We start from the raw sequence: 57671 nt of genomic DNA on the forward strand, positions 1-57671 counted from the left end.
TCCAGATAAAACAGTATTGAGTCCATCATATCAGATGGACTCTTTTTTTACTGTCTACCTATAGGGGATAATACCAGGCTGGCTCTTTTTTATGATTCTTACATTCTTTCTTTCTCTTGAAAGTAAGTAATATTGTCTCGAAGCCACTTCCTCTCCGACATAAACAAGTTTCCACGTTTTTTATACACTTTATCAAATATCTTTAAAACTTCTTCATGATTAGCAAACTTATGTAAGAAACGAAGAGCAATGATAATCTCTGCTTCATCCGTAGGCTCTGCTTCATTTTTACGTCTTCTAGCAACAATTTTATTCACACGTTCGCAAATTGGTCTCATTGCCATTTCGTCGCCATACGTATAAATAGCTCGAACAGCTTCATATTTCACCATCACATTTCTATCCTGTAAAGCTTCAATATAAACTATTTGTAAGTCCGATCCCCCTATTTTTGCTAACACCTCAATAACAGTTGAACGAACATAGGCACTATTACTATATAAAAGCTTTGTTAACGGCAGAATCGATTGCTTCGTTCCAATCTCAAACAATGTATAACAAATATGTGTAATCTCATCTTTATTTTCTTCAGTATCCAGCAACTTTAGCAACGCACTTTCCGCTTCTAACGATTTATATAACTTTAAGGAAGAAACTGCCCAAAAACGAACACTATCGTTTTTATGATAAATATACGGAATGATTTTATTTGTACTACTTACTTCTGGTAATGTATAAATATTACTAAGCAGTTCACTTAACAAAGTCGGGCTTTGTTCACATTCCAAACGATTTATAAGATAATCCGCAATACAAATTTCTTTCGTATTAATAGCGAGTTTCGTCATTACATAATACATATCTTTCTTCATAGCTATTTTTTTTGCTTTGGTTACCTTCTGCTGTAAATAAGGAAACGTTAATAGGTCATTTAGCTCTTTTGCTTCATCATAAGCACGATGGCTAACCTCTGTATCCTCATCATCCATCCGCCTTAATAAACCATCTATATACTCTTCCATCTCCTTCGCTCCCGTCAAAATCAAATCTATCTCTTTGCATTCTATATACGATAGACTACTATTTCAACATAAAAAAGAGGATGCCACAGCATCCTCTCCTTCTCTTCTCTATTCCACACAAGTAAACTGCGTCCAAGCTCCTACATAATCTAGTAAGAATAACTCCTCTTCCGCAATTGTACCGACAATATTTTTCCGTTCATCTATCGGCATTTCTTTTAGAATGATTTGCAGTTCACCTTTATACTTTCCGAATGAGTTATTACCAATTACAACTTGCCCTCTTTCCTGTAGCACACTTTCGCGCACTGGGAAGTCATAATCTTTGTACTTTTTACGTACTTCTGTAGAACGTACCATATACTCTGTTATGTCGCCGCGCCTTACGTGTAATTCTTGCAGCGTAGCTCTCTTCTCTACTTCAGTCGCTTCGTCTACAAAGTGCACTTTTAGCTGTAACATGTAGCGATTTAAGTTTCCTAGTTTTTCTAACTCTTCCTCACTCGCATAAGCATTTCCGATAATGACATCATCAATTAACCCTGTTGCCCATAAATGCTTCGCTTGTACTTCAATTGGTAAATTACGATGCTCTTCTAATGTACATAATCCATCGTTAATATCCCATGGACCGATGTTTGCGACATGTGATGTAATAAAGGCTGCACTGCGAATACCATGCTTTTTAAAGCGTTCACTGCAGCGAATGAAATAATCGTACGGAAGACCAGTGAATTTTTGCGGATAAAAATTATGGCAACCAATTAAAGCTGATTTATTCGCTTGATGCGAAAGAATATTTTCTAAGTACGCAATATCGTTACTTACATTTAACTCAATTTTTAAACCGTACGGATTATTCGTCATTTTCGCTTCAGTTAACCCGTCGAAGCCTACATCTAAACGAATACCGTCTGCGCCTAACTCCGCGAAGAATGATAAATCGCTATAACTAATACCAAGCTGATCAAACACAGCCGGAGCTACATCTAAAATAACTTCCATATTGTTATCTTTTGCGTGATTGATAATCTCTTTAAATTCAGCTACAATTTCTTCTTTCGGACGATTCACAGATAACAAACAAGTAAATATTCTTGAAAAACCGTGTCGTGCCGCTGCGGAAATATAAGCCATATCTTTTTCTTTCGTTGAATGTTCTGGATAAAGTGAAATTCCTAATTTACGCTCCATGCTTTTGCATCTCCTTCACACGTTGTATTAATGCCATGCTCGTAAATCTATATTTTGCAGATAAACACGTTGCACATAAAATTGTCGGTACAATAATTACGTACGGTGATTGCAATCCTAACATTACATATGCACCCATTGAACAACCGATAAATAAAACTGATACTAGTAGTAACACTAATAAAGATTTACTTTGTACCCATTTCGAATAATGGGCAATACACTGTCCGACCACGAATGTAATTAAGATGATAATTGCTCCGGGCATTCTGTTTTCTCCTCTCCTGCTAATTGTTGTTTCTCATACATTTTGAAGAATGGATAGTAAATAACGAACGAGATAACAAAGTTAACAAGTACAAGTACACCAGCCATAATTGTCCAGTCCGTACTAATCACCGCTGCAATTGGTGCTAACATCGTAAATGGCAGTTTCGCCATCATGAGTGGAATCATACCTGAAACAACTGCGAAATATGATACTGTCGTTGTCACTAACGGTGTAATAACGAACGGAATAATTAAGATTGGGTTCATTACAATTGGTGCACCGAAAATAATTGGTTCGTTAATATTGAATAAACCTGGTACGAATGATAATCTACCTAACTCTTTTAGGAACTTAGATTTAGAGAACATAAACATAATTACTAAAGCTAACGTTGAGCCTGATCCGCCAATCCATACGAACCATTGAATGAATTGCTCTGTAAATAAGTTTGGTAACTGATGTGCATTTCCTGTAGCCGTGAATACTTCCATATTTTCAAGAATTGCTGAATCCCACATCGGACGAATAATTGGTCCTAAAATCGCTGGTCCATGTATACCGAATGACCAGAAAAACACGATTAAGAATACTGTTAATAAACCACCGAATAAATTATTTCCTACTAATACTGATTTTAATGGTGCGATTAAATATGTGATCGTTGTATTCACATCAAATTTCAAACCGTAGCGAATGCCCCAGAATAAAAGAATAACTGCTAATGTTGGAATTAATGCTGCAAACGAATTTGAAACTGCTGGTGGTACACTATCTGGTAATTTAATCGAGATATTATGCTTAATCATAAAATGATAAATTTCTACTGCAATTAATGCTGTAACAATTGCGCCGAATAAAGACGTTGCACTTAATGTTCCTACTGAAATATATCTACCTGCATCAATAACACCTGGTACAGCTTTCGTAATTTGAATTGGTTCAACTGATGCTAGTAAAAAGGCGAGTACAGATAATAACCCTGCACTTAACTGATTGAGCTGATAAAAGTTCGCGAGCGAAGCCCCTACACCAAACGCTGCGTATAATGCCATTAGTCCTACTGTAAATCGAAATGGAATATCTAAAATATGGCGAAACGGTGCAATCCATTCCATATATGCATCAATTGGTAAATTTAAAAAGATAACGAAAAATGATCCGACGATCGTTAACGGTAATGTAGAAATAACCCCGTTTCGAATTGCTAATAAATGTCGTTGTCCTGCAATTTTTTGCGTTGTTGGCATAATCTTTTGTTCCATAAAACTCATAAACCCATTCATCAATAGCCCTCCTCTTTCTCTCTACTATAAAAGAATGAAATAAACTTTATAACATTATAATGTTTATATTTAAAAAGATATAATTATGCTAAAACTAATTGTTCTGCTTGCTTAAGCACTTTCAAACCATCACACATGCCATAATCTCGTTGGTCTATAATCGCAACTGGTATGTTGTATGAATTTGCAAGAAACTCTACAGCTGGAAATAAATATTTCACCTGTGGGCCAATTAAAACGACATCGGCTTCCTTAATTTCAAGCTTCACTAGTTCTGAATCAACCGCCTTAATTTTATAATTCTTCCCCTGTTTCTTTGCCTCTTCTTGCATTTTTCTTACGACCATACTCGTTGACATACCTGCTGCACAACATAATAAAATGTACATCTTATACTGTCACTTTCTCTTCTACTCGTTTATGAAGAGCAATAAATTCTTCAGCCAGTTCTTTCACTGTAATTGCATTCATTAAATGATCTTGTGCGTGCACTAACAGTAAACTAATTTCTGCATGATTTCCTCTTGCCTCTTCTTGAATTAAATCCGTTTGAATACGGTGCGCTGCTGAAATTTCCTCACTAGCAAGTTTCATCTTTTCACCGGCATTCCCGAAATCTCCTTGTCTTGCAAAAGCAATTGCTTCAAGCGCCGCGCTTCTCGCATTGCCACCATGTAAAATTAACGCAAATGGAGTTTGCATATCAGCCATTTTAAATTCCCCCAAGCTATATGTTTTCTATATTTTTATCTTATTATGAAAACGCATACAATTAAACATAAAAAACTTCCGTTATGTAACGGAAGTTTTTATATACTTTTTCAAAATGATAATAAAATTTCTTGAAAATCTTCAATTACCTCAGTCTGAGTAAGTTTCTCTATCGTAGTTTGACTAGACATAATATCATATAAAAAATCATAAAGCCTTTGCAAATCTTCATTATTATTGCGCTTTACACTAAATAAAATAATTACTTGTACTTTTTTATCTCCCCAATCAACAGCCTTTTCAAGTGTGCAAAACATCAAAAAAGTTTCCTCACTTAATAACTGCATCGGATGCGGAATCGCAACTGAATTCCCAACCGCTGTCGGAGACGTATTTTCTCTCTCCATAACAGAAGCATAAAAGTTTTTTGGTACATAGCGTTTCTCAGCAGCTTTTTCACATAAAAACTGAATAACATCCTCTTTCGTAGAAGCATTATGATTTAAAAAGATTAAATCTTCCTTAATATAAGGCTGCACACTAGTATTCACATGCGTAAACAACCGCTGACCAATCGATTTAATCTCTTTATCATCAAATATTGAATTCACTTTTATAACTGGAACAGGCAAGCCACTCGGTATATGAATCGTACTAATAATACAATCTATTTTTTCTTTATAAAGATCTTCTACTTTCAATTGATAATAGCCTGTAATACCTACAATCTCTAATTTATCTCGGAACTGTGATAAAATTTTATATTTTAATAGTTGTGCACTTCCTTGACCAGTCGCACAAACTAATAAGCATCTTTTCTTTTGATTCTGCTCCTGCAAACGGCTCATCGCTCCGCCGAAGTGAATTGCAATATAACCAATTTCACTTTCAGGTATCGATTCACCCGTATATTCACCAATGATATCTCCAACGAGAACCGCAATTTCAAAAGCATACGGATAATTCTTTTTCACTTCTGCCAAAAGAGGATTTCTCGTATTTAGCTTATACTTCAAACGATTTAATAACGTTTTTAAATGAATACCAAATCCAAATAATAATTCTTCATCATAATAAAAAATAAGATTCCGTTCTTCCGCTACTTTAAAAAGAATATGTTGCATAAATGCATATATATCTTTCCCTAATAGCTCTTCTACATTTTCATAGCGATCTCTCGTTGTAACAGCAGTACTTAATAAATGCATCGTCACATATAATACTTCTTCTTCTGGAAATGAAAATTTCAACTCTTTCTCTAAATCTCCTAAAATCTGCTTCGCAATTGTATATTCTTTCTTTAGTATAAGTTCTGATTGCTCCGCATGCAGTCCTTTCATATAATGTTGACTTTGACAACGCTTTAATGCGATTGCAATATGAATGACTAAATTATCAATTTCTATATCAGATAAATATATTGTTCCGCCTTCAATATACTTTAATATAATTGAACGAATGAGTGATATATGAGGTAGCGATAAATATGTCTCCGTCTGCTCAAATTGCTCATGAAACGGAGTATGGTCATAACGCGGTAAACCATATTGTGATAAACAAGAACGAATATTAAATTCCTCTCCAACAATACGTATACCATAATACGGTCTCTTCTCAATTTGTAATTTATAGCGACCACATATATCTGTAACATCTTTCATAATTAAATTGACCGTTGATTTGCTCACATACATCTCTTCCGCTAATTCTGAAAGCTTCACATATCCCTCTATCATTAAAACACGCTGCAGAATGTACGCTATTCTTTCTTCATAAGAAGTTGGGATCTTTTCCGTCTGTTTTTGAAATAGACTCACACAAAAGTCTTCAAATTTCTTCTTTTGTATAATTTCTAATTCGTACCCAGTACCTCTTTGCGATTCGATTTTCGCTCCGTTTTCTTCCAATATATCATTTAATAATTTTATATCCTTTTGAATCGTCTTCGTTGATACATGTAAACGGCCTGCTAAAAAAGCTCGATTTAACATCGATTTCCCTTCTAAAAATTCCTCTAAAATAGAAATTAATCGCTGATGCACCTTTGTCATAGCTCTTCCTCTCGCTCTTTATATATAAAGGGGGAAAAGCTGCTGAAATCAGTAGTTTTTCCCCTTTATATTCTCTCTATTTCTTTAATGTAAATCCGAATTTATCCCATGCTTGTAAATAGTCTAGTAAGAAAATCTCTTCTTCTACAATTCGACCAACTACATTTGTTTTTCCTGTATTCACCATATCTTTTAATGCAATTTGTAATTCGCCTTTATACTGGCCATATTGTTCATTATCAATTAATAAATCCCCACGCTTAATTTCACGCGTATTATGAGGTTTAAACTCTTCTTTTTTATATTTCACACGACTTTGTGTAGAACGAATCATATATTCAGATACATCTCCGCGATAAAAATGTGGTTCGTTTAATACGATAATTCTTTCTAGTTCTGTCGTTGTATCATATATTTCTATATCAAATGTTTGTTTCTCTTTATTTAATGCACCTAGTGCTTGTAATTCTTCTTCTGACGCATATGCGTTTGCAATAATAACATCATCAATTAATTCCGTCGCGAATAAATGTTTCGCCTGTGTTGTCATCGGTAATTCACGATGCTGCTCTAATGTACATAACCCTTCTGTTACTGGCCAAGGTCCGTATGTTGCATCAAATGATGAAATAAAAGCTGCCGTTCTCATACCGTAATCTTTAAATTGTTTCGAGCATTTAATGAAATGATCGTATGATAATCCTGAATAACGATGCGGATAAAAATTATGACAACCAATTAAATTTTCACGATTTGGTCTATGACTCATAATGTTATCTACATACTTCGTACCATTGCTCATATTAATCTCAATTTTCAAACCATACGGATTATAAGTCATAATTGATTCTTCTAATCCTGAGAAACCGACATCTAAACGAATACCGTACGCACCTAATTCATGGAAGAATGATAAATCATTATACGAAATACCTAATTGTTCAAAAACAGATGGACTAATATCAACTAATACTTGGAACCCTAATGCATTCGCATGAGAGATCGTTTCTTTAAATTCTTCTATAATTTTCTCTTTTTCTCCATCCACAGATAATAAACATGTGAACACACGTGTAAATCCATATTTACTTGCTAATGTTAAATACTCCTTATCTTTCTCTACTGTTGAATGTTCTGGATAAATAGAAATACCTAATCGTCTCATATGTACACGCCTCTTTCTTCATCATATTGTAAACCTTTTCAAATATATGTAGTGAAAAAGTATATATCCCCTTCTTGTTCACTACTCTTTTGAATCCGCTTTCTTTAAAGAAAAAACAATTTCTATCATTCTTAACACCTACAAGTCTATACATCTATACTTTACATCTTTTTTTCATAGTTGTGTAGCTTTTACACAAATTTGTCAGTTTTTCATCTTAAAAATTGTTATCCGTTTTCAAGACACCTTCCTTGACTGTTGCATTGGCCAATACATATACTCGAAAGAAAAGAGAAAATTTTATATAGGGGATGAATATATGGGAGAAGCAATACTCGTAAAACGAGAACCGTTATGGACGAAAGAGTTTGTTGCTTTAATTTTTGCAAACTTATGTATGTTTTTAGGGTTTCAAATGTTAATTCCAACCTTACCTGTTTATGTGAAAGAAATTGGTGGCACAAGTTCCAATATCGGATTTGTTGTCGGCATGTTTACCGTTGCGGCACTTTTTGTTAGACCGCTAACTGGGAACGCCTTGCAAAAATTCAATAAAAAAATCATTTTAATGATCGGCACTGCTATCTGTTTACTCGCTATGGGCAGTTACCTTTTCGCCTCAACTATCTTTCTCTTGCTTGCTGTTCGTATTTTACACGGAGCTGGTTTCGGTATTACAACGACTACATATGGAACTGTCGTTTCTGATTTAATTCCCTCAGCTCGCCGCGGAGAAGGCATGGGATATTTTGGCCTTTCTGGAACAATTGCAATGGCCCTCGGTCCACTTATCGGACTATGGCTTATGCAAACATATAACTTCACAATTCTTTTTTTATGTGCATTATCGTGCACAGTTGTTTCATTAATATTAACGAAACTACTTCAAATCCAAAAATCGAAACAGCCTCCACAACAATCATCTAGTACTTTTCTCGATGGATTTATTGAGCGTAAAGCTTTACTTCCTTCATTATTAATATTATGTATTACATTAATGTACGGAGGAATCGGAAGTTTTATCACTCTATTTGCTACAGAAGTCGGCATAGCTGATATTAGTCTCTTCTTTTTATGTAACGCACTAGCAATCGCTGTAACTCGTCCATTCTCTGGAAAGCTATATGATGCGAAAGGCCATACATTCGTCATCATTCCGGGAGTTATTATAACTTTTACAGGCATTATTTTATTGTCGTATACGACGACAATTCCGAGCTTAATTATTGCTGCAGCATGTTACGGAAGTGGTTTTGGAGCGATCCAACCTGCACTACAAGCATGGATGATTGACCGCGTAGCACCGCATCGACGCGGCGTAGCAACGGCTACATTCTTCTCCGCATTTGACCTTGGAATCGGCGCTGGAGCGATTATATTTGGATTTATTGCTCATTTTACAAACTATGCAACTGTATATCGTTACTCCTCTCTATTACTTATTGCTTTTCTCTTCATTTACATTACAAGCATAAGAAAACAAAAGCATGGCGATAAAAACACGGAAAAAGCTGCTGGATAATTCAGTGGCTTTTTTATCGTGTTAAAAGAATTATTTCCCCTCGTTTTGCTGTTATAAAACTACATGCATTTTCCTACATATTTTTTTAACTTTCATCAAAAAATATACGATGAACTCGCAGACGCTTTCCTTAATATTCGACTGAACAATATTATTCTAAAAAGTGTGATTTCTTTACAAAATTAAGATTTATACAAGATGAAAACCAATAGAACACAGCTGTTTCTTTAAGGGATTGTAAACTTTTCTTCTCTTTGTAAATTTAGTGTAAATTTTACTAGCAAACCGTTTACAGTGCCTCAAGGTTCAGTTAATAATTACATCGTACATGAAATTTAAGGAGTGGAATGCGTGGAATATAATGTTCAAGATATGATCTTCCAGTTCATTGGTGGATTAGGTATTTTCTTATTCGGGATTAAATACATGGGCGATGGACTGCAACAAGCAGCTGGAGATCGTCTTCGCGATATTCTAGATCGTTTTACAACAAACCCACTTATGGGTGTACTAGCAGGTATGTTAGTTACGGTATTAATCCAATCCAGTTCAGGAACAACTGCTTTAACAGTCGGACTTGTAAGTGCCGGATTTATGACATTAAGACAAGCAATCGGTGTTATTATGGGTGCAAACATCGGTACGACAGTTACTGCATTTATTATCGGAATTAAAATCGGAGAATATGCTCTCCCAGTTATGGCAATTGGAGCAATCTTACTATTCTTCTTTAAAAATAAAAAAGTACATTCTGTAGGTCAAGTTGTATTCGGTTTTGGTATGTTATTCTTCGGTTTAGAATTAATGAGTGCAGGTATGAAACCTCTTCGTTCTTTAGAATCATTCCAAGAATTAACAGTTAGCATGAGTGATAATCCAATTTTAGGAATTGTTGTCGGTACAGTCTTTACTTTAATTGTACAAAGCTCAAGTGCAACTATCGGTATTTTACAAGAACTATTTGGTCAAGGTGCAATCGATTTACAAGCAGCTCTTCCTGTATTATTCGGTGATAACATCGGTACAACAATTACAGCTGTATTAGCAGCAATCGGTACTTCTATTGCCGCAAGACGTGCAGCATTAGTTCATGTTATCTTTAATATTATCGGTACAATTATCTTTACAATTTTATTAGTACCATTTACAAGTTTAATTCAATATTTCCAAACATCATTAAACTTGAATCCAGAAATGACTATTGCATTTGCACACGGAACATTTAACGTAACAAATACAATCATTCAATTCCCGTTCATTGCAGTGTTAGCATGGATCGTAACAAAAATTATTCGTGGTGAAGATGCAGCGATTGACTTCAAACCACAACATTTAAATCCAATCTTTATTGAACAATCTCCAGCCATCGCTTTAACTGAAGCTCAAAAAGAGATTATCCGTATGGCTGAGTTCTCATTACATGGATTAAAAGAAGCAAATCAATTTTTAAATACACAAGACAAAAAACACGCAAACATGGCTACTCAATTAGAAGGAGCTATTAACAATTTAGATAAAAAAATTACCGAGTATTTAGTTTTACTATCAGAAAAGCCACTTTCACCTACGGATTCTGAAAAACATTCTGTTTTAGCAGGTGTTGTTGGAGATATTGAACGTGTCGGTGATCATGTAGAAAACCTTGTAGAACTTGTAGATTTCCAAATTTCAAACCGTGTTTCACTATCAGACGAAGCATTAGCTGAATTAAACGAAATGCTTGAGTTAACAATTTCAACACTGCAAGACTCAGTTGAAGCTTTAACAAACTTCGATACTGAACTAGCTCAAACTGTTATTGCCAAAGAACGCAAAATCGACCAAATGGAACGTGTTCTTCGTAAACGTCACGTATTACGTCTAAACGAACGCAGCTGTTCAGGTGATGCAAGTATCATCTTCGTCGATATGGTAAGTAACTTAGAGCGCATTGGCGATCACGCTGTAAATATCGCTGACGGTGTTTTAGGTGAACAAGGAAAAATCAATTTAAAACAATCATTATAATAAGAAAGAGACGCTAACGTAAGCGTCTCTTTCTTATTATATTTTAACAACTGTTCTTCCTTTTAACTTTCCTTGCAATATAAGTGTAAACTTCTCCTCTAATTCTTCTAATGTACATTCTCCTGTATAAGATCTTAACTCTTTATTACTCCATTCATTTGCTAAGAGCGTCCACACATCACTTCTCACATCTGCTGGACATTGCACAGAATCTATCCCTAAAAGGCTTATGCCTCGTAAAATAAACGGATATACCGTTGTTTGTAATTCCTGGCCTGCCACATTACCGCATGTCGTTACACAACCACCATACTTTACTGTTTTTAAAGCTGTTTCTAACATACGTCCACCTACAGTATCAATAACTCCGGCGTATATCCCTTTTAACATCGGTCTTCCTGATTCATCATTCAATTCCGCGCGATGAATCACTTTTTTCGCTCCTAGACGTAGTAGCATATCTTTCTCTTCCATTTTTCCTGTCGCTCCTACTACGTTAAACCCTAACTTACTTAATATACTAACAGCTACACTGCCTACGCCGCCTGTAGCACCCGTTACTAAAACATCTCCCATATTAGGCTTGATTCCTGCCCCAATAAGCTTATATACCGACAACGCCGCAGTAAAACCTGCTGTCCCGTACATCATACTTTCCTTTAATGACATTCCTTCTGGTAAAGGCACGACCCAAGATGATGGCACGCGAATATATTCTCCGAAACCACCAGAGGTATTCATACCTAAGTCATATCCCGTTACAATAACTTGATCTCCTGCTTTAATGGTAGCATCTTCACTACTCACAACTACTCCTGCAGCATCAATTCCTGGCGTATGAGGATATGTTCTCGTAACACCTTTATTACCAGTAGCTGAAAGAGCATCTTTATAATTTAATGAAGAATAATGAACTTGTATGAATACGTCTCCCTCAGGTAAACTACTTACTTCTCTCTCAACAACTTTTCTTACAAACTGATGATTTTCCTTTTCGTTCACAACGATTGCTCGGAATGATGTATGATTCATTATGCTCTCTCCTTTATCCGTCAAATTCTTCTTTATTATATAGAAGAAATAAGTAAGCTTACTCATTTCTTCTTGGCTATATTTCAACAAATCTTACTTCCCTATCACTTTCTCATAATATATATTTTCATTTCTACTAAAAGCCCTTATACTTATTCTACATCTGACAAATAATATATAGAAAATCTGACTTTTTATAAATATATTGAATTTTTACGAAATGTAAATGTTTTGTAATGTTTTTTTTCGCTAAATTTCATTATAATAAGTGGATATGAGTGTCGTATTTCAATCCAAATGAAGGAGTACAGGAAATGGAGCAAAACCCATCTTTGCAAGAAAATACACGCAATAAACCGAAAAAAAATAAGAAAAAAATAAAAATTATTATAAGCGCTATACTATTCGTTTTATTAATAGGCGGCGGTTATACTTGGTTTTTAGTAAATAAAGCATCTTCTGCTGTTCGAAATGCCGCACACGATTTAGCACGCGGTGATAAATCTGATTTACGTGATAAGGCTGTAAAACCTATTACAAACAATGTCTCTGTTTTAATAATGGGTGTCGATGAAAGCGATGTCCGTGGAAAAGAATATGGTGAAGCTATAAGAACAGACGCGCTTTTACTTGCAACATTTAATAAAGATAGCAAAACTGTTAAACTATTAAGTATCCCACGTGACACATATACTTATATTCCAATAGAAAAGAAAAAAGATAAAATTACACACGCTCATGCATTCGGTTCTGCTAAAAACGGAAAAAATGGTGGACCACAAGCAAGCATTGATGCAGTTGAAAAATTAATGAATGTTCCTGTCGATTATTTTGTAAAATTCAACTTTAAATCATTTATAAAAATCGTCGATGACTTGGGCGGTGTTGAAGTTGATGTACCAGTTGAATTTACTGAGCAAGATAGCAATGATAATGCTGAGGCTATTCATCTAGAAAAAGGTGTTCAAAAGCTAAATGGCGAAGAAGCTCTTGCTCTTGCTAGAACAAGGCACATCGATAGTGATGCAATGCGTGGACAACGTCAACAACTCGTTATCGAGGCTATTTTAAAGAAACTAACAAGTGTTGGTTCTGTAACAAAAGTTGGCAACATCATTGATGATATTAACGGACAATTCGTTACAAACTTAACATTTGATGATATGCTTTCATTCTATAAATATGGATCGGATTCGGAAATTGAGAAATTACAAATCCAAGGTGATGATTGCTACATGGCAAAAGGTGACGATACTTGTAGCAAATCTGCTGGTGGTGGTCGAACTTACTACTACAATCCAGATAAAAAAGAATTAGCTAATGTTACAAATGAACTTCGTACTCATCTTGGGCTACCTGCATATACAAAGTCTGACTCAAACTCTGATTCGAAAAAGACAAAAGAATCTAAGTCTGAAAATTCAAGTGAACGCGAATCAAATAACAATGAAGTGAAAAATAAGAACAAAAATAGCAGTGAAGATACAGAAACATCGTCTAATGACAATGAATAATATAGAAGCGGTTCTCTATGGAGGTAGAGAACCGCTTCTTTTTATTCTTCCAAATATAAAAATCAGAACTTTCTAACTATCTTTTTTAATATTTTTAAATTATAATAAATAGTAGCAATCTATTCCAATTATCAGGGGGCTCATACATATGAAAGCTGCAGTAAAACATAACATCTCAGATTTTAAAGACTACTTAAAATCTAACGATATATACATGGAAGAAAATATAGATGAAAATGATGGCTCTGTTCATTTTTCAGTAGGATTAGAGACTGAAGCTGGCGCAAAGATTCAACTTATCGCTGCTTTCCAAAACGAACATCCTACGGTGGATATATACTGCTTCAATGTTGCTCACGTGCCTGATGCAACATCAACAAATGATATTTTACATGTCATCAATGAATTAAATACATCTTATCGCTTTGCAAAATTCACATTAAATAAGCAAAATGCAATTGATATTTCAACATCTCTTGCATTCTCAGAACCAAACTTTAATCCAGCACTTGTCTTTGAACATACGAGAATGCTATATAAATTAGCAAATGACGAATATAAAAACTTAATGAAAGTTATTTGGGCATAAAGTAAAACTATAATCCGTTAGGTTTACGGGCAATAAATAAAAGGATGGGCTGTAAGCAGCACCATCCTTTTATTTTGATATCATATCGATCCACATTTTAACAGCAGTGCCTACAATTAAAGTGGACAATACATATTGCAGTACTTTTTGATTTAGCCTCTTCCCGACTCGTGCTCCAAGTGGCGCAGCAAATATACTGGCAACCGCAATAATTAGAGCTGGAATGATAACTACTTGCCCAGTAACCATTTTTCCTGTAGTAATCCCTATTGAGGAAATAAACGTAATAGCGATAGATGTTGCGATCGTCATGCGCAGTGGTAATTTTAAAATAACTAGCATAATGGGAACTAAAAGGAACGAACCTCCAGCTCCTATAATGCCTGAAGCTCCCCCTACAACGAACGCTAACAAGCTTGCTAACCATTTATTATACTTCACATCTCCACTATTATTTTGTTTCGGTACAAACATCATAATAGCTGCAATTGTAGCTAATGCTGCATAAACAACATTGACTGTATGTTCCTCTAATATGTTAGCACCGAAACTCCCTATGAAGCTTCCTATTAATATACTAGCTCCCATATACATAACTAACGTTTTATTCATGTCATTACTTTTCCGGTATGCCCAAGCGCCTGCAAAAGTTGCAAAGAATACTTGTACCGCTGTAATACCGCTCACTTCATGTGATGTATAGCCAGAAAATCCCAGCAATACCGGAATGTATAAGATCATCGGATAATTAATAATCGCACCGCCAATTCCAACCATTCCTGATATAAACGATCCTATAAATCCAATTATAAAAAGTAATACGACTAAGCTCATCTTACATCCCCTCCCTTCTAGAAAGAAGATGAATTAAATGAATAAGTTTACATTCCCATCCGAAGCATCTGCTAAATAAGCTCCTACTCCTGCAAACTCTACCCCTTCCATAATCTCTTCCTCTTTTAACCCTAATAAATCTACTGTCATTTGACAAGCGACAAGTTTAATCCCCTGTTCTTTCGCCAAATCGATTAAATCTGGTAAAGGCATCGCATTATGTTTTTTCATAATACCTTTAATCATCTTTGGTCCCATACCTGCAAAATTCATTTTTGATAATCCCATCTTATCCGCACCGCGTGGCATCATTTTTCCAAACACTTTTTCTATAAAAGTTTTCTTTACCTTCACATGCTCATCTTTCCTTAAAGCATTTAATCCCCAAAAAGTATGAAAAATAGTTACCTCTTGATCATACGCCGCTGCACCATTTGCAATAATATAAGCAGCCATTGCTTTATCATAATCTCCGCTAAATAAAACGATTGTTGTTTTCTTCTGTTGTTCCATGTTGTTCTCCCTCCGATTACCTATAGGGGTATTTTATCATTTATAAAAAGGCTCAAATCATGTATCTCTGTACTATACGACTTTACCTTCCCATGCTAACATACCACCTACCATATTAATTGCTTGAAAACCGTAGCTCTCTAAAAACTGAACTGCTCGTGCACTTCTTCCGCCAGAACGACAAACGATAATATACTCTTTCTTTTTATCCAACTCATGCATACGAAACTCTAATAGTCCTAGTGGAATATTACACGCTTCTGGAATTTTCCCTTCGGCTACTTCTTCTACTTCACGTACGTCCACGATATTTACTGCTTCTTTACGTAACAATTTTTCTTCCAATTCTTTTACTGTCATTTCTTTCATTTTAAATTCCCTCCTCACAAACCATTCATACCGCCTGAAACATTGATAACGTGCTGAAATCCTAATTTCTTTAATACCTTTGCTGCTTGCTTACTTCTCATTCCACTTTGGCAAATAACGATTACTTCCTTATTCTTATCTAATTGATTCGCCTTACTTGCTAGATCATTTAGGGGGATATTTTGAAAGCCTTTCATATGATTCCCTCTATATTCACCTACTGTACGGACATCAATAAAATACTTCCCCTTTTTCCCCACTATACTTTTCAATTCTTTGCCATTTATATTTTGAACACCTTTCACTGGTAAAAATCGTGAAATAACAAACCATGCAGCAAGTACAATGAAAAGCGTACTTAATATTGTGTTCATATAACCAACCTCTCTATATTTACAAAACTATTGCTTCACTACGCCTTCCTAATCCAAAACTTCAGCACATCGCCTTCTTCTTCAAGCTTTACGATGTCATGGCCACATTTATTTGCCCACGCTGGAATATCCTTAACTGACCCTTTATCCGTTACATGTATTTCTAACACTTCTCCAGTTTGTAGAGCATCCATTGCTCTCTTTGTTCTTACAATCGGCATTGGACATGCTAAACCTTTCGCATCTAACACTTGTTTTATATTCATCATCAATTCCTCCATTTTTTATTTATTTCATTATTCGTGCACTGCACAACGATTTGGACCAATCTCCATTTCACGCTCTTTATCCACACTTGGGTGAATTTTACCCATATTGGTTTGACGAATTTCTTCATATGCATTTGGCTGAGGTGGTAAGTTTTCTGTTACAACTTTACGGAACTCTCCCTCATCCTCAATATTTAATCCTGCATTATGCTCAAATAAATCTTTTAATTTTGCACTAACGATACCACTTTCGTTCATTTCACTTATTTTTGAATAATGAGCCGGTAACACAACTAAATTTTGAGATAGCTCTTTATATCGGCTATACAAAGTATTACGTAAATCACTCACCCAATCTTCAGCCTTACCAGCAAGATCAGGACGCCCAATTGAATCTACAAATAAAATATCGCCTGATAATAAATAAGAATCATCTACAATGAATGACGTACTTCCAATCGTATGCCCTGGTGAGTATAATGCGTCAATTACAATTTTAGTACCCCCCACCGTAATAACAGATCCTTCAACAAGCGGTTCGTATGAGAAAACAACTTCCTCTGCATCTTTTGGTGGTAACCAATACGTACCACCTACCTTTTCCGCTAACTTACGTCCTCCGGAAATATGGTCTGCATGTAAATGTGTATCCATTACATTCGTAATCGTAACGCCATGCTCTTTCGCAAATTCTTCATATGCTTCAACTGTTCTTACTGCATCAATAACTGCTGCTTCACCATTTGAAACGACCATATAAGATAAACAGCCTTTTCCAAGGCGGTTAAACTGATACATACTTCCACCATTTTTTAAATCTCCAACTTTTATAAGCTTTACATATTCACTCCAAGCCTTCATGCCACCAGCTAAATAATAAATATTTTCTAATCCAGCCTCTGTTAATTGCTCTGCCACAAATATAGAAGACCCTTCTTTTGCACATACTACTAAAACATCTTTATCTTTAGGTAATTCACTTACAATATGATCTACACCATCTAACAAGTCAAAGTAAGGTCTATTAATAGAAGAAACTTGTTTCCCTTCAATTTTCCAATCTTCATAATCCGCCTCATTACGAACATCTAAAATGAATAACTCTCCGAATAACACTTTCTCTGCCACATCTTTTGCTTGTAACGGTTTAACACTCACTCTATTACCCCCATAGGTATATTTTTATTCAAAAAAATTTATTTCTCTATATTCCCTTGCCACTCTAACATACCTGGAATGACATTTTTCACATTTGAATAACCTTTCTCTTTCAACATTTGGCAAGCTATATCACTGCGATTACCAGTTCGGCAAATAACATAAATTTGCTTCGTCTTATCTAATACTGCGCTGTCTAATTCACCTAATGGTACCGAAATGGCGGATGGAATATGACCAAAAGCAAATTCCGCTGCTTCGCGAACATCTAATACAATGCTCTCTTCTCCATGAGACAATATAGGCTGTAATTCTGCATTCGTAATTGTATGTGGATATTTCACAATTTCATTCACTTCATGCTCGTTTGCTTTCCTAACATAATGCACCAATACATTATCCTCGTGTTTCGTCCCGATATATTGATGTCCTACTTTACCCGCCCAACTTTTTATATCTACCGTAGATCCTTTATCTGTTGCCTGAACTTCAATTACTTGCCCTGGTGCTAATCCTTCTATCGCCTTCTTCGTTTTCACAATCGGCATCGGACAAGCCAACCCTTTACAATCTAAACTCATATCCACTTTTATACTCATAATTGATTCCTCCACAACTTATATACATATACCTGTATGGGTATATTAAAATGTTTTTGAAAATCTGTCAACAATTATGTCTGACAGATTATCGGCTTTTTACAAGTAATTGAACAGCTTCTTTAATTAACTCTTCATTTGAAGCATTACCGCTTTCAAACTGCTCACGCAAACATTGCTCTAAATTTGTCCCAACAACAAGTCCAATTGTACGATCAAGTGCAGAACGAGATGCCGTTAACTGTGTAATAACCTCTCGGCAATCTTTTCCTTCTTCCATCATACGAAGTACACCACGAACTTGACCTTCAATACGTTTCAATCTATTTTTCATATCTTGATTATATTCCATTCTATAATCACCTCATTACCATTATGTCACTATTTATAACCTATGACAATATATTATACCCTATAGGGTATTTTGTAAACCCCTATTTTTAATATTTATCTTATATGTTCACAAAACAAGAAGTGAAACCTTACTATATAGGCTTTCATCTTCCACCAAATTTTGAAGTGGAAGATGAAAAAATATTAATATACAACACGTTCTGGTACTACTGTTCCGTATAATTTAAAGCCACCATCTAAGTTCTTTACCTTATATCCTTTTTCCATTAACATGCGCGCTGCAACATACCCTCTCATACCAAGTTGGCAAGTGATATATATTTCTTTGTCCATTGGCACTTCATCCAATCGATCACGTAATTCATCTAACGGAATATTAATAGAGTCTTTAATCATTCCCTGTTTTAGTTCATTAGGCTCTCGAACATCAATAAGATATCCACCATTTTTAACAATGTGATCTATTTCATGCCATTGCACTGTGTCCACAAAACCATCTACTATATTACTTGCCGCATACCCCACCATGTTTACTGGGTCTTTTGCAGAAGAATAGGGCGGGGCATATGATAATTCTAAATCCGGCAAATCGATTACAGTTAAGTTTGCCTTCATTGCCGTTGCAATAACATCAATACGCTTATCTACACCATCACGCCCTAACGCCTGCGCTCCATAAATTTTTCCGCTTTCTTTATTAAAAATTAATTTTATTAGCACAGGCGTAGCATTCGGATAATATCCCGCATGAGAATTTGCCTGTACATGTACTACCTCATAGGGTATATTTAGTCGTTTTAATATTTTCTCATTCACTCCAGTCGAAGCAACTGTTAAATCAAAAACTTTAGCCACAGAAGTTCCCATCGTACCTTTATATAAAGAATCCGTATGACCATGAATAATATCTGCTAACATGCGACCTTGACGATTAGCTGGCCACGCTAAAGGAATCATCGTTTCTATTTCTGTAACAAAATCTTTCACTTCAATCGCATCACCAATTGCATATACATATGGGTCAGATGTTTGAAATTTCTCATTTACCTTTATCGTTCCTCTAACTCCCAATGCTAATCCTGCCTCTTTCGCTAAACTACTCTCTGGTTGTACACCAATTGCTAAAATAATCATATCTGTTTTTATAACTGAGCCACTTTTTAAACGTACAATAGCCCCGTCTTCTTCTAACGCATCTACACCATCTTCTAAAACAAGCTCAACATTGTGATTTCTCATATGTTCATGTACGTATGCTGCCATTTCATAATCGATTGGTGGCATTACTTGATTCGCCATCTCTACAAGAGTAACATCAATCCCGCGTTCTCTTAAATTCTCAACCATTTCCACTCCAATAAATCCTCCACCAATAACCGTCGCATGACGTGGTTTCTTCTCATCAATATACGCTTTTATACGATCTGTATCAGGTACATTTCGTAACGTAAACAACGCCTTCGCTTCTTCAATGCCCGGAATAGGTGGAACAATTGGTTTCGCCCCTGGTGAAAGAATCAAAACATCATATTCCTCGTTATATGTTTCATCTGTAGTTACATTCTTTATCGTAATTGTTTTCTCTTCTTTATTAATCTTTACAACTTCACTCAATACACGTATCTCTAAATTAAAACGTTTTGACATCCTTTCAACAGTTTGTACTAATAACTTTTGTCTTTCTGTAATGACACCGCCAATATAATATGGCAATCCACAGTTTGCGAACGAAATGTATTCACCGCGTTCAACCATAATAATTTCATCTTCCTCACTTAAACGACGAAGCCTTGCAGCTACTGATGCCCCGCCAGCAACTCCGCCTACTACAACAATTTTTCTAGACATATTTCAAACCTCCATGTTATTTATTATTTAATTTCCTCATGCATCAAACAAAAACCTATACCTGTATGGGTATATGATAGAGTATAAAAAATTTAATTTCAATCAATATGTCTTTCTTTCACAAATTTGAAACAAATAAAAAAGAACTTAGATACCTCCAAGTTCTTTTGCGTATAGTTCTATAACTTTCTGCACGATTAAACCAATGTATAAATACGTGTTTTGAAAATTTAAATACACCTGTATTTAAATTTTCAAAATCAATAGCTTCTTCACATAAGGTTAAATCCATTCCACGTAAAATTCTTTAATGCCACAACCTGAGAAAACGAATCCCAATGGACTCTTTTTCTACAATGATATATTTATTTTTTTCGTTGCATCTCTATCATTAATCATAACCATCTGCGTCTCGTTATTTGGCAAAAATACGATATATTTTCCCGTTCTCACATTCCTCCAAATAACTTTTCCTTCTTCGTCTGTTTTCCCTATTGAGATCCCAATTTCTTTACTGGGTTCAGGTGATTCGTCTTTCATAAGTATAATTTCAAAATCTTTTATTGGCTGTTTTTCTTTATTTTTCACGTGAAAAGTTACAGAATTAACAACCTTACTAAACTTCTTTTCATTATTTACTATATAACTAGTCATTACGATTATGACCAATACACAAAATAAAATCCATAAAAGCTTATTATATTTATTCAGACCATTTTTTAAGATTATTAAAAACATCGTCTGTCACCCGGTTTCCAGAATTCCAAGAATTACTTCCTACTGTATGGGTAGCTATTATTGTTACACCCGTACGAGAATAGTCATGATATACAGGTGCTCCACTTTGACATCCATAAGTGTCCATCCTATATGTTAAAATTCTAGGACTAGTGCCTTCAATTGGTCCATAATCTGTCCACATAGTATATTTTTCATTTCCTACTTTATCACATGGATACCCTGGAACTACTGCGAGTAATCCCTTTGGAGACTCTACATTAGTAGTTCTATATCCTAACCAACCTGTATAATCTCCAGGAGATCCATTTAATTTAATGGCTCCATAATCAAATTCCGAATCTCCATCATCAGTCCATCCACTTACTGAATAAAGCTTTGTCCAACTATAAGGCAAATACGGTGCTTGGTCTCCATTTCTACCAGGAGTCACAATAACATTTTTTGCCCATCCACCAAGCTTTTTATTGTAAACACAGTGCCCAGCTGTAAATACTGTATCTTTACTAATTAGCGCTCCTGTACACCCATAAACCTCTTGTCCATTAAATTGAATTACTAAGTGTACTATAGCCCTATAAGGATACAAAGTTGTATTAGTAACTCTAATTCGATCATCTCTTCCTATTACAGAATGTGTAAGGATATTAGATGGATAATTAAAATTACTGTCTCTTAATAAGTATCCCCAATCTTCCCCACCATGTTTACGCCCTTCAAATGAAGGTGAAACAAGATCTTCTCCCCTTCGATCATTACTATACAAAGATTGTTCTTGAAAAAGTACACGTTCTCCCTCATTTGAAACTGATGTCCACGGTACATCTTCTGCATACACCTTCTGATTCACCAAAAATACTGTACAAAAAAAGATAAAAAGAACACCAAAACTATAAAGAGCCAACCTACATCTTATAGAAATAAAGCTATCCAACATAACTTACCTCCTATACAAATGATAGCGAACAATTGAAGATCCCTTTATAAATTCTAGTTTTTCTTTTTTTAGAAGTCAACGTAATTAATAATGATTATCATTATTAATTACGTTGACTTAACAAAATCAAACAATGAGTCATATTCTTTACTCTGCGTTCAAAAACCTGTCTCATTAAAGTTTCACCATATTACATAAATCCATAACCTTTTTCACAATCAACTCCGCAGTATTCTCTCCCGGTGGCATTAACAAATTTGTAACTGTTCCATACACAATAGGACTTAATTCTACTTCATATCCGCCATATGCATATTCGTCTTTTGTCGGTAAATAACCAAGATATCCGTTCATATATCCACCAAAGAAAGCCAATTCATTTTGAAGGCTCTCTTTCATTGCTAAGGCAGTTTCTGAAAAAGGTTCCATCGGTATACCTGAAAACATACCATCATTAACTTGAAACAGTTGAACTTCTAAATCTATACGTAACTTCCGAATACCTTGCCTATATTTCTCTAATACGATAGCAAGCCATTCATCCGTATTCACGCCCCACTGCTTCTCGGCCAATCGAGCCATGCTTCGTATCTCATCAATTTCAGGAATATCCTTCAACTTCATTTGCATCATACTTGAAACTGTCCTTAATTTTACAATTGGACTATATGTAACTGTTGGTAACATCGTTAATACATGTCCACTAAGTATGTAAGCCATTTGTTTTAACGCTTCCCTTGAACCGCGATATTTCGCATTCACATTTCCAGCGGCACCTTGAACAATAATAACAGGGCAGTTCACTATCTGCTCTAGAATCTCTCTCGTTATTTCAGGATAATCTGCTGATAATTCATCGCTATCACCTTTTAAAACATTCGGATGCGCAGTACAAAATACTATAATCCCAGATAGCTCCTTCGTTTCAGCATTTCTGATTGCCAACATGCCAATTCGTTTATCTACAACACCCTCAATATTTGTTCCCATCTCTGCTCTTCCATCAGATGTTCTCTCTCGTCGGTTTACACCGATATCACCTGTCGTAACACCCCATCCAACTTCGCATCGCTTTAAATTGTTATTTGCAGTAACAGCACCATGTACTACATTATTTACTAAAATCATTTTATACGACTGCACTAGCGGATCATCACCGACTGTCTCTGGACCGGAATGCGTATGAGTATAAACAACCGTTATTCGCTCAAATGGCACATGAAGCCTACTTGCTACTCGCTCACGAATCATATTCGTATCTTCTACTAACATCCCAATATTATCGATACTTATAAACACAGTTTTCATTTCATCTTTTTCAAATACAAAAACTGTCCCATAAATACGCTCTTCAATATTATTTATTCCTGTCTCTCTATGATATCCGACAAAATCAATACCTACAGGCGGCGTAATATCAACCTTACATACCCCTATTTTGCTCATTTAAATCACTCCATTTCTCTATATAACTCCCTTTTTTCAAGAATAGCATATTTAACTTGGTTCCAAATAAAAAGAACGGACACAGTATCCTATGTCCGTTCTTCCCCTCACACATACTTCCGATGCACCATCTTACCATCATAAGAAAACACAACGCCCTTACTCTCCACAATGGACTCCATATGCACCGTTCTTCCCCATAGTTGATGAAGATATGGTAATACTTTTTCTAAATATTTTAAATCGAGCTCGATTCCTTCGTAACTATGTTTAATGTATAACTCTCCGTTTTTTAAGTAGTCTCCGTCTTCTACTACTAAGTATGGGAAGCCACCATTTGTACGCATATTTACGAGCTGATCACGTACATTTTCCCATTCTTTATCTATTACCTTATATTCTTTTCCTTGGCGCTGGAATAAATACATATCTTCTCTCATTACGAGATCTTTATTTAAGTAGTTTCTTAAGAAGGATACATCCCATTCGATTTCGCGTACTTCAAACATTTTGTCACGGCCAGATCCTGGTTTTACGCCTCGTCGTTTCATTTCTTCAGTCGGATTGTTGTACCGTTCTTCAATATCTTCAAAGATTTTAATACCGAGGTAGTATGGATTAATACTTGTTTTTGATGGCTGAACGACACCTGCATTTAGTTTCGCAAATTCAATTGCTTCATCAGAGGTTAAGTCCATTTCACGAAGTATGCGTTGATGCCAGTAGGATGCCCAGCCTTCGTTCATGATTTTCGTTTCAAGCTGCGGCCAAAAATATAACATTTCTTCGCGCATCATCGTTAATATATCACGCTGCCAATCTTCTAACTCACGGCTATATTCTTCAATAAAGAGAAGTAAATCCTTCTCTGGTTGCGGTGGGATTTTCTTCTTTTTACGTATATTAGAGCGCTCTTGTTTTTTATTTCGGTTATCTAAATTCCATAAATCATCGTATTGCGATACCTTTTTCTTTTCTACTTCTTCCTCTTCTAAATCATCAATACTCCATGCGAGCTTGGGACGCATAAGCGACGGATCAATATGCTCTTGAATGGCAAGTACGGCATCTAAAAATGTTTCTACCTCTGCTTTTCCATACTTATGCTCATAAGCTTTCACACGGTCCGCTGTTGCGGCCATACTCTCTACCATATCTCGCTTCGTATTTGAAAAACGAATATTATTTTTGAAGAAGTCACAGTGTGCTAAAACGTGCGCTACAATTAATTTGTTTTGAATTAAAGAGTTCGTATCTAATAAAAAGGCGTAACATGGATCAGAGTTAATAACGAGTTCGTATATTTTACTAAGTCCTAAATCGTATTGTAATTTCATTCTGAAAAATTGTTTTCCAAAACTCCAATGTGAAAACCTTGTCGGCATCCCATATGCACCAAATGTATAAATAATTTCCGCTGGACATATTTCATAACGCATCGGATAAAAATCAAGCCCAAATCCAGTCGCAATTTCCGTAATTTCCGCAATCGCATATTGCAGTGCTTTATCGTCACTTGCTCTCATTATTTTCCCTCCTTACACTTTCCCTTAAGAAAGTGTATGATGAAGAACAAGCTTTCATGAGGATTGATTGCATAATAAAAAGACACCCCCGCAAAAACGAGAATGTCTCATCTATTAACCTTCAATAATCTCCATCTTCTCCGTAATCGGAGTACGTGCTTTTCCTTCTGGCGCTTTATCGAAATAGCCGATATGAAGAATTCCAACGATACGTTGGCCTCTTGTTAAACCGATTCCTTCTATAAATAATGGATTGTAGTTTAATCCGCCTGATTTCCAAACGCAACCTAATCCGCGTTCCCAAGCAAGAAGTTGGAAGTTTTGCATGAATGCACATGTTGCAGCATAATCTTCATCACGTTGAATTTGACGCGGATCTTCATTTATATATACAACGATTTGTGCAGGCGTGCTTAAAAAACGATCTGATAAAATTTTACCGCGTTTCGCTCTTTCTTCTTCCGTGAAAGAGTTTAATACTGCATCTACTAATTTCTTGCGGCCTTCTCCGATGTATAGTTTACAATTCCATGGTTCACGGTGCTTATGATTTGGTGCCCATGTTGCATCGTTTAATAGTTCAATTAATAAATCTTTTTCTACTGCTTTGTCTGTAAATGTACGAACAGAGCGTCTTTCTTTAATCACATTAGCGATGGAAGTATATGTAGTCATATTTATCTCTCCCTTATTTTTATCTATATGTATAAGTTTATCGTCATCATTGATATTGATTTTCAATTTCGATTATACCTTAGTTTTTTACTATTAATCAATGTTTTATGTTGGAAAACTTCTAAAAACGTCATTTCATACTGTGAATAAAAAAACTTGATTTGTTCACAAGTATTTCACATTTTATGGAAATGATATGTGTACAGTTTTCTACATTATCCATCTAGGAGGAGTTTACATGTACAAAAAAATCGCTGTTTGTATGACTATGGCAGCATTATTATGCGGGATATCCACCTTCCCTACATCCGCTGCCACACCAAAAGAAGTAACAATGCATCACCATAAACCAATTCCAGAAGAAGAAGTGCAATCGCTAGAAAAACTCGGCTATAACAAACATGAAATTTGGAAAGCTGCTCATATTGCAAGAATTAGTAATAAAGAAATAAAAGATGTTTTAGCTTACTATAAGCAAAATAAATCTTGGGAGAAAACAGCCGAGCATTTCGGTGTAGATCCAAGTAAGCTGAAAAAGCATCATATGAATAAAGAAACAAAGCAAGCACTGCTACAACAGTTAGCAACTATGCAAAAATCCACACCTGATCAGCTAAAGCAAAAAATGAAAGAATATAACATCAAATTGCGTCATCTTACTGTGTTAACAATCATCTCTCAAAAAAGCAATACCCCTCTTGATGATGTATTAAAAATGAAAAAAGATGGAATGGACATTAAACAAATTGCCGAAAAATTAAATGTAAAAAGAGAAGATATACGAGCGGAAATGATGAAATTAGTGAAGTCTATTAAAGAACAAAAAACAAATTAAAATGCTAAAAAGGAAGAGGCTTTCACTACTCTTCCTTTTCTTTATGAACTTTCAATTTTTAAGTATAAATTCCCGTCTTTCCCAAAAACTAACACAAGTAAATGATGTAAGTTAGGGGTGAGAAAATGTTCGGTTTATCATCTAAGAAATCAAAAAAGACTAATACAAAAACACTTTGTTCTATCCCAGAATTTATACAAACCATGAAAGAATCAAGCGATTTTGTCTCTTATAACATACTTAAAGATGAAACGTTGTGCTTGTTTTATTATAAATCTGTCGTGGAAGCACTTATTATTAAACAATTCATTTTAACTCCTATAAAAAAGGAATCGGAACAAATCCAAAACATCTCTGATTTATGTAATATTATCTCTATTGAAGACATTATTACCTCCCCTTCTATTGATGATATTCGTGAAAAATTATTAGGTGGATATATTTTAATACGCTTAAAAAACAATTCGAATCCTGATCAATATGCTTTAATTCGTGCCGAAAGTACTGTTTTAGGAAAACGATTATATAACGATACAGAAAATGAGTATAGCGTAATCGGGCCTAAAATCGGTTTCGTTGAAAACCTTGATACAAATATCCACTTATTACGCCGAAATATCGTAACGGAGCAACTCATTTTTAAAGAAGTTACCGTCGGATCTATATCAAAAACAAAAGTAGCAGTTGCTTATATAGAAGGAATTACAAATGAACAATTTGTCAACACCGCAATTCAACGGCTAGAAGACATTGACTTTGATGTCCCATTTGATTCAACTATGATTGAGCAATTTATTAGTGATAATAGCAATTCACCTTTTCCTGTTCTATTACCTACAGAACGATTAGATCGAGCTGTATTTGCATTAATTAACGGGGAAGTTTTAATTTTAACAGATGGCTCTCCATATGCTTTATCAGGACCAACAACGTTACTGGATTTTTTCATTTCACCAGAAGATTATTATTTACCGTGGATGATTGGATCGTTCTTTCGTATTATTCGTTTTTTCGGAGCTATATTTTCTCTTTTTTCCTCCGCTATTTATACAGCGGCTTTAACATATCATTATCAAATGATCCCTGCCGATCTACTAGGTCCTATTATTTTCTCGAGAGCTAACGTACCTTTTCCTCCTATTCTAGAAGCACTCTTTTTAGAAATTACAATCGAATTGCTTCGTGAAGCAGGGGCGCGTTTACCAACAAAAGTCGGACAAACGATCGGGATTGTTGGGGGGATTGTAATTGGCCAAGCATCTGTTGAAGCAGCTTTAACAAGTACAATTTTATTAATTGCAGTTGCTTTATCCGCCCTTGCATCTTTCACAACACCGACTGTAAAGATGTCTTCTACTATCCGGTTGTTACGCTTTCCGCTTATTCTCTTAGCCGGTGCATTCGGAGGATTAGGCCTCGCTGTCGGATTTGTATTTATTTTAGCTCATTTAATTAAATTAAAATCGCTTGGATCACCTTATTTGTTACCTTTATATCCATTTCGTGGCTTAGGTACAGCAGAAGGTTTTCTTCGATTACCATTTAGTCAAACGGCACAAAGACCTTCTTTTCTTAGACCAAAATCAAAATGGCGCTACAATCCAAACAAATCGAAGCAAAAACGTGATGGTGAGAATGAATGAAAAAAATTTTATTGCACCTTATCATTATCTTCTTCGTTTTACAAACTGGCTGTACACAAACGTATATAGTGGATGCACAGCGTATTATTCATATTGCTGGATTTGACATCACAAAAAACAAAAAATTCCAAGGAACTATTCTATTCCCAGAGTACACACATGGTGTAAAGTCTAAACCAGAGACGCAAACAACATCTGCCCGTTCACTTGAAACAATTGCTTCACGATTAAATGCGAAATCTCCTCACAATGTTGTTGTAGGTCAAATGCGTGTCGTCCTATTTGGAAAGGCTCTAGGGGAACGCGGAATGGGAGAGATTATTACTAACTTACAACGTGACCCAAATATCGGGCGTGATGTACAACTAGCAATTGTAGATGGATCGGCTGAAGAGCTTTTAAATTACGGGAAAAAAAATGGGTCTTTATATATTGCTGATTTACTCGAGCAAAATATAAGAAATGAGAACATTCCACAAACTGAATTAAACATTTTTTTATATAATTATTACTCTTCTGTATGTGATGCCTATGTTCCTTATATTAAAATGGACGATAATCATTCTGTCGCTGTCAAAGGACTTGCCTTTTTAAAAGGCGATAAAGTCGTCATGTATACGGATAAAAGACATTCTGTTTTAGCAAAATTACTTATTAATCCTACGAAAAATGGACGTTACGAAGCAGCAATAAAAAAGGATAAACATAAAGGTATGGTTGTGATACAAAACTTAGCTGGGAAAAACAAATATGATATAGATCAAACTGGCGACATACCAAAAGTAAAAATCCATTTAAAATTAAATGGATTAATTAAAAACTCTCCTAATTGGATTGATTTAAGAAAAGAAACAAATATCAACTATATAAAAAAACAAATTGAACGAAATGTCGAAAAAGACTGTGAAGATTTAATAAAACAATTTCAAGAAAAGGAAATTGATCCGTTAGGAATACGAGATGAAATTAGAAGCCATACGAGAAAATGGAATATAAAACAAATTCGAAATATGTATAAAAATGTAGCGGTAGATATAAATTTAGATCTTAATATTGTACAATCTGGAATCGGAGAATAGTGAGGTGAAATAAGCGATGAATACAATGAATAAAACAAAGACAGTATCTCCATATTTTGCATTTATTTTATTGCATTCTCTCCAGATTGGTATAGGAATTCTCGGATATCAACGTGTAATTTTGAAAAATGCAGGTTATGATGCTTGGATTTCTCTTATTATTGCAGGTATTGCAACTCATATTGTACTGTTTTGTATGTTAAAAATGCTTGAAAAAGACGGAGATTTAATTAGTATTCATACAACAACCTTTGGAAAATGGGTTGGCTCTATATTTTCTGTAATTTTCACTCTTTATTGCTTATTATTTTGCCTTACTGTTCTTCGTACATATATGGAAGTGATACAAGTTTGGATTTTCCCTACCATTAAGTTATGGAAACTTACGCTTATGTTTTTATTAGTCACTTACTACATTATAAAAGGTGGCTTCCGTTCTGTGACAGGGATATGTTTTTGGGGTATTGTTCTTCCTATGTTCGTTGTATTCTTTTTAGTCTATCCGATGAAGTATGCACATTTTCGTAATATTTTACCTATTTTTACACATTCACCTTTTGACATGCTTATATCTGCAAAACACTCTGCATTGGAATTTCTAGGGTTTGAAACAATTCTTATCTTTTATCCCTTTATTGAAAAAGGAAAATCTTTAAAAAGATGGGCCCATGCTGGAATTGCTTTTAGCACCTTAATTTATGTAGTTTTAGCTATCGTATCTTTTATGTATTACAGCGAGGGACAATTAAACCGTACTATTTGGCCTACTTTAACGATGTTAAAAATAATTAAAGTTCCTTTTATTCAGCGCTTTGAATATATTATTATTTTCGTTTGGTTTTTAATTATTTTACCAAACCTTTGCTTAACCATTTGGTCATCATGTCAAACGATGAAGCGTTCCTTTCATATTTCATTTAAATTTACATTACCGTTTTTTATTTTCATCATATTTTCAGCTTCTCTGTTCCTCACAAACCGTGAAAGTATCAACACATTAAATACCGTACTATCTCAAGCGGGTTTATATATTGTATACACTTATATCCCGATTTTATTTTTGTTTCATTCACTAAGATGGCACTTCAAAAATCGTTCAAAAAAAACTTCTCCCTAGGTGTCCCTTAGTCTGATACAATTTTATTAATACATTTGTAAAGGGGACAAGCGAATGAAAAAGTATGTATTTTCTTTACTTGCAGTACTAAGCTTAATTCTTGCTGGATGCCGAAGTACTGGTACAAATGACCAAAAATCTTCTGAATCAAAACAAGAAGAACATGACCACGCATCGCACACTCAGCAAGCTGACATTCAAGAGAAAACAAAAGGAGTCGACACACTTCCAACCTTCCTAGATAAGCTTGATCCACAAATGAAAGATATCTACACCGTCGCTGGACAAAATGCAGAGCTATTAGATTGGATTCCATGCTATTGTGGTTGCGGTGAAAGTGTAGGACATAAAAATAATAAAAACTGCTTTATTCGTGAAATTAAAAAGAATGGTGAAGTTGTTTGGGACTCCCATGCAACGACTTGCGTCAATTGCCTAGAAATTGCAGTTGAATCTGCTTCCATGAAACAAAAAGGAAAATCAACGCTTGAAATTCGTAACTATATCGATAATAAATACAAAGAAGGCTATGGCAAACCAACACCTACGCCAATGCCAAAAGCTTAAAAAACGAGGGAATTCCTCGTTTTTTCTTTTCATTCTCATTTTTTCTTAACAAATTCTTTCAAGTGTATTTCTCCTTACTTATCACACACTATATATAACTCTCGGTAAGGAGGGTACACAGTGCAAACATATAACGACTATGATAAAGCTCTCTATTACACGTATTGCTGTAATTGGGATAAATTACTCGTTCTCATGGTTCAAACGAACGATCAATTATTTTCTAAGCGTATTGAGCATTTTTTACACGCTTATCAATACAGCAAGGAACTGCCAGAAGTTGATAAACAATTGCAGCTCCTATTTCAATATATTGACCACGCATCCCAAAAGTCGCATGTAGAAGAAGTAGAACAAATTCAAATGTAAACTATAGCGCTATTCTCTTCCGGAGAATGGCGCTTTTTTTAAATTTTTATATCAATAAAAGTTTCTCCTCATAAAACTTTTATTGATAAACATATTTTTTCTTTCTTTTCCATACCACTTCATACTATAATTTAGTATGTAACTATTATAAGAGAGGTATAAAATATGGGACGAGAAAAAAAGCAAGAATATGCTTTACTTACCGCATGGGGAGCTTCTTTTATCGCTACACTGGGAAGTCTTTATTTTTCCGAAATCATGAAATTTGAGCCTTGTGTACTTTGTTGGTATCAACGTATTTTTATGTATCCATTCGTTTTATGGCTCGGTATCGCTGTAGCAAAAAAAGATTATCGCATCGCAAGTTATTCTTTACCAATTGCAAGTATTGGTGCTTGTATTTCTTTATATCACTATGCAATTCAAAAAGTCCCAGCGTTTTCAGCTGCTGGAGCAGCTTGCGGTCGTGTACCCTGCACCGGAGAATTTATAAACTGGTTTGGTTTTATTACAATCCCGTTTTTAGCACTTATCGGCTTTATTACAATCGCTGTTTGTAGCTTTATTGTCATCAAAAACAAATAAGGAGATGAAAGAATGAAAAAAATGCTTATATTTGGTGGTATTATTATCGCCTTGTTCGTAGCAATTTTCGCTGTCACACAAATGGAAGAAAAAAATGCTACTAGCCAAAAGATTGATAATCCTACTGAAAGTAAGACAAACGGTCCTGACTACTACACAAATAAAATCTCTCTTTCAGATCTTCAAAAGAACTTAAAAGAGAAAAAAGAAGAAACAGTATACTTTTATCAAACATCTTGCGTTCATTGCCAAAAATTATCTCCTGTCCTAGTGCCAATGGCTAAAGACTTAAACGTTGATATGAAAGTTATGGATATTGAAAAATTAGATGCTCCTTGGGATGAATATAAAATTCAAGGAACACCAACAATCATTCATTTTAAAGATGGCAAAGAAGTGAGCCGTATTAGCGGTGAACAGCCGAAAGATAAATTAAAAGAATGGCTTGAGCAAACGAAAAAGTAACTAGAAAAGGAAACTCCTTCTACACATGAAATGGGTGTAAAATCCCACACTAATGTATAAGGAGGGGGTTTTATGCCAGAAGTAAGATGTTCTGTTTCCAACTGTTCTTTTTGGGGACAAGGTAACTTTTGTCAAGCAAGTGCGATCATCGTTCAGCCTGATGCAGATGAAACTGGTCAAACTGAAAATGATTCATATACAGCTACTGTTTTAACAAACGAGACGCTAGAAAGTTCTGTAGCAACGAGTGTAGAAACTTGTTGTCATACATTTAAGCCTAAATATTAAACAAAAAAAGCATGCGATTAATCGTATGCTTTTTACATTCCCCTCCAAAAATCATGCATAATAAAAAAGTACAAAATAACGAGAACGGCCGTCCCGCATAAGGTAATGCGCCGATATATACTCTTCTCTCCTTCCCTCGCTTTCACAAACGCCCAAATAAATCCGAAGAACAATATTAAATCAACATATGGAACATAAAAAGAAAAGACGAGAAACGCATATAAATACACGATAAATAAACAGGTCGTTACTAAAAAAACTTTAAACGCAAATTCACTTTTCATAATATAACCGCCCCCTATCTGTACTGTATTATATTCAGCAAAATATAATAGTTGCAGTTAAACTCCAAGTATAAATAAGCTACCGTCTATAAAACGGTAGCCATTACGGAACATTGTATTTCCGTTTATATATATTACTTAAAATTGAAGAAGGAATTTGCTCGTAACGAATTTTCTCTCCTGTTTCATCTATAATATACAAATTGTTTCCTATATAATATATTCCATCTTTTCGTTTTGAGTACACTGGATATCTTTCATTTGGCAATACCGTTTTCACTTTTGTTAACTGTCCATTTGGTTCTTGCCAATATATATCCGCGCGGTCTACTAGCGTAAGTACTCCAATTTGTTCTTCTTCTATTTTCCGACTATTCCAGCTCACAACGCGATAACCAAGCTTATTCGCTTCATATTCGGGGCTCGTATGAAAACGAGAAATGATTACTTTTGTTTGTAATTGTACTCTGTCATATAACCATTGTATATCCCTGTCATGCATGCGAATACAACCATTTGATTCCCTACTTCCAATCGTCCATTCCCGATTTGTCCCGTGAATCGCATATTCATTCTTATCTAGTCCAAGCCACCTCGTACCGAGAGGATTATTCGGTGCACCCCCAGGTATTTTTTTTCGATGGTATTCTTTATTTTTAAATTTAGTTATAATACAAAAGTTACCTTCAGGCGTAGGTGTACGATCTCTTCCAGTCGTTACTGGAAATGTTTTTGTATAATTTCCATTCTCAAAAAAAGACAACTGATTTGTCGTAAGATTCACTAATATTAAATGATCTGTATTAGCAAAAGCACTAACCGGTAGGATGAAAAATAATAGTATGACGAAACATAACTTTTTCAGCTATATCCCCCCTAGCGCTCACTATAATAAGTGGAATTAACATTACTTTGCTCTTATAAATGAAAACTATCCATTTACAATAACGCCCCCATTTACATGTATCATTTGTCCAGTAACATAAGAAGAATCACCAGACGCTAAATATACGTATGCCGGCGCTAACTCATATGGTTGACCAGGCCTTTGCATTGGGACATTGCTCCCAAACTGAGAGACTTTCTTCTCATCAAAGCTCGATGGAATAAGCGGTGTCCAAATCGGTCCTGGTGCAACACCATTTACCCGAATCCCTTTTTGCACTAACGATTGAGAAAGTGATCTTGTAAAAGCTACGATTGCTCCTTTCGTCGCGGAATAATCAATTAACGTTTCATTTCCTTCATATGCAACGATAGATGCCGTATTTATAATGACATCCCCTTTCTTCAAATGAGAAAGGGCTGCTTTCGCAACGTGAAAATAAGAAAAAATATTAATACGAAAAGTCTTTTCTAGCTGTTCTGCTGTAATATACTCTAGTCCTTGCTGCGGATATTGCTGCGCGACATTATTTACTAAAACCTGTAAACTACCTAGCTGCTGGACGGTCTCTTGAACAACATCTTTACAATGCTGTTCATCACTTAAATCACCCGGCAACAATACACACTTTACACCTTCTTTCTCAACATATTGCTTCGTCTCATTAGCATCTTCTTCCTCATCTAAATAAGCAATCGCAACATTTGCTCCTTCTTTTGCAAAGGCGATGGAAACTGCTCGTCCAATTCCGCTATCTCCCCCTGTAATTAATACATTCTTTCCTTTTAACTTTTCGCTACCTTTATAATTGGGATCTTCAAACTGTGGTAGAGGATTCATTAATGATTCAATACCAGGCTGCTTATTTTGATGTTGCGCAGGCATTGTTACAAAGTTTTTTTGCTGTGGCATAGCTGCTTTCAACTCCTTTTCCTTAGCATGTGCACAATAAAAAGCTGAAATTCACACATCGGTTTACGATTAATATTCGAATTTAAGACACAAAATATGAATTGTTATAAACTTTTTATGCAAAACTATTGCAAAATAGATAAAAAACGAATATTATATATAACTGTTGTGAAAATTATTCGTAAACAGAAAGGATGTTTATATGTTTAACCTTTCAAAACATAAAACTTCTATTAAAACTGAAATTATGGCAGGTATTATTACCTTCTTAACAATGGCATATATCATTGTCGTAAACCCTGTTATCCTTGGAGATGCAGGTGTTCCATTTGAACAAGCATTTACAGCAACAATTATTGCTGCTGTTGTCGGAACATTATTTATGGCAATCTTTACAAACTTACCAATCGCAATCGCGCCAGGTATGGGATTAAATGCTTACTTCTCTTACTCTGTTGTAAAAGCGCATGAAGGCATGACTTTCGCAATTGCATTCTCTGCTGTATTCGTAGCAGGTATGATTTTAATTTTGCTATCATTTACATCTTTCCGTACAAAATTAATGGAAGCAATTCCTGAAAACTTAAAACATGCAATTACTGCTGGTATCGGGTTATTTATCGCCTTTATCGGTTTACGATTAACTGGTATCGTTACAAAAAATGATGCAAACTTAGTTGGACTTGGTGATCTTCACTCTGCTCCAGTTCTACTAGCATTAGCTGGACTTGGAATTACTATTATCCTTATGTCTTTAAATGTAAATGGCGCACTATTTATCGGTATGCTATTAACTGGTATTATCGCTTTCTTCACAGGACAATTAACATTCTCAAACGGTGTTACATCAATGCCTGGATTACCAGAAGGAATTATCGTTTCAAATCCAATTACTGCTGTATCTGACGTAATTAACTACGGATTATACGGCGTTGTATTTTCATTCTTCCTTGTTACATTATTTGATACAACAGGTACATTACTTGGGGTAGCTCAACAAGGTGGATTTATGAAAGACGGAAAACTCCCAAAAGCTGGACGAGCTCTTCTATCTGACTCATTCTCAGCAACTATTGGTTCTATGTTCGGAACGACACCATCAACAGCTTACATTGAATCATCTGCTGGTGTTGCAGCTGGTGGTCGTACTGGTTTAACAACTGTTACAGTAGCTGTTCTATTCGCACTAGCAGCATTCTTCGGACCATTAGTAAGTGCTGTCTCTGGTGTATCAGCTATTACTGCTCCATCATTAATTATCGTTGGTAGTCTTATGATGGGTTCAGTTCGCCACATCGATTGGGACGCATTTGATGAAGCATTCCCAGCATTTTTAGTAATCTTAAGCATGCCTCTTACATCAAGTATCGCAACAGGTATCGCACTTGGATTTATTTCATATCCACTTATGAAAGTGGCAAAAGGTAAATTCCGTGCTGTTCACCCACTTGTATATGTATTTGGAATTTTGTTTGCTTATCAATTGATATTCTTACCACATTAAAAAAGTAGAGCATCGAAATCCGATGCTCTACTTTTCTTTTACAACAATCATTCAAACTATAAAGGCACCTCCAAAATATGAAGAAGGTTATAACCTTTTAATACTTCTCTTCTACCTTTAATTCTTTACTATACTTTTGAATGAAAACTGATGAAATAACCATTACTATGCCCACACTAAAACCAATAAGTTGATCTATTAACATTTCATCATGAATAAACCAGCGAAGTAAAAATACGCTACCAAAAATAAACATCATAATAAACCCAGTATGCCTAAGTCCTTTATAGACATTTTCCATATGTATCACCTCTTCACATAACATTATCCATATTATACCATACAACCATCAAGTAACCGTATCGTCCTCTGACAATATGCAGCTACCTTTTGATCATGTGTAACAACTAACACTGTTTTTCCTTCTTTATTAATCTCTTGTAAAATACTCATAATTTTCTCCCCATTTTCTTGATCAAGAGCACCAGTCGGTTCATCAGCAAGTATAATTTTTGTATCTTGTGCTAAAGCCCTTGCTATTGCTGTTCTTTGCTGTTCTCCTCCTGATAACTCGTAAGGATATTTGTTAATATGCCTCTCAAGCCCTACCATTTTCAGCATTTCTTTTGATATTTGCATACGTTTCTTATGAGAAATTCTTCTATATATAAGCGGAAGCATTACATTTTCAACAACTGTATAATCATCTAATAGCGAAAAGTTCTGAAACACAAATCCAACTTCCGTGTTTCTATACTTATGATAATTTGACTTGAATGTACTCGTATCCATTCCATCTAAAAAATACTTTCCAGTAGAGGGGCTATCAATTAAGCCAATAATGTTAAGCAAGGTTGATTTCCCAGAACCAGATGGTCCCATAATGGCTATCATTTCGCCTTTTTCTATTGTAAGATTAATATCTTGTAAAGCACTAAAATTACTCTTTCCGTATCCCTTAGCCACATTTGCGAGCTGAATCATCTATAACACCTCTTTCATATATGTATTTTTTATTTTTAGTACATTGAAATAAATGATTGCATATATAACGAGGACCATTACAAGTGATAAAGCACCTATAACAACCAATGATTCTATAGAGACTTTTAACGTTCCAAAGAAAGATACTATACTATTTTCTAGCCCTTTCTGAATTTCAATTACTCCGCTATTCTCCCATTGAAAATACATTATGCCTATACATATCGCTAAAACGAATAACAACATATACTCAATAATAAATGGAAGACATATTTGAAAAGTGCTTGCACCTAACGCTGATCTAATAGAAATATTTTTACGCTCCATATAAAGTGCTGCCATTGATGTTAATACAATAGATAGAAATGAAAAAAATAAGACTGTACCGCTTAATAATAAGGGGTATGACATATTATCAATACCTTGTTTTTCGTTTTCTAACAATTTATTCGGATTTGTAACATAATACGAATAACCCTTACCTTCTGTTACCTTTAATACTTTCTTTTGAAGTTCATTTATATTTATCTTATCATTTGTTTCTATAATTAACCCATTGTATAAAAGTTCTACACTATAGAACTCTATTTCTTCTGTTCCAATTGGTAAAATCGCCATGTCATCTAATAATGTAATACGATTATCCGATATTTCACCACTTCGAGGATATGTAAATGGTGAATTTTTTTCTAAAAAACCAATTACTTTTAGCTTCATTTTTCCAGATGGTATAACATCACCAATAGATACCTTTTCTATATAATTAGCCCCTAATATAACAGGTCTAATATCAAATACTGATTTATGAAATTCCGATTCCTCAAAATATCTTCCTTGTGAAATTCGTATACAAAAGTACTTATTAATATCTTTATCAACAATAAGAGTCTTTATCGTTCCATTTTCTTTTTTTAAACTAAGTGAATAGTTACGGAACAGATAATTAGTTTTATTTGTTATTGGTATCATATTAGATAACCCTTGCATGAAATGTTGATAATCATTTTTCGCTTTTTCTTCGCTAAACAAGGTTATATCTTGCGTCGCATAAAGTTCATAGAAATTTTTATGAGTCGATAAATTATTTGCTACCGTCATCATTTTTCGATATCCCGAAAGATTACTAACAAATTCTATTGCTGAAGAAAATGCAATAATTAAAGAAATTACTATAATCAAACTTGGTAACAACCGTTTTTTCACAGACCGTATAGAATCAAATATAAAAAACATGACGACCTCCTACGTTCTTAAATGTTTTCCAGGATATATATTTATAATGTGCTTGATTGGAATTACAGTAACAAAAATTGTAAGAAAAATTATAAAAATAACATTGCATATCAATACATATAGTGTTAACGGTTTTACTAAGTATGTCTGAAAATAAGTATGAATTGTTCCCGAAAATATTTCTAACGTAATAAAAACTAAGAACATCGCTGCTAGAGAAATAAACAAAATTTGAATATATAGTTCGCAGTAGATAGATATATTAGAAGCACCTACTGCTTTTTTTAATGAAATCTCTCTTTCTTTTTTATAAATCCAAAATAAAACCGCAGAAATGCCAGAAACAATTGCAACAAGAATAAATTTATAATAATACTTATTTGCTGGATCTATATGTGTCACATGTAGTTCTTGAAGATCTCGTTCATTCAGCATTTGAACATCTCCCGAAAGCACTTCTTTACTCCTACCCATAAACTTTTTTATTTCGTTATGAATAGATGATGTAGGATTAACAACTGTTAATTGTAATTGTTTACTCTCGATAATACCTTTTTTAGATATAGTAGGTAAGTTTTGAAGTGGAACGTATATGCCTGCTACACCGACGTCACTGTCTTTTCTTGATATAGTTCCTATTTTTTTATATGTATCATCAAATTCATATAACTCCTCTACATTCGTTTGATCGCCAACAACCATATCGTTTACATTTTCATGATGAAAATATTGTCCTTCAGAAATATATGGCTTCCAATAATAATCATCTTTTAAATTCACAGCTATGATCTTTGTTGCCCCTGAACTATTTAATGCTTTTAAATGCTCTACATAAATATCACTTTTAACAAAAGTATCTTGTATGAAAGAAATTATCTCTTCCAATTCAGTTGCATTCGCTATCGGAACAGTTAAAACTTGGTTCTTCTCTGGAAAACCGATTTGAAAAGCCGATATAAAGTTTCGTTTAGACTCTGTTAAAAGTGCGGCTATTGATATAGAAAGAAAAGAAATAAAAAATGACATAAGGAGAATTAAGAAAAACAGTTTATTGCTTTTTATATTTTTAAAAGCTAGGTACATGTCTGTGCTCCTTTTAAATAAGAAGGAGATGATGAACATCCCCTTCTCCTTATCTAAATATTTATAAAGACAACTGTTTAATGCTTTTTACCACTGTAATCGTAAGTTACCATTACTATCAAAAGTACCTTTGTGTGTATCTTCTTGATAGTCATTATTCTCATTTGCATAATGCTCCGAGTATAGTCCTTTTGCACCAAAGGCGTTATATGCACCATTACTCACAGTTGCGTTTAATGCTCTTCCAGATTCATGGGATCCTAATTTGTCTGAAGCGCTTTCAATATATGAATTATTTCCATTTGATTTAATAAAAGAAATTGCTACTGAACAACGAGATGCATTTTGATTCGTAGTAGTTTGAGCTCTGTAAGATAGTAGGTTACCGCTTTTGTGACCGCTTAGAGTTGGATAGAATGCACTTGTTGAGATTGATGTTGCTAATAATACTAAAGTCGTAATTGAAAAAACTTTTCCTTTCATTAACAATCGCCTCATAAATTTAATAGTTTAGTAGCGCTACATCATCATAATATCCTTCAAATAAATTCTCCTCAACAAGAAACCCCGATGTTTTACAAACTCTTTAAACACTTAAACATTCATACATTTTTAAAAAGTAACGGATAAGCAAGCAATACAAAAAAAGGCTGCAGAGAACTCCATCTCCACAGCCTAGTACTTATTTTTGCAAAAACGCCTGCAAATCTGCAAACTGTCTCTTTGCATCTTCATAGCCTTGCTCATATAAATTTTGTAGTTTTGCTGTATCTTTTTCCATACGATCTACTTGAAGCGGCACTTCTGGGCGAATAACAAATAAATTCCCAGCTTGTTCTTCTTTTTCAATGTAGTGAAGTGTTTCATTATACACTTCATAACGATTCAGCATCGTGTTAACAAGGTTCGGATATTTTTTATAAGCTTTCGCTGCAACCCATCCAAACTTTGATTTTTTCTTCGCGTAGCCATGATTTCTCGTTAAAATAACGACTGATTTTTTAAATCCATCCTCTTGCGCTTTACGAACTGGAATTGGATCAGAAATCCCGCCATCTAACAGTTGTTTACCGCGGTAATTTACTACTGGTGCAATGAAAGGCAATGAACTAGACGCTTGTAATAAATTTAGCGCATCATCATTCGTTCCTTCTTTTTCAAAATAAACAGATTGCCCTGTTTCACAATCCGTCGTTCCTACAAGGAAACGTTCCGGGCTATTAAAGTATGTTTCAAAATCAAACGGCACATGCTTTTCTGGAATTTCATGAAAAATGAAATCCATATCAAATAACTGCCGTTTTCTCCATAAGTTTTTATACGATAAATATTTCGGATGTGATGCATAATCAATATTGACCGTTTTATTTCTATTTCTTTGTCTGGAAAGATACGACGCTGCATGACAAGCACCAGCTGATACACCAATTACATATGGAAAATATAAATCTTGTTCCATAAAATATTCTAATATCCCGCCCGTGTACACACCACGCATACCGCCGCCTTCTAATACTAACCCCGTATTTTCAAGCATGTTACTCTCTCCTCTATATATATTGACTCTTTAATTATTCACCATGTTAAGTATCTTTTTCTATTATATATGAGTTCTTTCAGAAATTATATTTAAAAGACTTGAGAAAAAGGAGTTTTTTCTTCCAATTATATTTCCAAATGACCGGAGACATCCTTTATAAACCTTTGAATAAAATCTTGCTCTTCTTTCGTATATCCATCTAAAAGTAACAACCACTTTTCTTCAGCTTGCTTATGCAATTTTTCATGAGCTTTATATATTTTATTCCCACTTTCCGTTAAGCGGAAGAAGATTTCTTTTTGATTATCTAACATTTGCATCTTCTCAACGAATTGCTTTTGAAACAACTTTGTACAAATTTTAGAGATTGCTCCCTTCGTCATGCCCATTTCTGTCGTAATTGCCGTTACATTTATCAAACCATTTTTTCCGATACATTCGATTACATGTAACTCAGATAAAGACATACTACTTACACCTGTCTCACGAAGAAACTTCTCATTTTGTCGTTTTAAATGTTCTTCTTTTTTATGCAAAAGTGTACGAATGTCCGAAAGTATTTCCATTTGCTTCGTTGCATGCTTCAATCCGTTCGCCTCCTAAGTTTCCAAAGAAACAATTTAACTATATACCATTTTAAAACCATTTTTTCATCTTTACAAGTGAGAAAATCATGTTAAAATAAATTTAGTTTCCTAGGAAACTAAATAATAAGGAGGTTAACATGATGAAAAAATCTAAACTAACTTTTATTTTATATGTTGTCTGTATTAGTGCCTTATTCGGTTCCTTCGCTCAAAATATTTACACACCTATCTTACCGATGATTCAAAATTCTTTTCATACTTCTCTTTATCTTGTAAATGTAACAGTTTCACTTTTTACATTCGTTCTTGCGATTATGCAGCTCATATATGGCCCTTTAATTGATACAAAAGGGAGAAAATCTGTCCTTATTCCTAGTTTAATTATTAGTACGATTGCTTCAATCGGATGTGCTTTTTCGGCAAACATTTATTTATTTCTCTTTTTTAGAGCTGTTCAAGCTATAGGAATAGCGGTTATACCTGTAGTTTCAGCAACGATTATCGGCGATTTATTTGAAGGAAAAGAACGCGGAGAAGCGATGAGCCTATACCAAATGTTACTTGCCCTCGCACCTGCAATGGCTCCTCTCATAGGTGGTTATCTTGGCAGTATAAATGGTCACTTATCTGTATTTCTCTTTTTATCTACACTTGGCATTATCTTATTAATGATAAACATTTCACTACTTCCAGAAACAAAGCCAAATGTAATTAAGCAGTCTAAAGCACAAAAGAATTACTCTCTTATCTTAAAAAATAAAACTGGATTTTCTATTACTCTTATTGGCTTCATTCAATTTTGTATTTACTTTTGCTTTCTCGTTTTTTTACCGAGTATTTTAACAAATTCATTTCATTTAGCTGCAAATGAAATTGGTCTTATGTTTGTGCCAATGTCTCTTTCTATCATGCTAGGAAGTTTTTGCTACAAGTTTTTGCAAAAACGCCTCACAACAAAGCCAACTTTATTTATTACGAGTTTCTTCAATATTATATGTGTCTTTTTATTCTCTTTCACATATAACATCAATATCCCATTCATCATTATCGTTACATCTTTGTACGGTTTTAGTATGGGACTTTCTATGCCAACTCACACTACTTTATTAACAGAAGAATTCGTACAAGAACGTGCAACAGCTATCGGTATATACAACTTCATCCGCTATCTTGGTATGGGTACAGGGCCACTTATAGGTGGATTTCTTTTATTTAACCAAAATTACTTTTGGATTTTCTTCCTAGGCGCAATTATGTTTTTACTTGTAATCTTATATGCAATGAAAATGCTAAGTTTTCATGCTGTACAAAAATTAAAATAGAGCCCCCAAAATGTCGGCTCTATTTTACCCTCTTTGATCCGCAACAATATGAATATCAATATACTTTGTTTGTCTCATAATTTCATTTACAATAGAGCCTTTTCGTATTTCTTCCCACCTTGTTCTTGCAGATTGTCCAAGTAAAATTTGCGTCACTTGTAATCTTCTTGCGACTTCAATAATAACATCCGCTGGTTTTCTCCCTTTCGCCTCTTCTAATACAAAACTCGCATCAAATTGATTGGTTAACGATTTCCACTCTTCAATCGTCTGCTTTTTTCCAGCTGAAATAGAATCTATATTTTCCCTCTCAACGTTTAATACGTACAATTCAGCATTTAATCGATCAGCCATGCGCCATCCCCGTCTTATTAATTTCTCCGCTGTTGAACTGTATTGTACACAAACGAGAATTTTTTCTTTTACGCCAATTGGTTCTATTACTGTTTGGCTAATTTTCTCGTCCATATCATCGGCAACTTCTCGAAGTGATAATTCCCTAAGTGCTCCTAAATTATTAAGTGTAAAGAAGTTTTGTAAGCTTTGCTGAATTTTTTCTTCTTTATATATCTTTCCGTCTATTAGTCTCTTCCTTAATACCTCAGGCGTTGCATCAACGAGCTGAATTTCATTTGCTTTTTGTAAAATAAAATCTGGAATTCGTTCTCTTACTTTTACATTCGTAATTTGAGCTACAATATCATGAACACTTTCTAAATGTTGAATATTAAAAGCTGATAATACCGATATACCAGCCTCTAACAATTCCTGCACATCCATATAACGTTTCTTATGTTTAGAACCAGGAACATTACTATGAGCAAGTTCATCCACTACGACTACTTGCGGCGCGCGTTTTTTTATTCCTTCCACATCAAGCTCATAAAATACCTTTCCTTTATACTGTATTTCTTTCAAAGGAACTTTTTCTAAATCAGCAATTGCTTCTTCCGTCTCTTTTCTTCCATGCGTTTCAATTAAACCAATTACAATATCAATTCCATCTTTTTTCATTTCCCTTGCATCAAAGAGCATTTTATAACTTTTTCCTACGCCTGGAGCTGCTCCTACATATAGCTTTAACTTTCCCCGATTTTGCTGACGAATATATTCTAAATATTCCTCTGGCGTTCGCCTTTGAAACTTCGGTTCATAATCATCTGCATACAAAATAAACACTACCTTTCATTCGAAACAACGCTACCTCAATCCTTTAGATTGAGGTAGCACTGTTGCTATTTTATTAATTTCTGTAACTCTAAATTTAATTTTAAGACGTTCACACGATCTTCTCCAAACAAGCCGAGTGCAGCGCCTTCCGTTTGATCCTTAATCAATTGATTAAGTTTTTCTTTCGGAATATTCGTTAATTTCGAGATGCGATCCACCTGCACCGAGGCCGCCTTTGGACTAATATCAGGATCAAGCCCTGAACCTGAATTTGTCACTAAATCTATCGGTACTTCTGTGACTGGAACAGCTGGATTTTTTTCCTTCCAGTCCGCAATACTTTTCTCTACTCGCTTTGCTAAATCTGGATTAGATGGTGCATAGTTATTTGAACCAGATGCTTCAGCCTTATATTCAATACTAGAAACACGCCCTTGAAAATAACGTGGATCCGTGAAGTTTTGACCAATTAATTTAGAACCAATCACTTCATTTTTATCATTATATATTAGACTTCCATCCGCATTATCCTTCATCACTGCTTGTGCAATACCAGTAACAATAAGTGGGTATACAAGTCCACACAACACTAGAAATGTAAAAGTAATACGGATAATTGGTGATAGCATACTTTGTTTCTTCTCCATCTTTTTCCCCTCTTCCTTATATGAACAAGCCGACAATCATATCAATTACCTTAATTCCAATGAACGGAACGATAACTCCGCCAAGCCCATAAATAAGTAAGTTTCGGCTAAGCAATGCATTAGAACTCATCGGTTTATATGCAATACCTTTCATCGCTAACGGAATGAGTAATGGAATAATAACAGCGTTAAATATTAATGCTGATAAAATCGCTGACAGTGGTGATGTTAATTTCATAATGTTCAATGCCTCCATTTGCGGAATCGCAAGTGTAAACATTGCTGGAATGATTGCAAAATATTTCGCTATATCATTCGCAATACTAAACGTCGTTAAAGCACCTCGTGTCATTAACAATTGCTTACCGATTCCTACAACCTCAATAATTTTCGTTGGGTTCGAGTCTAGATCAATCATGTTCGCCGCTTCTTTCGCTGCTGTCGTACCACTGTTCATCGCTAATCCAACGTCCGCCTGTGCTAATGCTGGAGCATCATTTGTACCATCACCTGTCATCGCTACAAGTTTCCCTTTATCTTGCTCTGCTTTAATAACAGCAATTTTATCTTCCGGTTTACACTCGGCAACGAATTCATCTACTCCAGCTTCTTTTGCAATCGTTGCTGCCGTTAACGGATTATCACCTGTACACATAACCGTTTTAATCCCCATTTGGCGTAACTGTTCAAAACGCTCACGCATACCCGGTTTTACTGTATCCTTTAAATAAATTAAACCGTAAATACGATTATCTACTGCAACTACAAGTGGTGTTCCACCCTCTTTTGAAATTAAGTCTGCTTTTTGATTTACATCTTTCGGAATTATTCCGCCTTGTGACTCAACCCATTCAATAACGGCACCTACAGCACCTTTTCTCACTTTCGTTCCGTCTTGTAAATCAACACCACTCATTCTCGTTTCTGCTTTAAACGGAACAAACTCACCTTGTTCTGCAAGTTCTCTATTGTATGATATAGATTTTCCCTGCACATACTCGATAACAGATCGACCTTCTGGTGTTTCATCTAAAACAGAACTAATAGCGGCCCACTTTCCAACTTGCTCAATCGTTTCATTTCCTACAGGCAATAATGTATGAGCCATCCGGTTCCCAAAAGTAATCGTACCTGTTTTATCTAAAATAATTGTATTAATATCGCCAGCAGCTTCTACTGCTTTCCCCGACATCGCTAACACGTTAAACTTTGTCACACGGTCCATCCCAGCAATACCAATTGCCGATAATAGCCCACCAATTGTCGTTGGAATTAAACAAACTAATAATGCAACTAGCACAGCAGTATCAATTTGAAACCCTAAATAATTTGTAAAAATCGGCAACGTCACAACGACGATCAAGAAAATAAGAGTTAAGCTCGTTAATACTGTATTTAAAGCAATCTCATTCGGCGTTTTTTGACGAGCAGCTCCTTCTACTAAAGAAATCATTTTGTCTATAAATGATTCACCAGGATTACTCGTAATGACAATTGTAATTTCATCACTTACGACCATCGTTCCACCTGTTACAGAACAAAAATCACCGCCTGCTTCTTTTATAACAGGAGCTGATTCCCCTGTAATTGCAGATTCATCTACAGATGCTAATCCTTTGATTACTTCGCCATCATTCGGAATCATTTCTCCTTGTTTTACGATAACAACGTCACCTTTTGTAAGATCAGTTGCTGAAACTTGGACAATGTCTCCATTTTCTTTTACAACATTTGCAAACACATCTTTCTTCGACTGCTTTAAAGAATCGGCTTGCGCTTTACCACGACCTTCTGCTAATGCTTCTGCAAAATTCGCAAATAAAACTGTAAATAATAGAATGAGAGAAACTGTTATATTAAACCAACCTGGTATACTACTAGAACTACTTGGAAGAAAAGATAAAATGAACGTAATGATAAATCCAATTTCCACAACGAACATAATCGGATTCTTTATCATGACTTTCGGATTCAATTTCGCAATGGATTGCTTCATCGCATGTGTTACGATATCACGATCCATCGTTTTCGCTTGTCTAACTTCATCTTCTACAGCATGTATTTGTGACTCATTTAATTGTTTTTCTTTTACTACTACCGGTCTCATCATTTACCCTCCATTACTTCAATGTAAGAAATTCTGCAATTGGTCCGAGTACTAACATCGGGAAGAATGTTAATGCACCAACAATTACAATTGTTCCGATGAAGATGCCACCAAATAAACTATTATCTGTACGGAACGTTCCGACTGTTTCTGGCACTACCGTTTTTTCTTTCAACAAAGCTGCCACAGCTAGCATCGTAATTAAACTGAAGTAACGTCCTAAAAACATAACTAAACCAGTCGTAATATTCCAAAACGGTGTATTATCTCCTAATCCTTCAAATCCAGATCCGTTATTCGCAGCTGACGATGTATACTCATATACAACTTGCGTTAAACCGTGGAAACCGGAATGAGAAATAGCATCCGTCCCTAAATTTGTTGAAAGAGCTAATGCCGAAAAGCCTAAAATGAGCAATGGATGAAATAAAATCGTGACCGCGATTAATTTCATTTCCTTACCTTCAATCTTTTTACCTAAAAACTCTGGTGTCCGTCCAACCATTAACCCAGATATAAACACCGCGATAATTGCATACATAATAATGTTCACAAAGCCTGCTCCAACGCCGCCATATACTGTATTTAACATCATATTTACGAGTGGTACTAAACCACCAATTGGTGTTAACGTATCATGCATCGTATTAACAGCACCTGTTTCCGCAGCAGTCGTTACTGTCGCATAAAGGGAAGAAAATACTGTTCCGAACCTCACTTCTTTTCCTTCTGCACTTCCTTGTACATGCTGGATACCCATTTCATTTAATACTGGATTTCCATGTAATTCAGATGTCGTAATTGTGATAAATCCTAGTAAAAACATCATGAATAGTGATACGAAAAGGATACGACCTTGCTTTTTATTTCCTACCATTCGTCCGTACGTAAAGGGAAGTGCAGTTGGTAATAACATCATAAGCATCATTTGCAAAATATTACTCATTTGCCCTGGATTTTCAAAAGGATGCGTAGAGTTTGCTCCGAAAAATCCACCACCGTTATTTCCAAGTTCCTTAATGGACACGAATGATGCAACTGGTCCGCGTAATATACTTTGCTTTGCACCTTCAATCGTATGTGCTGTAACAGCCCCATCTAACGTTTGCGGTACACCAAGAGCGACAAAGATTAACGCCGTAATAAAAGCGATAGGAAGAAATACTCTCGTTAACGCTCTCGTAAAATCAACGAAAAAGTTACCGAGTTCTTTTCCAGCGAGCCCTCTTATAAATGCCATAACGAGCGCTAATGTTGTTGCTGGTGCTGCGAACATTAAAAATGTAATCCCGATTAATTGTGATAAATAAGATAAGCCATTTTCACCGCTATAATGCTGTAAGTTTGTATCAGCCATAAAACTAATTGCTGTATTAAAAGCGAGCGTAGGCTCCATTCCTTCAATATGCGCTGGATTTAGCGGCAATACACCTTGTAATCTGAAAATGAAATATACAATAACAATCATAAATCCGTTGAGTAAAACTAATGATAATGCGTACTGTTTCCACGTTTGATTGTATTCTTTTACACCCGTAATTTTAAAAATAATTTTTTCAAAAGGCCCGAATACTTTATCTAGCTTTTTGCTACCTTGAAAAGCTTTTTCTAAATAAATCCCCGTTGGCTTTGCTACTAAAATAAACAAGAGCATTGTAATAATGACTGCAACCCAAATCATAATGAATGATTCCCCCTAATTAAAACTTCTCTGGATTTAATAATGCATACACTAAATACACTGTAATTGCTGCGACAATAACCGATAAGACAATCATCATGATTGCTTTCCTTCTTTCACAACTTTATCTGACCAACTTGCAAGACTTGCCATTGATGCAACTAATAAAATAAAAATCCCGACCATTACAACATCTAACATAGCTATCCCTCGCTTTGTTTTTGTTAAAATTTACCATTTAAATATTAAAAAAGAACACTGAGCTCTACTCAGTGTTCAAAAAATGAACAACAAAAAGTAAACCTCCTCTCTAAACGCTTACGAGGTTAGCTGTCGGATTCGGGCCTAAAGAGTAGCCCTACTTTCAAAACTGAAAGATTCACCCCAAGTGACGATGCACAAAATTGGTTCCCCCGCTCCATTTCTGGAACTCAGCGATTTTAGGTTTTTTTGGAAATTTTATGAATGATTTATGAGAGTAAATATACTCCTCTATATTTCACTTGTAAAGGGGTAAATTACTGAAAATAATAATATTTACATTCATTTAAACGCTTACATTGAAGATTATTACTATTATTTCATCTATTTTCTTTATTTCTCTTCTCTTTTCTTAAAAATGACCTTTTAAATATGAAATAAAAAGAGCGAATGAGATGAAGTGCATAGCTTGTTGCACTCAGCATTCGCTCTTTTTATTCAACCTTTATTCTCCTCGTAAAAATGCACGTAAATTTCTCCCGCGAATATAAACTTGTGTCAATTCTGCATGTAGCTGCTCATACTCGGTAATATCCACCTCTAAATACAAAGCATCTTTTGATGGTAATATAATATACGGCCCTGGAAAAAGGGGATCGATCTGAACCAATTCTTGAACTCGCTCTACCGATACTGCCCAACGATTTGCTATATCTCCAAGTAATAGTACCTTCATCATTTCTTCCCCCGCCCTATTCAAAAAATAAAAAAGAAATATTATCACAATTTGTAAACACGACAAACTTAGCTCCAATTGTTTCATAGAGCCTCGCTGGATATCGTTTATTCCTTGTAACAACAGTAATAGGTGCTTGAAAAGAAAAGCGAATGTGTTCTGTGAAAAAACTAACGATTGGAAGCTCATCCCCTAGTAAAATCACCTTCTTAATACACTCACAAATACTAGTAAAGTCCTGCTCCTTACTGCAGCTATAAGTCCAATCAAACCCACAATTCCTAACTTCAGCCGCTATCTCTTCATTTGCTGTAAAAATAATTAACTCATGTTGAAATGATACTAGATCTCTTAAACTATCTACCTTACTTTCTTCTCCAACACAAATAAGTGTTAGTTCCATGTACCTCATCCTCCTTAGTATAAAAGAAATCAAACATAGATTGATATTCTCCTATACTAATCAGATCGATGAAGTGATGTATCCATCATGGCACCGTCCTCTCTCAAGACGCTTACGAAGTTAGCTGTCGGATTCGGACTTTGAGAGTAGCCCTACTTTCAAACTTGAAAGATTCACCCCTAGTGCCTACGCACAAATTGGTTCCTCCGCTCCATATAATTGGACTCAGCGTTTACAAAAAAATGTATTCTGGCTGATATATTACTCCTGTATTTTGAAAAAGTAAACAGAAAAAAAGCCAGTTATAAAACTGGCTTTTCACTTACCTATGCACGCATTCTATTCACTTTATATGCAAAATGATTCGTCGGCCCATGGCCACTACCAATATTCAATGGCTCTTCAATTGCTATACTAATAAATCGTTTTGCTTCTTGAACAGCATCTTCAATTGAGTATCCTTTCGCAAGTCCTGCTGTAACCGCTGAAGCAAATGTACACCCACTTCCATGCGTTTGCTTTGAAGGAATTCGCTCGCTTCTAAACTCAATAAATTTTTCTCCATCAAAGAGGAAATCAATTACTTCATTCCCTTGATATTCTGCATGTCCGCCCTTCATAAGCACATATTTAGCACCTAATTCATGCAATACTTTTGCAGCTTCCTTACTATCTTCAACATTATGAATCTCCATCCCAGTTAACACTTCTGCTTCTGGGACATTCGGTGTTATAACAGTTGCTACTGGTAATAAATATTCTTTTAATGCTTGAACTGCTTCTTGCTGTAATAATGATGCACCGCCTTTTGCAATCATAACGGGATCTAGCACAATATTATTCCAGCCAAACTTTTTAATTTGTTCTGCAACAATTTGAATTATTTCACTACTAAATAACATTCCTAGTTTCACTGCATCTGGTGTTAAATCCGTACCAATTGAATTCAACTGTTCTGTAATACCTTCTAACGGAACAGGATATACCCCTTGAACGCCAAGCGTGTTTTGAGCAGTAATCGCCGTAATAGCCGTCATTCCGTATACACCAAGCTCTTGGAATGTTTTTAAATCTGCCTGAATTCCAGCACCGCCGCCGCTATCAGACCCTGCAATTGTTAAAGCTTTATTCACTTTCATCCCACTCATCCTTTTCTATCCAAAATAGCGATGATAAATCGTTTTTGCTTCGCTTATATCTTTCGTTCCATGTACGAGCACACGGCCATCTTTAAAGGCGACTAACCTCTTGTCTTCAATAGAAAATGATAGTAAATATGGATTTATATTTAAATCATTCACACGACCTTCCAACAACTCTTTATATTGTTCAAAATTTATTTCATCTTTATGAGGTGGTCTAATTTGAACTGTATTTCGCCCGCATAAAACTGCTGTTTTTGATGTGTTCTCTTTATTTAAATACGGATATAATGCATTCTCTCCGCATGAAGGACAATTATGCTGGCGAAGTTTTTGCACATTCATACATGAATACTCATTCTTCCACATATCAAACGATACAAGCCCATCTCGAAGTGATTCGTAATCTTCTACTAACAGTTTAAGAGCTTCTGTTACTTGATGAGAAACGACAAGAGATACAGCAGGTGATATAATACCCGCTGTATCACATGTTGCCCCGCCAAGCGGAATCGACTGTAATAAACATGATAAACATGGTGTTTTACTAGGAAGGATTGTGTAAGAAAGACCGTAACTACCTACACATGCACCGTAAATCCATGGAATAGAATATTTTTGTGCTATATCATTTACAATAAAGCGCGTTTCGAAATTATCAGTCGCATCAATAATTACATCAACATTTATAACAAGTTCTTCTAGCTCTTCAGCTGTTACATCTTGAACGAGAGCTTCTATTGTTACATCGCTATTAATCTCATCTAAACGTTTTTTAGCCGCTATAGCTTTTGGAAGATTATTCTTTACGTCGCTCTCTGCATACAATTGTTGTCTTTGTAAATTACTCCAATCTACATAATCACGGTCAACAATTGTTATCTTGCCAACACCTGCTCTTACAAACATCTCTGCATTTGCACTACCTAATGCACCTGCACCGATAATAAGCACATGCTTTTCTCTTATCTTTTGCTGTCCTTCTTCTCCAATTGGAGAAAATAGTTCTTGGCGAGAATATCGATTATTCAACTACGCTCATTCCTTCTAAAGGACTACTTGCAGTTGCACAACGCTTACGTGCAATACGACCTGCTTCAAATCCTAAACGGCCTGCTTCAATACTTAATTTCATTGCTTGTGCCATTTTAATAGGATCTTTTGCACCTGATACAGCTGTATTTAATAACACGCCATCTGCTCCTAATTCCATTGCAAATGCCGCATCAGCTGGGCTACCAATACCGGCATCAACGATAACTGGTACTGTCGCTTGTTCAATAATGAAGCTCAAATTTAATGGATTTACAATACCAAGTCCTGATCCGATTGGAGATGCTCCTGGCATAATCGCATGCACGCCAAGCTCTTGTAATTTACGTGCTAATACAACATCATCAGATGTATACGGAAGTACGATAAATCCTTCTTCCAGTAACATTTCAGATGCCTTTAACGTTTCTACCGGATCAGGTAATAACGTTCTATCATCACCAATAACTTCTACCTTTATCATGTCACAAAGCCCAGAGGCTTTTGCTAATTTTGCAATACGAACAGCCTCTTCAGCGTTTTTTGCCCCTGCTGTATTTGGTAATAACGTATATTTTTTCACATCAAGTTTCTCTAATAAATTAGGTTGCTTTGCATCAAAGATATCCATACGACGTACTGCAAACGTTAAAATTTCAGCTTCAGAAACGTCAATTGCCTTTTGCTGTACGTCAAAATCAGGGAATTTACCTGTTCCTAATAAAAGTCTAGAATGAAATGAAAATGGTCCAATGTTTAACATAATCAACCGCCTCCTACGAAAGTTACAATCTCAATTTGGTCTCCATCAAAAACAGATGTATCTGTATGATCATCTTTTTGTAAAATATCTTTATTACGCTCTACTACAACAATTCTGTTATCTAACTCTAAATGTGTAAGTAGCTCAGCTACTGTTTTTACACTCGCTGGCACTTCAATTTGGTTACCATTAATTTTTAAATTCAAACTTCCATCCCCTTTCTAAACGCTTCTAGAAAGCAATGAATCTAGCAAATGATTTTCTTGCTTTCCTTCTATTAAATCAGCCATATATTGACCAGAAATAGGACTTAATAAAATACCGTTTCGATAATGGCCCGTGCAAGCATATAAACCTTTTATTTCTTCATGCTCTCCCATATAAGGAGCTTCATGATTCGATTGTGGTCGTAATCCTGCCCACGTGCTTTCCCATTCTGCTTCTTTTAAAGCTGGCAATATTGTATAAGCACGCTCTAATATAGAAGTTATACTTTCTGGCTGCACAGTTTTATTGAACGTATGTGGCTTCATTGTTGCCCCAATTACGTAACGTCCACCGCGCTTTGGAGTAATGTAAAATCTTTCTTGAAAAATAGGTGCTTTTAAAAGTTTTTTTCTACTTCTTACCGCAACCACTTCTCCTTTAACTGGATATGTACCCCAATCACGGTGAAAATAACCTAGTAACTTCGTGCTCCATGAACCTCCTGCAATAACGACTTTCTCACATGTGACAATACCTTCACTTGTAATAACTCCAGTCACTTTATTATTTTCAATACGGATATCAAATACTTCTGCCTGTTCATATATATTAGCACCGGAAATTGCCGCAGAATGTGCGAATGCTTTCGTAAGCTCTGGTGCAATAACATGACCGTCTTTCGGGTAATATACTGCTCCTATAATAGATTCGGATAGATATGGCTCTTTTTCCCGCACATGGTCTCCCGTTAGAAAATAAGAATCTTCACCTGTTTTCTGCTGCCAATCCATAATGTGAAGAATTCTTTCCTTCTCATCTTCATTTTGAGCAATACGATAAATTCCTTTTTCTTCATATCCAATATCAATACCCGTCTTTTCACGTAAAACTGCTGCAAGTTGTGGAAATATAGCTCGGCTTTCTCTAGCAAGTTCAAATAGCGGATCATACGCATCCCATTCTGCCTGAACACCAAGTAAACCAGCAGCTGCTTTGGAAGCTTCCGATGCAATACTTTGCTTCTCCACAATCGCTACTTTATGTCCTCTTTCTGCTAGAAAATGTGCAACTGAACTGCCAATTACACCACCACCAATAATCGCTACATCATACTTCTCACACATGTTTTTCCGCCCACTTTCTTATTGATTCCTTATAAGATTTCGCCTTGCTATACGGGTTACTACTACTTACAATTCCAGACATAACTGCTATACCACTTACACCGTTAGTAAGAACATCCACTGTGTTTTCTGGGGTAATTCCTCCAATTGCTGTAATCGGTATAGATAAACACCTTGCAATGTCTGAAATTTCTTCAAGCCCTCTCGCTGGCACACCTTTTTTACAATCTGTCGGAAATACATGGCCATAAACGAGTGAATCCGCGCCATTTTTAAAAGCTACTATTGCTTCATCTAGCGAATGCACAGAATAACCGACATGCAAATACGAAAACTTTTCTTTCACTGACTTTACATCTGTACTTCGATATCCTAGTTGAACACGAGGTATATTTAATAAAATTGCAATATCAATTCGATCGTTTATGACAATTTTAGAAGCCGGAAAGCCCTCCATTAATAGACTTTCCACACCTTCATATAATTCCTTCGTACTCTTCTCACGCTCACGAATATGCAAATAATCAATCTCACTCTCAATTTGCATCGCTACATTCACTAACTCTTCGAATGGCATATGGCCATTTGAGATTACGTGGAGCTCATTTTTCATATTCATTCGCCTACTTTAAAATATTTTCGAATAGTTCATCGGCTGGGACGGTTTCTTTCGTCATTCCTTTGTCCTTCAGCCACTTATTTTGTTTCTCCCAAGATTCTTTTGAATCTGATAAGAATGGCTCATCTTTCGTTTCCATCTTCTCTAATAAAATTTTCATACTTTCCTTTTCAACTTCTGGCACAAGTGGGAAGTTTTCTTTTTCTTGATGATTTAATAAAATATTCAATGCTTCATCTGGGTTTTTCTTCATGAAATCATAGCCTTTTTTCGTACCACGTAAGAAAGCTTGCAACGCTTCTTTATCTTTTTTCAACGTTTTATCACCTGTTACAAACACAAGCTCATGGTAGTTTGGTACTCCGTAATCAGCTGGATTAAAGTACGCTGGTTCATGGCCTTCATGACGCATAACAGGTACTTCATGGTTAATGTATGCCCCTGTTACCGCATCTACTTTCTTCGTAATTAATGCTGGTACTAAATCAAATCCAACATCAACTACTTTCACTGTATCAGGATTACCACCAGCTTCTTTTACCATCGTTTTTAAATACATCTCGCTTAATGGTGTTCCAGAGTATCCTACTGTTTTTCCTTCTAAATCTTTCGGTGATTGAATGCCCGCTGATTTCAGTGATACAACATGATTTAATGGTGAACGTACGACAGCTCCAATTGATTTCACTGGAATTTGCTCATTCGCTCTCGCCATAACAACATCTGGCTGATAATACAAGCCAACTGTTACCTTCCCTGCTGCTGCCAGCGTTAATGGATCAGTCGGATTAGAAGGGAATTTAATATTTACCTTTACACCTTCTTCTTTAAAGTATCCTTTTTCAATTGCTGCATAGATAAAGCTATGTACCGCATTTGGATACCAATCTAACATGACTGTTATTTCTTTCTCTTTTTTACTTTTGTCTGATGCTGAATTACTCGAACATCCTGCAATTATTGCAATTAATAATGTAAACACAAAGATGCGCTTTAAAAATTTCATGAATACTTCCTCCAACTAATGAATTTCTTTTCTAATATGGAAATAATTACGACGAAGAAAATAGCTAATAATGATAACAATACAATAGGTGCAAATACGCCAGCTCCATCTAACTGCGTCATCATTCTCTTACTGAAATATCCAAGCCCAGCTTGTGCACCGAGCCATTCTCCAATTGCTGCTCCGATAACACTAAGCGGCACTGCAATTTTTAAAGCTGAGAAAAAATAAGGAAGAGCAGACGGCAACTTTAATTTAAGAAAAATATCTCTTTTTGTTGCTCCATATGTAACTAAGAGCTCCTCCCATTCTTTTTTCGTACTACGCAGTCCATCATACGTATTGACCGCAATTGGGAAAAACGTAATTAAAACTGTGACAACAACCTTACTCCAAATTGTGTATCCAAACCATAAAACAAATAGCGGAGCAAGCGCAGTAATCGGAATCGTTTGTGAAGCAACTAATAATGGATAAAATGCTCTCTCCATCCATGTACTCGCATTCATTAACATCGCTAGCCCTACACCTAATACGATAGAGATAACAACACCTATTAAAACGACGTATAACGTTGCAGGTAAATGAACTGTAAATAATATGTCTTTTAGTTTCCATATCTTCATTACAATCGCAGAAGGTGACGGTAAAATGTACATCTCATCTACAATTCTTGCTCCTATTTCCCACACAGCTAGTAAAATACTAGAAAGTGTAATAGCAGGAACTAATTCTTTCAATCGGTTCATCACACAAGTACCTGCCTTTGTAACATACTAAGAAGCTCATCTTTCAGCGCTAATACTTCCGGTTTATATAAATCTTTTCTTGTTCTGTTATGATCAAGCGGTACAGTCCGCTCAGTCAAAGTCGTTATCGGCTGCTGTTCCACTACTAAAACTCGGTTTGAAAGAAATAACGCTTCTTCAACATCATGAGTAATGAATAAAATTGTTTTTTCCCACTCTTGCCATTGTTCAAACAACCATTCTTGCAAAGAGGTCTTCGTTAAAGCATCCAACGCACTAAATGGTTCATCTAACAGCAATATTTCCCCGCCTGTTAATAAAGTTCGAATAAAAGATACACGTTGTCTCATACCACCAGATAAATCTTTCGGATATTTTTTCTCATACCCTTGCAAACCAAATTTATGTAACAGTTCCTTTGCCTTTACTTGTGCTTCTTTCTTCTGTACACCTTGGCACTCTAGCGGCAGGGCAGCATTCTCAATAATTGTTCTCCACGGCAAAAGCATATCTTTTTGCGGCATATATCCTACAGGATGGTGCTTTGTTTCTGTCAGTTCTATCTGTCCAGTACTTACCTTTTCTAGACCTGTAATAAGGCGAAATAAAGTACTTTTCCCACATCCACTCGGTCCGATAATACTGACAAACTCTTTCTCATGTATAGAAGCATTTAATTCATGGATGATTGGTTTCTCATCGTAATGAAAAGAAACATTATGAAACTGTAGTATGTTCTTGCTCCTCAAATCCCCACATCTCCTTACGATAGGACATATCCCAGAATAAATATTCAAATC

66 protein-coding genes and 2 riboswitches (1 of these 68 running past the window's edge) are annotated in these 57671 nt (G+C 35.3%); of the genes, 15 read left to right on the forward strand and 51 right to left on the reverse strand.

The features are described 5' to 3' along the window. Positions 1 to 98: 98 nt before the first annotated feature. The 8 genes from HFD78_RS25670 to HFD78_RS25705 all read right to left on the reverse strand — a co-directional run bounded on the left by HFD78_RS25670 (position 99) and on the right by HFD78_RS25705 (position 7697). Entirely contained in the window at positions 99 to 1022 is a 924-nt protein-coding gene (locus HFD78_RS25670) for a HEAT repeat domain-containing protein (RefSeq protein ID WP_098006035.1), read from the reverse strand. A gap of 108 nt (positions 1023 to 1130) precedes the next feature. Continuing rightward, positions 1131 to 2216 (reverse strand): DUF871 domain-containing protein, encoded by a 1086-nt coding sequence (locus tag HFD78_RS25675; protein ID WP_000440054.1) that lies wholly within the window; start codon positions 2214 to 2216, stop codon positions 1131 to 1133. Continuing rightward, positions 2206 to 2484 (reverse strand): hypothetical protein, encoded by a 279-nt coding sequence (locus tag HFD78_RS25680; RefSeq protein ID WP_001117509.1) that lies wholly within the window; start codon positions 2482 to 2484, stop codon positions 2206 to 2208. Before HFD78_RS25680 ends, HFD78_RS25675 begins: the two co-directional genes overlap by 11 nt. Next, complete coding sequence (locus tag HFD78_RS25685) at positions 2460 to 3770, reverse strand: PTS sugar transporter subunit IIC (protein ID WP_001013052.1); 1311 nt, start codon at positions 3768 to 3770, stop codon at positions 2460 to 2462. The genes HFD78_RS25680 and HFD78_RS25685 overlap by 25 nt, the downstream gene beginning before the upstream one ends. A gap of 83 nt (positions 3771 to 3853) precedes the next feature. After that, positions 3854 to 4159 (reverse strand): PTS sugar transporter subunit IIB, encoded by a 306-nt coding sequence (locus tag HFD78_RS25690; RefSeq protein ID WP_000275642.1) that lies wholly within the window; start codon positions 4157 to 4159, stop codon positions 3854 to 3856. A gap of 1 nt (position 4160) precedes the next feature. Beyond that, on the reverse strand, positions 4161 to 4481 hold the full coding sequence (locus HFD78_RS25695) for a PTS lactose/cellobiose transporter subunit IIA (RefSeq protein ID WP_000774631.1): 321 nt from the start codon (positions 4479 to 4481) through the stop codon (positions 4161 to 4163). 110 nt (positions 4482 to 4591) lie between these two features. Then, positions 4592 to 6532, reverse strand: coding sequence for a BglG family transcription antiterminator (locus HFD78_RS25700; protein WP_098006033.1), 1941 nt, complete (start codon positions 6530 to 6532; stop codon positions 4592 to 4594). A gap of 76 nt (positions 6533 to 6608) precedes the next feature. Beyond that, on the reverse strand, positions 6609 to 7697 hold the full coding sequence (locus HFD78_RS25705; protein ID WP_001253349.1) for a DUF871 domain-containing protein: 1089 nt from the start codon (positions 7695 to 7697) through the stop codon (positions 6609 to 6611). A gap of 319 nt (positions 7698 to 8016) precedes the next feature. Between HFD78_RS25705 and HFD78_RS25710 the strand changes: the two genes are divergently transcribed. After that, positions 8017 to 9219, forward strand: coding sequence for an MFS transporter (locus tag HFD78_RS25710; RefSeq protein ID WP_000503243.1), 1203 nt, complete (start codon positions 8017 to 8019; stop codon positions 9217 to 9219). A gap of 351 nt (positions 9220 to 9570) precedes the next feature. After that, entirely contained in the window at positions 9571 to 11226 is a 1656-nt protein-coding gene (locus HFD78_RS25715) for a Na/Pi cotransporter family protein (protein ID WP_000456270.1), read from the forward strand. A 36-nt stretch (positions 11227 to 11262) separates the two neighbouring features. Here the strand turns inward: HFD78_RS25715 and HFD78_RS25720 are convergent, their stop codons facing one another. Continuing rightward, positions 11263 to 12258, reverse strand: coding sequence for a YhdH/YhfP family quinone oxidoreductase (locus HFD78_RS25720; RefSeq protein ID WP_001016957.1), 996 nt, complete (start codon positions 12256 to 12258; stop codon positions 11263 to 11265). Between the two features lie 314 nt (positions 12259 to 12572). On the opposite strand from HFD78_RS25720, the gene HFD78_RS25725 reads away from it, so the two are divergent. Together HFD78_RS25725 and HFD78_RS25730 are read left to right on the forward strand one after the other, a co-directional pair. Further along, the gene (locus HFD78_RS25725) at positions 12573 to 13772 is read left to right on the forward strand and encodes an LCP family protein (RefSeq protein ID WP_000437392.1); all 1200 of its coding nucleotides are present in this window, start codon (positions 12573 to 12575) and stop codon (positions 13770 to 13772) included. Positions 13773 to 13920: 148 nt separating this feature from the next. Further along, entirely contained in the window at positions 13921 to 14361 is a 441-nt protein-coding gene (locus HFD78_RS25730) for a hypothetical protein (RefSeq protein WP_000642362.1), read from the forward strand. 69 nt (positions 14362 to 14430) lie between these two features. Here the strand turns inward: HFD78_RS25730 and HFD78_RS25735 are convergent, their stop codons facing one another. From HFD78_RS25735 to HFD78_RS25800, 14 genes are all read right to left on the reverse strand, one after another. Next, positions 14431 to 15195, reverse strand: coding sequence for a sulfite exporter TauE/SafE family protein (locus tag HFD78_RS25735; protein WP_000060715.1), 765 nt, complete (start codon positions 15193 to 15195; stop codon positions 14431 to 14433). A 33-nt stretch (positions 15196 to 15228) separates the two neighbouring features. Further along, entirely contained in the window at positions 15229 to 15708 is a 480-nt protein-coding gene (locus tag HFD78_RS25740) for a DsrE/DsrF/DrsH-like family protein (protein WP_000437728.1), read from the reverse strand. 72 nt (positions 15709 to 15780) lie between these two features. After that, entirely contained in the window at positions 15781 to 16077 is a 297-nt protein-coding gene (locus HFD78_RS25745; RefSeq protein ID WP_000661816.1) for a rhodanese-like domain-containing protein, read from the reverse strand. 14 nt (positions 16078 to 16091) lie between these two features. Beyond that, a complete protein-coding gene (locus HFD78_RS25750) occupies positions 16092 to 16451 on the reverse strand; it encodes a rhodanese-like domain-containing protein (protein WP_001092317.1) in 360 nt (119 codons plus the stop codon). Positions 16452 to 16489: 38 nt separating this feature from the next. Next, a complete protein-coding gene (locus HFD78_RS25755; RefSeq protein ID WP_002093886.1) occupies positions 16490 to 16720 on the reverse strand; it encodes a sulfurtransferase TusA family protein in 231 nt (76 codons plus the stop codon). Between the two features lie 27 nt (positions 16721 to 16747). After that, positions 16748 to 17878 (reverse strand): MBL fold metallo-hydrolase, encoded by a 1131-nt coding sequence (locus tag HFD78_RS25760; protein WP_000114055.1) that lies wholly within the window; start codon positions 17876 to 17878, stop codon positions 16748 to 16750. A gap of 38 nt (positions 17879 to 17916) precedes the next feature. Continuing rightward, the gene (locus tag HFD78_RS25765) at positions 17917 to 18477 is read right to left on the reverse strand and encodes a sulfurtransferase TusA family protein (protein WP_000023958.1); all 561 of its coding nucleotides are present in this window, start codon (positions 18475 to 18477) and stop codon (positions 17917 to 17919) included. A gap of 88 nt (positions 18478 to 18565) precedes the next feature. After that, positions 18566 to 18829: a metal-sensitive transcriptional regulator gene (locus tag HFD78_RS25770; RefSeq protein ID WP_000456205.1), complete on the reverse strand. Its 264-nt coding sequence runs from the start codon at positions 18827 to 18829 to the stop codon at positions 18566 to 18568. Between the two features lie 185 nt (positions 18830 to 19014). Beyond that, positions 19015 to 20679, reverse strand: a complete 1665-nt coding sequence (gene cdr, locus HFD78_RS25775) for a CoA-disulfide reductase (protein ID WP_000087605.1) — start codon at positions 20677 to 20679, stop codon at positions 19015 to 19017. A gap of 351 nt (positions 20680 to 21030) precedes the next feature. Continuing rightward, entirely contained in the window at positions 21031 to 21417 is a 387-nt protein-coding gene (locus HFD78_RS25780) for a YbfJ family protein (protein ID WP_000478588.1), read from the reverse strand. Continuing rightward, positions 21383 to 22354: a trypsin-like serine peptidase gene (locus HFD78_RS25785; protein WP_000887282.1), complete on the reverse strand. Its 972-nt coding sequence runs from the start codon at positions 22352 to 22354 to the stop codon at positions 21383 to 21385. The genes HFD78_RS25780 and HFD78_RS25785 overlap by 35 nt, the downstream gene beginning before the upstream one ends. A 174-nt stretch (positions 22355 to 22528) precedes the next feature. Further along, entirely contained in the window at positions 22529 to 23800 is a 1272-nt protein-coding gene (locus HFD78_RS25790) for a neutral/alkaline non-lysosomal ceramidase N-terminal domain-containing protein (RefSeq protein ID WP_000034545.1), read from the reverse strand. Positions 23801 to 23907: 107 nt separating this feature from the next. Further along, positions 23908 to 25326, reverse strand: a complete 1419-nt coding sequence (spoVR, locus tag HFD78_RS25795; RefSeq protein WP_001202701.1) for a stage V sporulation protein SpoVR — start codon at positions 25324 to 25326, stop codon at positions 23908 to 23910. A 114-nt stretch (positions 25327 to 25440) separates the two neighbouring features. After that, a complete protein-coding gene (locus HFD78_RS25800; protein WP_000214819.1) occupies positions 25441 to 26001 on the reverse strand; it encodes a nitroreductase family protein in 561 nt (186 codons plus the stop codon). 238 nt (positions 26002 to 26239) lie between these two features. Here HFD78_RS25800 and HFD78_RS25805 point away from each other — a divergent pair, with 238 nt between their 5' ends. The 9 genes from HFD78_RS25805 to HFD78_RS25845 all read left to right on the forward strand — a co-directional run bounded on the left by HFD78_RS25805 (position 26240) and on the right by HFD78_RS25845 (position 32949). Continuing rightward, positions 26240 to 26836 carry a hypothetical protein gene (locus HFD78_RS25805; protein ID WP_000276968.1) on the forward strand — a complete coding sequence of 199 codons (597 nt, stop codon included), beginning with the start codon at positions 26240 to 26242 and terminating at the stop codon, positions 26834 to 26836. 125 nt (positions 26837 to 26961) lie between these two features. Further along, positions 26962 to 28479 carry a spore germination protein gene (locus HFD78_RS25810; protein WP_000467489.1) on the forward strand — a complete coding sequence of 506 codons (1518 nt, stop codon included), beginning with the start codon at positions 26962 to 26964 and terminating at the stop codon, positions 28477 to 28479. Next, complete coding sequence (locus tag HFD78_RS25815; RefSeq protein ID WP_000722248.1) at positions 28476 to 29558, forward strand: Ger(x)C family spore germination protein; 1083 nt, start codon at positions 28476 to 28478, stop codon at positions 29556 to 29558. Before HFD78_RS25810 ends, HFD78_RS25815 begins: the two co-directional genes overlap by 4 nt. 16 nt (positions 29559 to 29574) lie before the next feature. Then, on the forward strand, positions 29575 to 30675 hold the full coding sequence (locus tag HFD78_RS25820; RefSeq protein ID WP_097863010.1) for a GerAB/ArcD/ProY family transporter: 1101 nt from the start codon (positions 29575 to 29577) through the stop codon (positions 30673 to 30675). Between the two features lie 54 nt (positions 30676 to 30729). Continuing rightward, the gene (locus tag HFD78_RS25825) at positions 30730 to 31242 is read left to right on the forward strand and encodes a PCYCGC domain-containing protein (RefSeq protein ID WP_000761041.1); all 513 of its coding nucleotides are present in this window, start codon (positions 30730 to 30732) and stop codon (positions 31240 to 31242) included. Positions 31243 to 31362: 120 nt separating this feature from the next. Further along, positions 31363 to 31611 carry a YhdB family protein gene (locus HFD78_RS25830; RefSeq protein ID WP_001195459.1) on the forward strand — a complete coding sequence of 83 codons (249 nt, stop codon included), beginning with the start codon at positions 31363 to 31365 and terminating at the stop codon, positions 31609 to 31611. 165 nt (positions 31612 to 31776) lie between these two features. Then, positions 31777 to 32196: a disulfide formation protein C gene (locus tag HFD78_RS25835; RefSeq protein ID WP_000532264.1), complete on the forward strand. Its 420-nt coding sequence runs from the start codon at positions 31777 to 31779 to the stop codon at positions 32194 to 32196. A 12-nt stretch (positions 32197 to 32208) separates the two neighbouring features. Beyond that, the gene (locus HFD78_RS25840; protein WP_000738450.1) at positions 32209 to 32661 is read left to right on the forward strand and encodes a thioredoxin family protein; all 453 of its coding nucleotides are present in this window, start codon (positions 32209 to 32211) and stop codon (positions 32659 to 32661) included. A gap of 72 nt (positions 32662 to 32733) precedes the next feature. Then, positions 32734 to 32949, forward strand: a complete 216-nt coding sequence (locus HFD78_RS25845; protein WP_001115484.1) for a DUF1540 domain-containing protein — start codon at positions 32734 to 32736, stop codon at positions 32947 to 32949. 32 nt (positions 32950 to 32981) lie between these two features. Here the strand turns inward: HFD78_RS25845 and HFD78_RS25850 are convergent, their stop codons facing one another. The 3 genes from HFD78_RS25850 to HFD78_RS25860 form a co-directional block, all read right to left on the reverse strand. Continuing rightward, complete coding sequence (locus HFD78_RS25850; RefSeq protein WP_000834195.1) at positions 32982 to 33233, reverse strand: hypothetical protein; 252 nt, start codon at positions 33231 to 33233, stop codon at positions 32982 to 32984. Between the two features lie 103 nt (positions 33234 to 33336). Next, positions 33337 to 34098, reverse strand: a complete 762-nt coding sequence (locus HFD78_RS25855) for a L,D-transpeptidase (protein WP_025118307.1) — start codon at positions 34096 to 34098, stop codon at positions 33337 to 33339. A 66-nt stretch (positions 34099 to 34164) separates the two neighbouring features. After that, complete coding sequence (locus tag HFD78_RS25860; RefSeq protein WP_001136285.1) at positions 34165 to 35031, reverse strand: SDR family oxidoreductase; 867 nt, start codon at positions 35029 to 35031, stop codon at positions 34165 to 34167. A gap of 202 nt (positions 35032 to 35233) precedes the next feature. On the opposite strand from HFD78_RS25860, the gene HFD78_RS25865 reads away from it, so the two are divergent. Further along, the gene (locus HFD78_RS25865) at positions 35234 to 36535 is read left to right on the forward strand and encodes an NCS2 family permease (protein ID WP_000482710.1); all 1302 of its coding nucleotides are present in this window, start codon (positions 35234 to 35236) and stop codon (positions 36533 to 36535) included. 97 nt (positions 36536 to 36632) lie between these two features. On the opposite strand, the gene HFD78_RS25870 is transcribed toward HFD78_RS25865, so the two are convergent. The 7 genes from HFD78_RS25870 to HFD78_RS25900 form a co-directional block, all read right to left on the reverse strand. Further along, positions 36633 to 36836, reverse strand: a complete 204-nt coding sequence (locus HFD78_RS25870; protein WP_000432806.1) for a hypothetical protein — start codon at positions 36834 to 36836, stop codon at positions 36633 to 36635. 32 nt (positions 36837 to 36868) lie between these two features. Then, on the reverse strand, positions 36869 to 37519 hold the full coding sequence (locus HFD78_RS25875; RefSeq protein ID WP_000615295.1) for an ABC transporter ATP-binding protein: 651 nt from the start codon (positions 37517 to 37519) through the stop codon (positions 36869 to 36871). Then, entirely contained in the window at positions 37520 to 38752 is a 1233-nt protein-coding gene (locus tag HFD78_RS25880; protein ID WP_097863009.1) for an ABC transporter permease, read from the reverse strand. 9 nt (positions 38753 to 38761) lie between these two features. Next, positions 38762 to 39835, reverse strand: coding sequence for an ABC transporter permease (locus HFD78_RS25885; protein WP_000280231.1), 1074 nt, complete (start codon positions 39833 to 39835; stop codon positions 38762 to 38764). Positions 39836 to 39922: 87 nt separating this feature from the next. Continuing rightward, positions 39923 to 40318 carry a hypothetical protein gene (locus HFD78_RS25890; RefSeq protein WP_000676983.1) on the reverse strand — a complete coding sequence of 132 codons (396 nt, stop codon included), beginning with the start codon at positions 40316 to 40318 and terminating at the stop codon, positions 39923 to 39925. 199 nt (positions 40319 to 40517) lie between these two features. Beyond that, positions 40518 to 41372: a patatin-like phospholipase family protein gene (locus tag HFD78_RS25895; protein WP_000892677.1), complete on the reverse strand. Its 855-nt coding sequence runs from the start codon at positions 41370 to 41372 to the stop codon at positions 40518 to 40520. Positions 41373 to 41500: 128 nt separating this feature from the next. Next, positions 41501 to 41962, reverse strand: a complete 462-nt coding sequence (locus tag HFD78_RS25900) for a MarR family transcriptional regulator (RefSeq protein WP_000679676.1) — start codon at positions 41960 to 41962, stop codon at positions 41501 to 41503. Positions 41963 to 42102: 140 nt separating this feature from the next. Between HFD78_RS25900 and HFD78_RS25905 the strand changes: the two genes are divergently transcribed. Then, a complete protein-coding gene (locus HFD78_RS25905) occupies positions 42103 to 43284 on the forward strand; it encodes an MFS transporter (RefSeq protein ID WP_097863008.1) in 1182 nt (393 codons plus the stop codon). A 24-nt stretch (positions 43285 to 43308) separates the two neighbouring features. Here HFD78_RS25905 and kdpDN read toward each other — a convergent pair whose 3' ends face one another. The 18 genes from kdpDN to tenA all read right to left on the reverse strand — a co-directional run. Beyond that, on the reverse strand, positions 43309 to 44463 hold the full coding sequence (gene kdpDN / locus HFD78_RS25910; protein ID WP_002060772.1) for a KdpD-like non-kinase potassium sensor: 1155 nt from the start codon (positions 44461 to 44463) through the stop codon (positions 43309 to 43311). Positions 44464 to 44519: 56 nt separating this feature from the next. Next, positions 44520 to 45101, reverse strand: a complete 582-nt coding sequence (kdpC, locus tag HFD78_RS25915; RefSeq protein ID WP_000412616.1) for a K(+)-transporting ATPase subunit C — start codon at positions 45099 to 45101, stop codon at positions 44520 to 44522. 16 nt (positions 45102 to 45117) lie between these two features. After that, entirely contained in the window at positions 45118 to 47208 is a 2091-nt protein-coding gene (kdpB, locus tag HFD78_RS25920) for a potassium-transporting ATPase subunit KdpB (protein ID WP_001247992.1), read from the reverse strand. Positions 47209 to 47221: 13 nt separating this feature from the next. Beyond that, the gene (gene kdpA / locus HFD78_RS25925; protein ID WP_000638321.1) at positions 47222 to 48889 is read right to left on the reverse strand and encodes a potassium-transporting ATPase subunit KdpA; all 1668 of its coding nucleotides are present in this window, start codon (positions 48887 to 48889) and stop codon (positions 47222 to 47224) included. A gap of 19 nt (positions 48890 to 48908) precedes the next feature. After that, entirely contained in the window at positions 48909 to 48989 is an 81-nt protein-coding gene (gene kdpF, locus HFD78_RS25930) for a K(+)-transporting ATPase subunit F (RefSeq protein WP_000973728.1), read from the reverse strand. After that, a complete protein-coding gene (locus tag HFD78_RS25935) occupies positions 48986 to 49090 on the reverse strand; it encodes a SipW-dependent-type signal peptide-containing protein (RefSeq protein WP_000887894.1) in 105 nt (34 codons plus the stop codon). The genes kdpF and HFD78_RS25935 overlap by 4 nt, the downstream gene beginning before the upstream one ends. Positions 49091 to 49190: 100 nt before the next feature. Continuing rightward, positions 49191 to 49336: riboswitch (cyclic di-AMP (ydaO/yuaA leader) on the reverse strand. A 259-nt stretch (positions 49337 to 49595) separates the two neighbouring features. Next, complete coding sequence (locus tag HFD78_RS25940; RefSeq protein WP_001985933.1) at positions 49596 to 49829, reverse strand: hypothetical protein; 234 nt, start codon at positions 49827 to 49829, stop codon at positions 49596 to 49598. 13 nt (positions 49830 to 49842) lie between these two features. Then, positions 49843 to 50229: a hypothetical protein gene (locus HFD78_RS25945; protein WP_000424067.1), complete on the reverse strand. Its 387-nt coding sequence runs from the start codon at positions 50227 to 50229 to the stop codon at positions 49843 to 49845. 93 nt (positions 50230 to 50322) lie between these two features. Then, positions 50323 to 50470, reverse strand: a riboswitch (cyclic di-AMP (ydaO/yuaA leader). Positions 50471 to 50555: 85 nt separating this feature from the next. Then, positions 50556 to 51368 carry a bifunctional hydroxymethylpyrimidine kinase/phosphomethylpyrimidine kinase gene (thiD, locus tag HFD78_RS25950; protein WP_000867378.1) on the reverse strand — a complete coding sequence of 271 codons (813 nt, stop codon included), beginning with the start codon at positions 51366 to 51368 and terminating at the stop codon, positions 50556 to 50558. Positions 51369 to 51383: 15 nt separating this feature from the next. After that, positions 51384 to 52403: a thiazole biosynthesis adenylyltransferase ThiF gene (gene thiF / locus HFD78_RS25955; protein ID WP_001065413.1), complete on the reverse strand. Its 1020-nt coding sequence runs from the start codon at positions 52401 to 52403 to the stop codon at positions 51384 to 51386. Then, positions 52396 to 53166 (reverse strand): thiazole synthase, encoded by a 771-nt coding sequence (gene thiG / locus HFD78_RS25960; RefSeq protein ID WP_000931981.1) that lies wholly within the window; start codon positions 53164 to 53166, stop codon positions 52396 to 52398. The genes thiF and thiG overlap by 8 nt, the downstream gene beginning before the upstream one ends. A gap of 2 nt (positions 53167 to 53168) precedes the next feature. Further along, positions 53169 to 53372, reverse strand: a complete 204-nt coding sequence (thiS, locus tag HFD78_RS25965; protein ID WP_001049502.1) for a sulfur carrier protein ThiS — start codon at positions 53370 to 53372, stop codon at positions 53169 to 53171. A gap of 15 nt (positions 53373 to 53387) precedes the next feature. After that, positions 53388 to 54497, reverse strand: a complete 1110-nt coding sequence (gene thiO / locus HFD78_RS25970; RefSeq protein WP_000333310.1) for a glycine oxidase ThiO — start codon at positions 54495 to 54497, stop codon at positions 53388 to 53390. Beyond that, positions 54490 to 55110 (reverse strand): thiazole tautomerase TenI, encoded by a 621-nt coding sequence (gene tenI, locus HFD78_RS25975; RefSeq protein WP_000787170.1) that lies wholly within the window; start codon positions 55108 to 55110, stop codon positions 54490 to 54492. Before tenI ends, thiO begins: the two co-directional genes overlap by 8 nt. A 10-nt stretch (positions 55111 to 55120) precedes the next feature. Further along, complete coding sequence (locus HFD78_RS25980; protein ID WP_000670416.1) at positions 55121 to 56122, reverse strand: ABC transporter substrate-binding protein; 1002 nt, start codon at positions 56120 to 56122, stop codon at positions 55121 to 55123. Then, a complete protein-coding gene (locus HFD78_RS25985) occupies positions 56119 to 56871 on the reverse strand; it encodes an ABC transporter permease (protein WP_001080856.1) in 753 nt (250 codons plus the stop codon). The genes HFD78_RS25980 and HFD78_RS25985 overlap by 4 nt, the downstream gene beginning before the upstream one ends. After that, positions 56871 to 57620 (reverse strand): ABC transporter ATP-binding protein, encoded by a 750-nt coding sequence (locus HFD78_RS25990; protein WP_001256793.1) that lies wholly within the window; start codon positions 57618 to 57620, stop codon positions 56871 to 56873. Before HFD78_RS25990 ends, HFD78_RS25985 begins: the two co-directional genes overlap by 1 nt. Further along, positions 57589 to 57671, reverse strand: partial view of a thiaminase II gene (gene tenA, locus HFD78_RS25995; protein ID WP_000666828.1) — the 3' end only. The gene runs 613 nt beyond the window's last position; only the last 83 of its 696 coding nucleotides appear in the window; its start codon lies off the right edge, out of view; its stop codon occupies positions 57589 to 57591. The genes HFD78_RS25990 and tenA overlap by 32 nt, the downstream gene beginning before the upstream one ends.

Origin of the sequence: Bacillus sp. EKM501B, from assembly GCF_011800505.1 — a bacterium.
Taxonomy (GTDB): Bacteria; Bacillota; Bacilli; order Bacillales; family Bacillaceae_G; genus Bacillus_A; species Bacillus_A cereus.

Bases quoted from the DNA above. Each gene is read 5' to 3' on its own strand.
- HFD78_RS25670 (WP_098006035.1), bottom strand. From the start codon at position 1,022: ATGGAAGAGTATATAGATGGTTTATTAAGGCGGATGGATGATGAGGAT.
- HFD78_RS25675 (WP_000440054.1), bottom strand. From the start codon at position 2,216: ATGGAGCGTAAATTAGGAATTTCACTTTATCCAGAACATTCAACGAAA.
- HFD78_RS25680 (WP_001117509.1), bottom strand. From the start codon at position 2,484: ATGCCCGGAGCAATTATCATCTTAATTACATTCGTGGTCGGACAGTGT.
- HFD78_RS25685 (WP_001013052.1), bottom strand. From the start codon at position 3,770: ATGAATGGGTTTATGAGTTTTATGGAACAAAAGATTATGCCAACAACG.
- HFD78_RS25690 (WP_000275642.1), bottom strand. From the start codon at position 4,159: ATGTACATTTTATTATGTTGTGCAGCAGGTATGTCAACGAGTATGGTC.
- HFD78_RS25695 (WP_000774631.1), bottom strand. From the start codon at position 4,481: ATGGCTGATATGCAAACTCCATTTGCGTTAATTTTACATGGTGGCAAT.
- HFD78_RS25700 (WP_098006033.1), bottom strand. From the start codon at position 6,532: ATGACAAAGGTGCATCAGCGATTAATTTCTATTTTAGAGGAATTTTTA.
- HFD78_RS25705 (WP_001253349.1), bottom strand. From the start codon at position 7,697: ATGAGACGATTAGGTATTTCTATTTATCCAGAACATTCAACAGTAGAG.
- HFD78_RS25710 (WP_000503243.1), top strand. From the start codon at position 8,017: ATGGGAGAAGCAATACTCGTAAAACGAGAACCGTTATGGACGAAAGAG.
- HFD78_RS25720 (WP_001016957.1), bottom strand. From the start codon at position 12,258: ATGAATCATACATCATTCCGAGCAATCGTTGTGAACGAAAAGGAAAAT.
- HFD78_RS25725 (WP_000437392.1), top strand. From the start codon at position 12,573: ATGGAGCAAAACCCATCTTTGCAAGAAAATACACGCAATAAACCGAAA.
- HFD78_RS25730 (WP_000642362.1), top strand. From the start codon at position 13,921: ATGAAAGCTGCAGTAAAACATAACATCTCAGATTTTAAAGACTACTTA.
- HFD78_RS25735 (WP_000060715.1), bottom strand. From the start codon at position 15,195: ATGAGCTTAGTCGTATTACTTTTTATAATTGGATTTATAGGATCGTTT.
- HFD78_RS25740 (WP_000437728.1), bottom strand. From the start codon at position 15,708: ATGGAACAACAGAAGAAAACAACAATCGTTTTATTTAGCGGAGATTAT.
- HFD78_RS25745 (WP_000661816.1), bottom strand. From the start codon at position 16,077: ATGAAAGAAATGACAGTAAAAGAATTGGAAGAAAAATTGTTACGTAAA.
- HFD78_RS25750 (WP_001092317.1), bottom strand. From the start codon at position 16,451: ATGAACACAATATTAAGTACGCTTTTCATTGTACTTGCTGCATGGTTT.
- HFD78_RS25755 (WP_002093886.1), bottom strand. From the start codon at position 16,720: ATGATGAATATAAAACAAGTGTTAGATGCGAAAGGTTTAGCATGTCCA.
- HFD78_RS25765 (WP_000023958.1), bottom strand. From the start codon at position 18,477: ATGAGTATAAAAGTGGATATGAGTTTAGATTGTAAAGGGTTGGCTTGT.
- HFD78_RS25770 (WP_000456205.1), bottom strand. From the start codon at position 18,829: ATGGAATATAATCAAGATATGAAAAATAGATTGAAACGTATTGAAGGT.
- cdr (WP_000087605.1), bottom strand. From the start codon at position 20,679: ATGTCTAGAAAAATTGTTGTAGTAGGCGGAGTTGCTGGCGGGGCATCA.
- HFD78_RS25780 (WP_000478588.1), bottom strand. From the start codon at position 21,417: ATGTTTTTAATAATCTTAAAAAATGGTCTGAATAAATATAATAAGCTT.
- HFD78_RS25785 (WP_000887282.1), bottom strand. From the start codon at position 22,354: ATGTTGGATAGCTTTATTTCTATAAGATGTAGGTTGGCTCTTTATAGT.
- HFD78_RS25790 (WP_000034545.1), bottom strand. From the start codon at position 23,800: ATGAGCAAAATAGGGGTATGTAAGGTTGATATTACGCCGCCTGTAGGT.
- spoVR (WP_001202701.1), bottom strand. From the start codon at position 25,326: ATGAGAGCAAGTGACGATAAAGCACTGCAATATGCGATTGCGGAAATT.
- HFD78_RS25800 (WP_000214819.1), bottom strand. From the start codon at position 26,001: ATGACTACATATACTTCCATCGCTAATGTGATTAAAGAAAGACGCTCT.
- HFD78_RS25805 (WP_000276968.1), top strand. From the start codon at position 26,240: ATGTACAAAAAAATCGCTGTTTGTATGACTATGGCAGCATTATTATGC.
- HFD78_RS25810 (WP_000467489.1), top strand. From the start codon at position 26,962: ATGTTCGGTTTATCATCTAAGAAATCAAAAAAGACTAATACAAAAACA.
- HFD78_RS25815 (WP_000722248.1), top strand. From the start codon at position 28,476: ATGAAAAAAATTTTATTGCACCTTATCATTATCTTCTTCGTTTTACAA.
- HFD78_RS25820 (WP_097863010.1), top strand. From the start codon at position 29,575: ATGAATACAATGAATAAAACAAAGACAGTATCTCCATATTTTGCATTT.
- HFD78_RS25825 (WP_000761041.1), top strand. From the start codon at position 30,730: ATGAAAAAGTATGTATTTTCTTTACTTGCAGTACTAAGCTTAATTCTT.
- HFD78_RS25835 (WP_000532264.1), top strand. From the start codon at position 31,777: ATGGGACGAGAAAAAAAGCAAGAATATGCTTTACTTACCGCATGGGGA.
- HFD78_RS25840 (WP_000738450.1), top strand. From the start codon at position 32,209: ATGAAAAAAATGCTTATATTTGGTGGTATTATTATCGCCTTGTTCGTA.
- HFD78_RS25845 (WP_001115484.1), top strand. From the start codon at position 32,734: ATGCCAGAAGTAAGATGTTCTGTTTCCAACTGTTCTTTTTGGGGACAA.
- HFD78_RS25850 (WP_000834195.1), bottom strand. From the start codon at position 33,233: ATGAAAAGTGAATTTGCGTTTAAAGTTTTTTTAGTAACGACCTGTTTA.
- HFD78_RS25860 (WP_001136285.1), bottom strand. From the start codon at position 35,031: ATGCCACAGCAAAAAAACTTTGTAACAATGCCTGCGCAACATCAAAAT.
- HFD78_RS25865 (WP_000482710.1), top strand. From the start codon at position 35,234: ATGTTTAACCTTTCAAAACATAAAACTTCTATTAAAACTGAAATTATG.
- HFD78_RS25870 (WP_000432806.1), bottom strand. From the start codon at position 36,836: ATGGAAAATGTCTATAAAGGACTTAGGCATACTGGGTTTATTATGATG.
- HFD78_RS25875 (WP_000615295.1), bottom strand. From the start codon at position 37,519: ATGATTCAGCTCGCAAATGTGGCTAAGGGATACGGAAAGAGTAATTTT.
- HFD78_RS25880 (WP_097863009.1), bottom strand. From the start codon at position 38,752: ATGTTTTTTATATTTGATTCTATACGGTCTGTGAAAAAACGGTTGTTA.
- HFD78_RS25885 (WP_000280231.1), bottom strand. From the start codon at position 39,835: ATGTACCTAGCTTTTAAAAATATAAAAAGCAATAAACTGTTTTTCTTA.
- HFD78_RS25890 (WP_000676983.1), bottom strand. From the start codon at position 40,318: ATGAAAGGAAAAGTTTTTTCAATTACGACTTTAGTATTATTAGCAACA.
- HFD78_RS25895 (WP_000892677.1), bottom strand. From the start codon at position 41,372: ATGCTTGAAAATACGGGGTTAGTATTAGAAGGCGGCGGTATGCGTGGT.
- HFD78_RS25905 (WP_097863008.1), top strand. From the start codon at position 42,103: ATGAAAAAATCTAAACTAACTTTTATTTTATATGTTGTCTGTATTAGT.
- kdpC (WP_000412616.1), bottom strand. From the start codon at position 45,101: ATGGAGAAGAAACAAAGTATGCTATCACCAATTATCCGTATTACTTTT.
- kdpB (WP_001247992.1), bottom strand. From the start codon at position 47,208: ATGAGACCGGTAGTAGTAAAAGAAAAACAATTAAATGAGTCACAAATA.
- kdpA (WP_000638321.1), bottom strand. From the start codon at position 48,889: ATGATTTGGGTTGCAGTCATTATTACAATGCTCTTGTTTATTTTAGTA.
- kdpF (WP_000973728.1), bottom strand. From the start codon at position 48,989: ATGATGATTGTCTTATCGGTTATTGTCGCAGCAATTACAGTGTATTTA.
- HFD78_RS25935 (WP_000887894.1), bottom strand. From the start codon at position 49,090: ATGTTAGATGTTGTAATGGTCGGGATTTTTATTTTATTAGTTGCATCA.
- HFD78_RS25940 (WP_001985933.1), bottom strand. From the start codon at position 49,829: ATGATGAAGGTACTATTACTTGGAGATATAGCAAATCGTTGGGCAGTA.
- HFD78_RS25945 (WP_000424067.1), bottom strand. From the start codon at position 50,229: ATGGAACTAACACTTATTTGTGTTGGAGAAGAAAGTAAGGTAGATAGT.
- thiD (WP_000867378.1), bottom strand. From the start codon at position 51,368: ATGAAAGTGAATAAAGCTTTAACAATTGCAGGGTCTGATAGCGGCGGC.
- thiG (WP_000931981.1), bottom strand. From the start codon at position 53,166: ATGTTAAACATTGGACCATTTTCATTTCATTCTAGACTTTTATTAGGA.
- thiO (WP_000333310.1), bottom strand. From the start codon at position 54,497: ATGTGTGAGAAGTATGATGTAGCGATTATTGGTGGTGGTGTAATTGGC.
- tenI (WP_000787170.1), bottom strand. From the start codon at position 55,110: ATGAAAAATGAGCTCCACGTAATCTCAAATGGCCATATGCCATTCGAA.
- HFD78_RS25980 (WP_000670416.1), bottom strand. From the start codon at position 56,122: ATGAAATTTTTAAAGCGCATCTTTGTGTTTACATTATTAATTGCAATA.
- HFD78_RS25985 (WP_001080856.1), bottom strand. From the start codon at position 56,871: ATGAACCGATTGAAAGAATTAGTTCCTGCTATTACACTTTCTAGTATT.